General features: G+C 37.0%; 34 protein-coding genes and 1 pseudogene (1 of these 35 running past the window's edge). 18 read left to right on the top strand and 17 right to left on the bottom strand.

All coding sequences use genetic code 11. The features are described 5' to 3' along the window. The 4 genes from ANA7108_RS0106520 to ANA7108_RS0106535 form a co-directional block, all read right to left on the bottom strand. Positions 1-82 carry the 5' portion of a 4Fe-4S single cluster domain-containing protein gene (locus ANA7108_RS0106520; protein WP_016949969.1) on the bottom strand. The gene continues 542 nt to the left of window position 1, outside the view, so only the first 82 of its 624 coding nucleotides appear in the window; the start codon lies at positions 80-82; its stop codon lies off the left edge, out of view. Positions 83-254: 172 nt separating this feature from the next. Beyond that, positions 255-1067, bottom strand: coding sequence for a radical SAM protein (locus tag ANA7108_RS0106525; protein WP_016949970.1), 813 nt, complete (start codon positions 1065-1067; stop codon positions 255-257). Positions 1068-1330: 263 nt separating this feature from the next. Further along, positions 1331-3187 carry a porin gene (locus ANA7108_RS0106530; RefSeq protein WP_237741489.1) on the bottom strand — a complete coding sequence of 619 codons (1857 nt, stop codon included), beginning with the start codon at positions 3185-3187 and terminating at the stop codon, positions 1331-1333. A 514-nt stretch (positions 3188-3701) separates the two neighbouring features. Beyond that, positions 3702-5546 (bottom strand): tetratricopeptide repeat protein, encoded by a 1845-nt coding sequence (locus ANA7108_RS0106535; protein ID WP_016949972.1) that lies wholly within the window; start codon positions 5544-5546, stop codon positions 3702-3704. Positions 5547-5695: 149 nt separating this feature from the next. Between ANA7108_RS0106535 and ANA7108_RS31355 the strand changes: the two genes are divergently transcribed. The 5 genes from ANA7108_RS31355 (at position 5696) to ANA7108_RS0106560 (ending at position 15816) form a co-directional block, all read left to right on the top strand. Next, the gene (locus tag ANA7108_RS31355; RefSeq protein ID WP_369750736.1) at positions 5696-5890 is read left to right on the top strand and encodes a chemotaxis protein CheB; all 195 of its coding nucleotides are present in this window, start codon (positions 5696-5698) and stop codon (positions 5888-5890) included. Between the two features lie 213 nt (positions 5891-6103). Beyond that, positions 6104-6325, top strand: a complete 222-nt coding sequence (locus tag ANA7108_RS0106545) for a DUF4327 family protein (RefSeq protein WP_016949974.1) — start codon at positions 6104-6106, stop codon at positions 6323-6325. Positions 6326-6714: 389 nt separating this feature from the next. Then, positions 6715-7836, top strand: a complete 1122-nt coding sequence (locus ANA7108_RS31360) for a diguanylate cyclase domain-containing protein (RefSeq protein ID WP_016949975.1) — start codon at positions 6715-6717, stop codon at positions 7834-7836. Between the two features lie 1213 nt (positions 7837-9049). Next, entirely contained in the window at positions 9050-12691 is a 3642-nt protein-coding gene (ppsA, locus tag ANA7108_RS0106555) for a phosphoenolpyruvate synthase (protein WP_016949976.1), read from the top strand. A 572-nt stretch (positions 12692-13263) separates the two neighbouring features. Continuing rightward, positions 13264-15816: a PAS domain-containing protein gene (locus ANA7108_RS0106560; protein WP_016949977.1), complete on the top strand. Its 2553-nt coding sequence runs from the start codon at positions 13264-13266 to the stop codon at positions 15814-15816. Between the two features lie 31 nt (positions 15817-15847). Here the strand turns inward: ANA7108_RS0106560 and ANA7108_RS0106565 are convergent, their stop codons facing one another. Then, on the bottom strand, positions 15848-17185 hold the full coding sequence (locus ANA7108_RS0106565; RefSeq protein WP_016949978.1) for a TIGR03985 family CRISPR-associated protein: 1338 nt from the start codon (positions 17183-17185) through the stop codon (positions 15848-15850). Between the two features lie 100 nt (positions 17186-17285). Between ANA7108_RS0106565 and ANA7108_RS0106570 the strand changes: the two genes are divergently transcribed. The 9 genes from ANA7108_RS0106570 to ANA7108_RS26930 all read left to right on the top strand — a co-directional run bounded on the left by ANA7108_RS0106570 (position 17286) and on the right by ANA7108_RS26930 (position 27794). Then, a complete protein-coding gene (locus ANA7108_RS0106570) occupies positions 17286-17591 on the top strand; it encodes a CRISPR-associated protein Csx3 (protein WP_016949979.1) in 306 nt (101 codons plus the stop codon). A gap of 62 nt (positions 17592-17653) precedes the next feature. After that, positions 17654-18574, top strand: coding sequence for a hypothetical protein (locus ANA7108_RS0106575; RefSeq protein WP_016949980.1), 921 nt, complete (start codon positions 17654-17656; stop codon positions 18572-18574). Positions 18575-18651: 77 nt separating this feature from the next. Continuing rightward, positions 18652-19944 (top strand): Card1-like endonuclease domain-containing protein, encoded by a 1293-nt coding sequence (locus tag ANA7108_RS0106580; protein ID WP_016949981.1) that lies wholly within the window; start codon positions 18652-18654, stop codon positions 19942-19944. Further along, positions 19941-21560 (top strand): hypothetical protein, encoded by a 1620-nt coding sequence (locus ANA7108_RS0106585; RefSeq protein WP_016949982.1) that lies wholly within the window; start codon positions 19941-19943, stop codon positions 21558-21560. The genes ANA7108_RS0106580 and ANA7108_RS0106585 overlap by 4 nt, the downstream gene beginning before the upstream one ends. After that, entirely contained in the window at positions 21561-22226 is a 666-nt protein-coding gene (locus ANA7108_RS0106590) for an RAMP superfamily CRISPR-associated protein (RefSeq protein WP_016949983.1), read from the top strand. Beyond that, positions 22227-23810 carry an RAMP superfamily CRISPR-associated protein gene (locus ANA7108_RS0106595; protein ID WP_016949984.1) on the top strand — a complete coding sequence of 528 codons (1584 nt, stop codon included), beginning with the start codon at positions 22227-22229 and terminating at the stop codon, positions 23808-23810. Then, on the top strand, positions 23807-25225 hold the full coding sequence (locus tag ANA7108_RS0106600) for an RAMP superfamily CRISPR-associated protein (protein WP_016949985.1): 1419 nt from the start codon (positions 23807-23809) through the stop codon (positions 25223-25225). The genes ANA7108_RS0106595 and ANA7108_RS0106600 overlap by 4 nt, the downstream gene beginning before the upstream one ends. Beyond that, positions 25222-25782, top strand: a complete 561-nt coding sequence (gene csx19, locus ANA7108_RS0106605; protein ID WP_016949986.1) for a CRISPR-associated protein Csx19 — start codon at positions 25222-25224, stop codon at positions 25780-25782. The genes ANA7108_RS0106600 and csx19 overlap by 4 nt, the downstream gene beginning before the upstream one ends. Further along, the gene (locus tag ANA7108_RS26930) at positions 25782-27794 is read left to right on the top strand and encodes a TIGR03986 family CRISPR-associated RAMP protein (protein WP_016949987.1); all 2013 of its coding nucleotides are present in this window, start codon (positions 25782-25784) and stop codon (positions 27792-27794) included. The genes csx19 and ANA7108_RS26930 overlap by 1 nt, the downstream gene beginning before the upstream one ends. Positions 27795-27917: 123 nt before the next feature. On the opposite strand, the gene pgmB is transcribed toward ANA7108_RS26930, so the two are convergent. Both pgmB and ANA7108_RS0106620 read right to left on the bottom strand, forming a co-directional pair. After that, positions 27918-30779, bottom strand: a complete 2862-nt coding sequence (gene pgmB, locus ANA7108_RS0106615) for a beta-phosphoglucomutase (RefSeq protein ID WP_016949988.1) — start codon at positions 30777-30779, stop codon at positions 27918-27920. Positions 30780-31040: 261 nt separating this feature from the next. Beyond that, positions 31041-33464, bottom strand: a complete 2424-nt coding sequence (locus tag ANA7108_RS0106620; RefSeq protein WP_016949989.1) for a sucrose synthase — start codon at positions 33462-33464, stop codon at positions 31041-31043. Between the two features lie 977 nt (positions 33465-34441). Between ANA7108_RS0106620 and ANA7108_RS0106625 the strand changes: the two genes are divergently transcribed. Next, the gene (locus ANA7108_RS0106625) at positions 34442-34741 is read left to right on the top strand and encodes a HetP family heterocyst commitment protein (RefSeq protein WP_016949990.1); all 300 of its coding nucleotides are present in this window, start codon (positions 34442-34444) and stop codon (positions 34739-34741) included. 228 nt (positions 34742-34969) lie between these two features. Here the strand turns inward: ANA7108_RS0106625 and ANA7108_RS0106630 are convergent, their stop codons facing one another. The 6 genes from ANA7108_RS0106630 to ANA7108_RS0106655 all read right to left on the bottom strand — a co-directional run bounded on the left by ANA7108_RS0106630 (position 34970) and on the right by ANA7108_RS0106655 (position 41412). Continuing rightward, positions 34970-35359, bottom strand: coding sequence for a beta-lactamase hydrolase domain-containing protein (locus ANA7108_RS0106630; protein WP_026104019.1), 390 nt, complete (start codon positions 35357-35359; stop codon positions 34970-34972). Between the two features lie 457 nt (positions 35360-35816). Beyond that, on the bottom strand, positions 35817-36266 hold the full coding sequence (locus ANA7108_RS0106635) for a hypothetical protein (RefSeq protein WP_026104020.1): 450 nt from the start codon (positions 36264-36266) through the stop codon (positions 35817-35819). Positions 36267-36268: 2 nt separating this feature from the next. After that, a complete protein-coding gene (locus tag ANA7108_RS0106640; protein ID WP_016949993.1) occupies positions 36269-39046 on the bottom strand; it encodes a bifunctional acetate--CoA ligase family protein/GNAT family N-acetyltransferase in 2778 nt (925 codons plus the stop codon). Positions 39047-39068: 22 nt separating this feature from the next. Next, on the bottom strand, positions 39069-39512 hold the full coding sequence (locus ANA7108_RS0106645) for a hydrogenase maturation protease (RefSeq protein ID WP_016949994.1): 444 nt from the start codon (positions 39510-39512) through the stop codon (positions 39069-39071). A gap of 235 nt (positions 39513-39747) precedes the next feature. Beyond that, positions 39748-40050, bottom strand: coding sequence for a hypothetical protein (locus ANA7108_RS26935; RefSeq protein ID WP_144052361.1), 303 nt, complete (start codon positions 40048-40050; stop codon positions 39748-39750). 132 nt (positions 40051-40182) lie between these two features. After that, positions 40183-41412, bottom strand: coding sequence for an aspartate aminotransferase family protein (locus tag ANA7108_RS0106655; protein ID WP_016949996.1), 1230 nt, complete (start codon positions 41410-41412; stop codon positions 40183-40185). 199 nt (positions 41413-41611) lie between these two features. Between ANA7108_RS0106655 and ANA7108_RS0106660 the strand changes: the two genes are divergently transcribed. Both ANA7108_RS0106660 and ANA7108_RS0106665 read left to right on the top strand, forming a co-directional pair. Beyond that, positions 41612-42676 carry a TrkA family potassium uptake protein gene (locus ANA7108_RS0106660; protein ID WP_144052362.1) on the top strand — a complete coding sequence of 355 codons (1065 nt, stop codon included), beginning with the start codon at positions 41612-41614 and terminating at the stop codon, positions 42674-42676. Positions 42677-42773: 97 nt separating this feature from the next. Beyond that, entirely contained in the window at positions 42774-48056 is a 5283-nt protein-coding gene (locus ANA7108_RS0106665; protein ID WP_016949998.1) for an AAA family ATPase, read from the top strand. A 99-nt stretch (positions 48057-48155) separates the two neighbouring features. Here ANA7108_RS0106665 and ANA7108_RS0106670 read toward each other — a convergent pair whose 3' ends face one another. The 4 genes and pseudogenes from ANA7108_RS0106670 to ANA7108_RS28615 all read right to left on the bottom strand — a co-directional run. Continuing rightward, complete coding sequence (locus ANA7108_RS0106670; protein ID WP_016949999.1) at positions 48156-48671, bottom strand: methylmalonic aciduria and homocystinuria type D protein; 516 nt, start codon at positions 48669-48671, stop codon at positions 48156-48158. Positions 48672-48951: 280 nt separating this feature from the next. Beyond that, positions 48952-49158 (bottom strand): hypothetical protein, encoded by a 207-nt coding sequence (locus ANA7108_RS0106675; RefSeq protein WP_016950000.1) that lies wholly within the window; start codon positions 49156-49158, stop codon positions 48952-48954. Positions 49159-49277: 119 nt separating this feature from the next. Further along, positions 49278-49913, bottom strand: a complete 636-nt coding sequence (locus ANA7108_RS0106680; protein WP_016950001.1) for a MotA/TolQ/ExbB proton channel family protein — start codon at positions 49911-49913, stop codon at positions 49278-49280. A 179-nt stretch (positions 49914-50092) separates the two neighbouring features. Beyond that, positions 50093-50191, bottom strand: a pseudogene (locus ANA7108_RS28615) (transposase); the annotation flags it as partial. A gap of 60 nt (positions 50192-50251) precedes the next feature. Between ANA7108_RS28615 and ANA7108_RS26940 the strand changes: the two are divergent. Beyond that, positions 50252-51484: an RNA-guided endonuclease TnpB family protein gene (locus ANA7108_RS26940; RefSeq protein WP_016950002.1), complete on the top strand. Its 1233-nt coding sequence runs from the start codon at positions 50252-50254 to the stop codon at positions 51482-51484. Positions 51485-51594: the final 110 nt, after the last annotated feature.

The following is a 51594-nucleotide window of genomic DNA, read 5'->3' on the forward strand; positions in this document are numbered from 1 at the left end:
TATCCACATAACCCATAATATTGAGATAGCCAGCGGGAATTTCTGTGAGTGCTAATAATAAGTCCGTTGACTTAGGTTCCATGTCTTAACTCCTTAATTGCAGAATATTTAAATTAGATAATACAGAGTGACGGGGAGAGAGGGAGAGAGGGAGAGGAACTTATGAATTACGTATCCCTTACGGAAGCCGCAGGAAATATTACGAATTACGTTAGCGTAGCGTTTCCGCAGGAAATATTACGAATTACGAATTACTAAATTGGCGCGTAACGCACAGAAACTTTGGTAGCATTGTGAATTTTTTCAGCCATAGCACCGAGTTCTTTAGCACTGATACATTTGAAATTTTGACAACTATAAGAGCGAGATTCGACAAGATCATCACCTATAGATTCTAACTGATGAACTAAGACGCGGGAATGGGAAGGAATGTTAAGTTGAATTTCATCAGGTTGGAGACGTTTTATTAAGTGGATGTAATGTGCTTGAGTTTCTGCTGTCCAAGAAGACAAAATCATAGTTTGTATTACCATACATCCTTGATATTGCTGTCTAAATTGTTCAATTCCCTTGAGGATATCTGGTAAATTTATTGTCTCTAATGGCTGATTAATTTGCCGTAGTTGATTTGACGAAACAGCATCCAGTTTAACGGCGACAATATCCGCTAGTTTTAAAGCATCTATAACTGATTGATTACCTAGTAAAGTGCCATTGGTTAATACCACTTTTGGTTGTTTGATGATTTCTTTTGTAGCCGCGAGAATCTCCCCTAAGTTCAGTGCTAGAGTAGGTTCCCCACTACCTTTAACAGTGACTACATCAATGGGAACTTGCCTCTGTGCAAATCGTTGTAAATCAGCGATAATTTGGCTAGTAGGGACAAAAATTTGCCGTTGCGTTGTTTGTTGCTGAATATTTCCTAGCGGACAATAGACACAGTTAAAAGAGCAGGTAGAGACTATACCGATAGGATCGATACTGAGTGATTGCCCAAATTGCCAAGAATTTACTGCTCGATTTACTGAGGGATATTGTTGTTCTTGCGGTGATGGTGATGGACTCATAACTACCTCATAATCTAAGCCTAGTCTGCAATCTTTCCGTATCAGCCCAATAACTGAATTTATCTAGAATTTAGAGCTAGTTTGTGAGGAAGTCGTGAGGTATGAGGTTGGCAAAAGAAAATAAAATATCCAACAATATCTTGTCCATTTGTCCATTTTTTGTATGTTGGGTTGCGCTGTCGCTTAACCCAAACTACAAATCAAGACTTTTTTCGATTTGAACAAGGTATTGTCCAACTGACTATAAATCAGATCACAGAGGATCAAATTCCCCAATTGATGCTGAAACCAAAATTAGTATCTGGTTCGGCTGTCACCGTTCCTAAACCACCTTGTCCAATTGCGTTACTGGCAAAAACGTCAAATGCCAATCCCGCATTTGGTAAAAAGCGTAAACCAGTACTCCAGACATCTTTACCATCATTCAAGATCGGGGTATATTCTCCAATCAATTGCAGTTTATCTGAAAGAGCCTGGTTAATCCCAATACCCACACCAATGCGGGAAACTTTGCCAAAAAATCCGCCTTTGGGATTAATAGATATGGCAGTTTGGGGACTGAGTTGATAAGAAATAGGAATCTCTGTATACAAACTGCCGGTTAAAGATTGACCTTTGAAAGTCGTCTCACTGATACCTGCCAGTTTAAAACCCAGAGACAGGAGATCACCTCTTGCTTGATCCAAAAACCGCAGTTTCATCACACCGCCAATTTTGACCCCTGGACCAGATACATCTTTAGCAGGAATGCGATCGCTTGCCCCAAATTGATCGACAATAAGTTCTAACTGTGCATCATTTGTCAAGCCATAGGCCAGGGCAAAACTGGAACTACCATGAGTACCCAGTCCTCCTCTGACTTGAAACTTGCCCGTTGGTAGAGTTTTGGCGCTGGCAAGTGTGAAACCATCAAAAAGAAGTGTCTGATCCCGATAAGAAAGAGGTGCTTGGGGGCGATTGTCAAAATTAGCCGCATATCCTTGCCCGAAATCAATCACGTGCTTGAAGCGAATCCCCACCTGCAATTCATCACCATCAGGAAGAAAGGCCAGTAAACCTGTGGTCGGTGTTGTCCCATAACTGTTAGTAGCATAAACCTCTGCTCCCATTCTGGGATTAACAGCGTAATCTACACCTACAGTCCACAGCAACTGCCGAGAAATAGAGCGGTCTTTGGAATTAAAAGTATTGCCTCCTGGACCTAAAGGCACTTGAATATTGCCAAATAAGTTCAATCTTTCTGAAGATTGCCAGCTAAAGCCTGTGCCTATGTTGAAAAACGTCCCAAAAAAATCTGCTCCTTTAATTGTTTCCGGGAAGAAAACCACTCCCGGAGTCAGATGTAGTTGCAGATTTCGAGATGCTTTATAAGTAGCGGGAAACTGCAAAGCACCAACTGGTCTGACCACAAACAGGTTTTTCTTGGAACTGTTTGGTGCAGGATTATCAAAAATCCCTGAAGCCGCAGTTAAGTTCAATAACTGAGCCGTACCCATCACACCGACAGCCCAACGTTCTTCGTTGATTAATCGATATTTTAACTTTGTCCCATAACTTACGGTTGTTAAATCACCGCAATTTCCTTTAGTTTTACATTTTGCATAATCATCAAAAATATCGCCTGTAAAACCTATTTGTAAGTTATCTGTTACTCCCCAGTCAATATCAACTTGATAGGTTTGCAAACCCGTCCCGGACACAGAACTATCGGTTGGTAAGACTTGCAGAAACCCAGCTTCCCCTTGAACTGCACCCTTTCTTAACTGGTTGGCTGTTTCCAAGTTATGTAGCTTGGTGGGTTGTTCTTGCAATGGAGAAAGAGGAGCTTCTCTCTGTAGATTTTTGGTGGGATTACTAACAGGTGATGGCTGTTGTTGCTCTGTCTGTGCGACTGTTTCTGCAGATAATTCTAGAGGAACCTCTGGCTGTAAATCTTTGGCCTGATTACTAACAGGTAAAATCACAACACCAGGTTTTTCTGCAACTTCCTTCGGCATAGTTTTAATATCAGGAACTATGGGTGCTTCGTCAGATGCATAACATACAGTTGGAAAGGCAATAGTTAGCAAGGCACAGGAAAGGATTTTGAAGATATGCATATGTTTTTGTGATAATCGCATAAATTATACATTAGACAATGTGTAAAAACTGGACAAAAATCTGGTATCTATGAAAACCTAGATACACAATTTTTTGGGTATTGTACGGCATAATACAATTAAGTGAAGATTTTGTGTCACATAAATTTTTAATTACGCATTACATAGCTTTTCGCAACGGTCGGAATCACTCAAATAGGACTAAAGCTGCGTGTCACACTCAAAATCTGTTGTAGGGTGCGTCAGATATCAATAATCTAGTTATTTGCAGGATTTATGCAGTAGTAAAGCACCCTACCAATGTGCCAGTTGCGTAAGTCCTGTCAAACTACTTGAGTCTGTCATTCTCCGTTCAATCTTGTTACTCCCACATTATCAAAAATCCCAAAGTTCCTCTCTACCAATTCTGTGTGATGGCTTGCGTAGTGTAGCTATAGTTGCGCCAAATCCTATGTTTTTTCAACACCAAGGTACGCGGAGGTTTTCTCAAGATAATTCGCTATGTTCCCAAATAATTAGGCACATCTTTATGGTGTTACATACTTTCTTGATATTTTTCTAACAATTCGGGAAGATAATCATATCCATCTACACCAATTACAGAAATCATTTTAGGGCGATTTTGTTGCAATAGGACTTGGAATTTATCAGCCCCAATTTGTCCTTTTATTATTGTTAATAAACCTGCGGCTTGTCGCCACTCTTGGGAAGAAATTTGTTCTAGTAGATACATTCCCAAACTACCTGTATAAATAGCCTTTTCATGATTTTTAAGATGATAATAAGCTTCGGCTAAATAAGCTAAATTGCGCCCTTGTAGATATAAATCACCGGAAATTTGTGCCGTTTTAAAACCCAATTCTAAATATTTAATAGCTGCTTGGTGTTGGGCTATGACTAAATAGGCAATGCCTAAACTGCTAAAACACAAAGCTTGACTTTGAATATCGCCTAATTTTTCCGCTAATTTCAAACCTTGTTCTAGATAATTAATCGCTGATTCATATACTTCTGGTTCGATATTTTCTAACTTCTGTGCTTGCATGACTTCGCTATAACCCAGATTTACCAAGGCATTAGCTTCTCCAGTTTTGTCACCTGCTTGCCTACTTAAGATTAATGCTCTTTGACTATAGTTAATGGCTTCTAGATAATTTTTTTCTTGGACGTAGGTACGACTGAGGTGGTTGAGATTAGCAATTTCACAAGAGCTATCTTTGGCATTTCTGGCTATTTCCAAAGCTTGCTGGTGAAAATTAATCGAGCGGGGATATTTGCCTAAAGCTCGTTGAGAATAACCCAAAAGGGTCAAAATTCTGGCTTTTTCTTGTGTTCCTTCTACAGAACGTAGAGGTTCATCTAAATAATCGAGAGCATCTCGCAAAGAACTACCAGAGAATGAGGCAAAAATCCCACCGTAGAGGGGGAAATAAGGACGCTGGGCAAAGGTTCTCAAAATCTGGAGCATTATTTGTGAAGCTCCATTTCTATATGCTACTGCTTGGGTTGGAAAAGCGATCGCTAATTGACTCCAAATAACTGCAAAGGTCAAAAATGTAGAAATCGATAATTTTGGACCTGCTTGAATATCATAAGCTTGTTGATCAAACCAGCTAATCAACCCCCGTTGTAGGAACTGTAAAACTATTGCTAGTTCTACCCAATTGCTGAGGGTGATTTGCTCTTGCTTTTGACCGAATTCAATGGCAGACTGTTCAAGTGCTAAGGTGCGGAAAAATGCTTCGGGGAATTCGCTTTTGACTAACTTTGCCCAACTTGCCCAAGGGCCTCGTTCTCCCGGTACACCACCAAATCCTAAAGAAGTTTTTTGTTCATACATCCAACTCAGTAGATTTTCTTGTATTCGTTGCCAAGAAGCGACACCACGAGTAATTCCTGTTGATATTTGTGCTAAATCGGCATTAGCTGCACCAAATTGTTGCAGGGATTTAGCTAACTGCTGTAATTGGGATAAATTTAAAGGATGTTTTTGATTAGAATCGATCAAACGCAAAAATACTGCTAAACGCTCATCATTGCTGGCAATGGTAATTTCACGTACTGCCGAAACTATAACTTCTGTGGCTTTATTTTGCTCTTGCCAGCGTTGCCATTGTGTTTGAATGGTTTTGATGGCTCTTAAACTCCGTGTGGCTTTAGCTGTCTTCAGTTCATCTTTTTCGTTGTCTATTTGTGCTTGAATGGTATTCAAGCGATCGCTCAAAGCTAACTCAAATACTTCTCCTGTACCGTTAGTGATACCTTTAAGTAATATTTGATATACCTGCTCTACAGAGCTAATCTTACCCTGAAGAGTGGTTTCAACAATTTTATCAATTAACGCCAGGTAATGATCGCGCAAAGGTAGGGAGTCTGACACTTTAGCTAATAGGAAATATAGGACAATTATAATTCTATTGTAATCCAGAAGATATCCTACTTATCCAAGCTGTAGAGCATTTGAGACATTTTTTGTATCACTGTAAAAAAGAAAATTGATAGTATACAGATGATGTGTGATTTAGATATATAGCAATAAGTTACAAAGATAAAGTTATCACCATGAGACTAAATAGAAAAGGCTGTGACGGGGTAATAGGTGTAAAAGCTATTCACAAACTGTCCGGTATCACCATTGTGGAAAATTCAAACCCTGCAGAATTCAAGGATATCCATTCAGTAGCAATTAAAACCGATAAAATAGAGTCTAGTACCGCAAGGTAGAATTTAAAATTTAAACTTTTAAACTGAAAAAAGTTGAAGAGGAAAGCTTTTCAGAAATTTTCAATGGTTGCTATACTTAGGCTGTACTGTACTAGTAAAAATTAATCTGGTGATTGTTCACAAAATTGACCAATTTTTTGATAAATTGAAAGTAGAGACAATAATTTTTAAAGTTGTCTTTTAATTCCTTGCTGGAAAATGAGGTAACAAGGTATGGATACCGCTATTAAATATGACATTCAAATGATAAAGGAAGAAGCACTTCAACTTGTAAAAAGGGGACTTCTTAACCGTCAACAGCCAATTTATACTCTTTGTAAATATCTTCCTAACCGAGAATGGAATTATTTTGAGTATGAGCTAGAAAAAAACGAATATTTACTCAGAGACAGAATTATTGATCTGCTGGGTTGTGAAGACTGGCAAGAAGATTAAAGCAATACTTAGAATCAATAACAAATTGATAACATCAGCAATCAATTTCAGATGAAGATATAAGCTCTTAAAATATACAACCCTTGAATTAATTCGAGGGTTTTCTACTCAAGACTATTTAACATTCAGCTTAACATTCAGCCCAATTCACTTAAGTCATTTTCACTGACTGAATATCTTCCTTTTGGAGTATGATATTTGTACTTAATTTTATTAAAATGGCTTTGACTATTACACTACGACGTTAAGTCAAGCAACCATTGAAAATTGCTGAAAAGCTTGTGTAGTATGTCTTTTTGAGTTGTGATTTTTAATCCACTGCCGTACTATGATAGTTCTCAGTTGAGTGAGGTGCAAAACTCCCTCCCCGAAACAGTGGGAATGGGACGATGACATACCTCATTCAAGTGGATGTAGCTATAGATATTATAACAAGTCAGCAAGATTCAAGTTACCGAACACAAGCTTATATGAAGACAGTCCCAAAAATCAGGACAGCAGTTACACAAATTTCATTTGCATCATTACAATTGATGGAACTTCTTCCTGTTGGGGTATGTTTTTTACAACATAATGGCATAGTCAGTTTTTGGAACTCGTGCCTGGAAGAGTGGACAAATATTTCCAGAGAAGAAATTTTGGGTAAAAATATATTTTCATATTTTTCCCATCTCAATTTTCAAGATTATATCGAACAATTGAACCAAACTCTACAAGCTGGAAAAGTGACTGTTTTTTCCCCTCATGTGTACCCGAATTTTTTTCATTGTCTAACTAAATCCTTACGTTTTCGTTCGTTACAAGTGACAGCAACACCAATTATCACCACAGAAAATATAGGTTTTGATGCCTTGTTGTGTGTGCAAGATATGACTAACTCATTGGATATTTGCCATCAATATCTGGTTGATCAAAAATTACAACCAAATTTTGATATTACAGATTGCTTGCAGATAGAGGAAAATCTTAGGCAAGCTAATTCTGAATTACGACGGTTAGTCAATCTTGATGGATTAACAGAAATTGCCAATCGTCGATGTTTTGATGCTGTGATCAATTTAGAATGGCAGCGACTACAACGGGAAAAAATGCCGTTATCATTAATCCTCTGTGATTTGGATTATTTTAAAAGCTATAATGACTGTTATGGTCATCCAGCTGGTGATGAGTGTTTGCGACAAGTTGCTCAAGCAATCGCACGCACCTGTAAACGTCCGGCCGATTTAGTTGCTCGTTATGGTGGTGAAGAGTTTGCTATTTTGCTGCCTAACACCCCTTTAGAAGGAGCGGTTAATTTTGCTCAACAGATTCAACAACAAATAGCTAACTTATGTATTCCCCACAATAATTCTTCAGTTAGCAATTATGTCACATTAAGTATGGGCATTGCTAGTATTGTCCCAGTTCCAGATTATTCACCAGCATACTTAATTAAAAATGCAGACATATCACTATATGCAGCTAAAAACCAAGGACGCAATACATATTCTTATGTTGCACCTTTGGGGTAACATCATCTAGATTTACAGACTGACAATTATGGAACTGCGCGGAGAGTTGTTTTGATCAAAAATTAATCCGACTTGATATGAAAGATTTATTTAATATCTGAACATTAATTAAATGTAACACCTTTTTCCATAAACACGCAGCCACTTTGATATCAAACTAGTTCAGTTAAGACTAAAAATCAATATCTATAGGACTCCTATAGAAGTCATATTTGATTTTTGAAAAAAAATTAGGTATTGTAGGGTGCGTCAGATATTACAAATCTGTTTATTAATAGAATTTATGGAGTCTGACGCACCCTACGTATCTTTTCATAAATCAAATATTATTCCTATATTTGATTTTTGATAGCTTGCGTGGCGTAGCCATACAGAACTCCGTACATACTAAAATCCTTCTTTCCTGTTAAGAGTTCCCTGTTCCCTGCCTCCATGAAAAATTCATGAATCAAATCGGATCACTATATCTAAATTAGGTTTTACTTAGGCTCTATCCAAACTACAAAAATTAGAAATGAGAGTGTTACCTAAAAGAGTTTCTGATAAAGAACAGCAAAGATTATGTGTAAATACTGGCATTTTTTGCCGACAAGTACAACAAAACCAGTAAGTTTCAGATTTACTTATATGTAGTAACAACAAATTAGAACAACAGGGACAATAATTCATATATTTCTCAATTCCTTTTTTTAAGATGTGTTTCCCGTAGGGTCGTTATGGTGACAACCCTGATTTATTCACAACAAGTATTTATAGTTCTAAACTATATTTTACAAATATGAGGAACTTGTGAGGTTAGTTTAGATAACAATATATTTGGTAACATTACTACACATTAACAGCCTGAATTAGGAGTTGTTTAACTTCCATGTAGTGATAATAGGGCGTTGCATAATTGCGGGATGATTTGAGAATCTGCATTAATATATAATCACCGCGTCTGGAGCGTCAGCCTCAATCATCCCCTTATTCAGCAACGCCGATAATAGTTTTATCCTCACAAATTCCTCAGATTTAATATGTATAAAAATAATGGTTTATATCATGTCCGACTAATCACTTATCAAAAAAAAATCTCCGCGTCAGTCTAAATGATAAGTATATCTCTGACGAGACGCTACGCGAACAACCGGACATGATATTAGTTGAGCAGTAGATTAGTTTACTATTACTAAAAACTTTTTAATTTGTATCTTTTAAAGGATGATAAAACATGGTACGGATACCACGCAAGCAAGACAATCATAGCCAAGTTTCAAAAGAACAAGCATTAGTCTTACCTTTGAATTCCGTGGGAATTGCAGATATTCCCTTCGTAGGTGGAAAAAATGCCTCTTTAGGAGAGATGATTCAGCAATTGAGTCCCAAAGGAGTAAAAGTTCCCGACGGGTTTGCTACTACTGCATATGCTTATAAATTTTTCATTAGTGGGGCAGGTTTAGAAGCTAAACTGAGAAATATTTTTGCTTCTTTAGATATAGAAGATATAGATAATTTGCGGCATTGTGGTCAACAAGCTAGGTCGCTGATGCTAAACACGCCATTTCCGCTAGAATTACAACAAGCGATCGCAAAATCTTATCAAAGTCTCTGTCAAGAATACGGTGAAGATACTGATGTTGCAGTTCGTTCTAGTGCCACAGCCGAAGACCTCCCAGATGCTAGTTTTGCCGGACAGCAAGAAACCTATCTCAACGTTCACGGACTCAAAGGTGTATTAGAATCTTGCCATAAATGCTTTGCTTCTATTTTTACTGACCGTGCTATTTCTTACCGACAAATCAAAGGATTTGACCACTTTGAGTTAGCCCTTTCAGTCGGGATACAAAAAATGGTACGTTCTGACTTAGCTTGTTCTGGTGTGATGTTCTCCATTGACACAGAAACAGGCTTTAAAGATGCGGCCTTAATTACTGCTGCTTATGGTTTGGGTGAAACCGTCGTTCAAGGTGCAGTTAACCCAGATGAATATTTAGTATTTAAACCCACTCTCAAACAAGGCTTTAAACCAATCCTCCAAAAACGTTTGGGGACAAAAGAAATTAAAATGGTTTATGACTTAGGAGGGATGAAATTAACGAAAAATGTCTCCGTTCTCCCCGCAGAAAGAAATCAATTTGCCTTGAATAATGACGAAATTCTCCAACTAGCAACCTGGGCTTATATTATTGAAGATCACTATTCCCAAGTCCGTGGTCTGGAAACACCAATGGATATTGAATGGGCAAAAGATGGGGTGACAGGAGAATTATTTATAGTCCAAGCTAGACCAGAAACAGTACAATCTCAAAAATCTAAAACTGTTCTTATCAGTTATCACCTCCAAGAAAAAAGTGCAGTTTTATTAACAGGTCGTAGCGTTGGGGAAATGATTGGTCAAGGTAAAGCCAAAGTCATTCTCGACGCGAACCAAATTCAACAATTTCAAGCCGGAGATGTGCTAGTTACAAACCGCACAGATCCAGATTGGGAACCAATCATGAAAAAAGCCAGTGCTATTGTCACCAACTCTGGTGGTAGAACTTGCTTTGATGGAAATACAAAAATTCTCACCAATAAAGGTTTTATCACCATTCAGCAAATCTATGAACAAGGATATCAAGGATTATCAACTTTAGCCCTCAACACTAAAACCCATAAAATAGAATGGAAACCTATTACAGATGCAATGAAACGTACATCTCAAGTGATTGGGGTGAGTGTATCTCAAACAAGGAAAGTTACAGATAATATCCTGCGCTTAACTCCTGATCATAAAATGGTCAATCTTCGGGATGGTGAATATACCAAAACTGAGATTCAAGAAATGTTAGATAGTCAAGAAATGGTGCTTGTATCTCAGAATATTCCTAAATTAGGTAACAACAAAAATCAAGAAGCTGATTTAGCTTATCTGATCGGAGGAATAATCACAGACGGCTCAATTTATACTACTCGAACTCATGGAGAAGTTCAGTTTATTCAAAAATGTTTACCAGAGAAACAAGCATTCATAGCTACTATGAATGAGAAAATGAGTACTGTTTATGGTAAATCTTTTACGGCTTGTGAGAAAGCAGAATCTTCAGGTTACATACGAGGAAAACAGGTAAAAGGGCAAGCTACAGCTTATCGTATTTATTCTAAAGCGATCGCCTACAACTTAAAAGAAAAAGAGCAACAGATTACTCAAATTCTACTCGAAAATACTCCAGAAGTTTCTTATCAATTTTTAGGAGGTGTGATTGATGGTGATGGTTGCTATTATAACAACCGCATTAATATCTATATTTCTGAAGAAAACTTACTACAAGCTGTAATTATTGCTTGTTTGAAAATTAATACTGTTCCTCAAGTTACCAGAAATCGTCATATCTACAATGTGCAGATTGTGGAAAAATTAGAGCGAATTTTAGAATATACTCAACGAGTAAAAGGAGATGTTAATCGAAGAACTATTCAAACCCGTTTCTTTGCTACTAATCAACTATTTAGTGAGAATGTAACAGGTCAAATCAAACTTAGAAAAGATAAAAATCTCCTGATTTCTGATAAGCAACTCCGTGAAATAGGTCAATTTGAACAACTTCTGCAAGGTGATATTCGGATGCAACGAGTTGTTAAAGTTGCAGATGCAGTAGAAGCTGAAGTTTATAATATTACTGTTGCAGATCATCATAATTATCTAGTTTTTACTAGTAAATACACTCCTGTAGTGGTTTGTAACTGTCATGCCGCAATTATTGCCAGAGAAATGGGAATTCCGGCAATTGTTGGCTGTGGTAATGCAACGACATTATTACAAACTGGACAAGAAATTACTGTCAGTTGTGCTGAAGGTGAAACAGGCAAAGTTTATGCAGGTTTATTAAACTTTGAAGTTCAAGAATTACCTTTAGAAAATTTGCCCCGCACCCGCACTAAAATTATGATGAATGTGGGCAACCCAGAAGAAGCATTAGGTCTAACAGCAATTCCTAATGATGGTGTGGGTTTGGCAAGGATGGAATTTATTATTGCTAACCACATCAAAGCCCATCCTTTAGCACTACTACATTTTCATGATTTAGAAGATGAACTGGCTAAATACAAAATTGCGGAATTAACTGCCCAATATGAAAATAAAGCCGAATTTTTTATTGATAAACTCGCACAAGGTATTGGGACAATTGCTGCCGCTTTTTATCCTAAACCTGTAATTGTCCGTCTGTCAGATTTTAAGAGTAATGAATATGCAAACCTCTTAGGTGGCAGACAATTTGAACCTAAAGAAGAAAACCCGATGCTTGGTTGGCGTGGTGCTTCTCGCTACTATGATCCTCGTTATCGTGAGGGTTTTGCCTTAGAATGTGAAGCCATGAAGCGGGTAAGAAATGAAATGGGTTTAACCAACATAATTTTGATGGTTCCCTTCTGCCGAACTCCCGAAGAAGGAAAACGTGTACTGGCAGAAATGGCAGCAAATGGTTTGGTAAAAGGTGAAAATGGTTTGCAAGTTTATGTGATGTGCGAGTTACCCAGTAACGTGATTTTAGCTGATGAATTTAGCCAAGTCTTTGACGGCTTTTCTATTGGTTCTAATGACTTGACACAGTTAACTTTAGGAATAGATCGGGATTCTGAGTTAGTTGCACATCTGTTTGATGAACGCAATCAAGCTGTCAAGAGAACAATTTCTAGAGCGATCGCAACTGTAAAACAGTTTAAACGTAAAATTGGTATCTGTGGCCAAGCCCCCAGCGATTATCCAGAATTTGCCAGGTTCCTGGTTAAAGAAGGGATAGATTCTATAAGTCTCAACCCTGACTCTGTACTCAAGACTCAGTTAGAAATTGCCGCAGCAGAAGGTGAAGAGGATTTTACTCCTTACTCCTGACTTTTGATGAGGGAAGGCCATCTTGATGGGTTTCAAACCCACGCAGGTGGTCTTTTTCCCAAGAGAAGAACGTTTTTGTCTTGTCTGTGTAGCCGTGATTGACAATCGTCTTTGCCAACATCCTGTGAGACTATAATATTTTCAAAATTATTAAATTATTTAATCTCCGTAAAATAACAGATCATCTAACCCCAATTTGACAATACAATAAATTTGATCACCAAAAAATTAAATAAATTTTCTACTTTAGTGATTAATTTATCCTCTGTTCTTTAGCAAATGTGTAAAATTTCGGATTGATATTTATCGATAAGCTTGCTATTGACTGACTGCATAGGTGGTATTTTACCTGATTCTCAATAACCCACCCAGAATAAAAGTTGACTAAAAATCAGGAAAATAATTAAGCAAAAGTGAAGTATTAATTCAAATATTCTCCTGATTCACCTCCCAAAGGAAATACATTGATTTTTAGATGTGTATCCCTCGTGCAAAACCTCGGCAGTCAAGCAACCATTAGAAATTGCTGAAAAGCTTGTGTAGTCTGCTTTTTTAGTTGTTAATTTCTATTTATGCTCATTATGCAATTAAAAAACGAACTGATTGATTTACCTTCTTTACATAAAATAATCGATCATTTTCCCTTGAAAATGAGTCCTGATAGTTATGTAGCCGATGCTATTATTTTGATGAATCAAGCCCAAAGTCATAGCTATCAACCTCTCAACTCCTCAACATTAATTCCATCCAGCACATTGAGTCAAAAAGTAACTAGCTATGTTTTGGTGGTAGAAGAAACACAGTTATTAGGAATATTTACTATTAGTGATGTCCTAAGATTAACAGCCTTGGGTAAGGATTTATCCAAGGTAAAAATAGCTGAAGTGATGACCCAGCCAGTTATCACCTTGAAACAATCAAATTTTCAGGATATTCTGACAGTCTTATTACTTTTTAAGAAATATCAAATTCATCATTTACCGATTGTCGATGATCAAGAAAAATTGTTAGGAATAGTCACTGAATCTGGTTTGTTACAAGAGTTAGATTTAGTTAAAATGTTAGGTGTAATTGAAGACGAGATTTGCTTACGCAAACAAACAGAATCAATGTTACGTGGACTGACTGATGATTTAGAAAAAAGGGTAGCAGAACGCACAGTAGAATTAATAGTTACAAATCAAAATCTCCAACAAGAAATTACTGAGCGAAAACAAGCAGAAGCCTCAAGAACAGAAAGTGAAGAGCGACTGAACTTAGCTTTAGAAGCTGGCAAAATGGGTATATGGGATTGGAACATCACTACAAATAAATATCTGTGGTGTATCAATATGGGAACGCTACATGGACTACCAAACAACAGCTTATCTCCAAACATTGAAAGCTTTCTAGATTTAGTTCATCCTGAAGATCGGAAGTCTTTTATAAAGTCTGTAACTGACTCGATTCAGCAAGGAAGCGGATTTTGTGCTGAATATCGAGCAGTTTGGCCTGATGGTAGTCTACACTGGTTAAAATGTAAAGGCAAAGTCTTCTACAATGAAACAGGTCAGCCGCAGCGGATGGTTGGTGCAACCATAGACATATCTGAGAGCAAGAAGACAGCACAGCAAATCTATGAACAAGCAGCCCTATTAGATATCGCTACAGACGCGATTTTTGTCCGAGATTTCCAAATGGATATCTTATTTTGGAATCAAGGTGCAGAGCGGATATATGGTTGGCAGATTCATGAAGCCTTGGGTAAAAACCTGAAGGATATTTTTCACGTCACAACTTCTTATGAAGAAGAGGTAATTGCACTTAAAGCCGTAATTAAACATGGCTCTTGGCTGGGTGAATTATCAAAAGTAACTAAATCTGGTCAGGAAATTATTGTTGAAAGTCGCTGGACATTGATGTTTGATACTGAAGGGTCTCCCAAATCTATCTTGATTGTAGATACTGACATTACCGAGAAAAAACTACTCGAAGAACAGTTTCTCCGCACCCAGCGACTAGAAAGTATTGGTACTTTAGCAGGTGGTATTGCCCACGACATTAATAATATATTGACACCCATTTTAGGAGCCGCGCAAATACTCAAAGGTAAATTCGGCAAAAACCAAGAACTTCATCAACAAATGCTGACAATTATTGAAAATAATGCCAAACGTGGTGCGATTTTAGTCACTCAAGTGTTGTCCTTTGCGCGAGGATTTAAAGGAAAAAATACGATTGTACAAGTTAGGCATTTAATAGGGGAAATTATTCAAGTTGCTAGGCAGACATTTCCTAAATCAATCGAATTCATCACCCAAATACCGGAAGACCTTTGGGCTGTTTCTGGAGATGCTACCCAACTACATCAAGTGATAATGAACTTAGTAGTTAATGCCCATGACGCTATGCCAAATGGAGGGATTCTCAGCATTTCGGCACAAAATCGCTACATTGATGAAGCTTATTGTCGGATGCATCTTGAGGCCAAAGTCGGGAATTATATTGTCATTTCTGTCCAAGATACGGGAATTGGGATGTCTCCAAATATATTAGAGCGGATTTTTGAGCCATTTTTCACCACCAAGGAGATAGGTACTGGTACAGGATTGGGTTTATCAACGGTGCGGGGGATTATTAAAAGCCACGATGGGTTTATGACAGTTTCTAGCCAAGTTGGTCAAGGAAGCAAATTTAAGATGTTCTTGCCAGCTTTAGAAGCCCCTCAAATTGAGGTTTTAGATGAATTAGAAATGCCTCTAGGAGAAGGAGAGTTGATTTTAGTAGTGGATGATGAAGCTCAAATTCGAGACGTAACTACAGTCATTCTGGAAAACCATAATTACCAGACGATGACTGCAAGTAATGGAATTGAAGCGATCGCTCTTTATGTCCAACACAAGTCGCAAATTAGTGCAGTTTTGATGGATATGATGATGCCAGAAATGGATGGAATGACTGCTATTCGCACTTTGCAAAAAATCGACCCCAATGTACAAGTTATTGCTTCTAGCGGATTGAGTACAACAGATGTATTACCTCAAGTAGATGAAATGGAAGTAAAAGCAGTTTTATTAAAACCTTATACTGCCAGTGAATTATTGCAAAACTTAAACAACATATTCAAAACTGACAGCAGATTGTAGATGCAAATTTCTCATAGATGATTTAGGATTTCTATAGATGGGAATGGTGATAAAGACCTAGCTCTTTGGTAATATCAGCCGCTATTCTTTGTCTTAAATCATCAGGTAATAGAATTTCTACTTTTGGTCGCCAAGCTCGTAAACGCATAATTACATTATTATCTCCATGTCGATATTGAAGGCTGTAATAAGCATCTTTTGGGGAACGATTCGCAATTATTTTTAATAATTCTGCTTTTTGTTCTGGATTAACTACAGAATTTTGAATCAAGCTTTTTGCTTTTTGGTAGGTAATCAAGTTAAATGTTTTATGCCGAGATGTATCCTGAATGTAGCGTTCATGATAATCTCGGTCAAATCGTAACAACATCAGTCGAGATTCTAAATAAAAATCAAATCCTAATGCTTTATCCATTTGCAATTCTATTTCTTCTGGATTTGGTAAATTTCTTCTTTGATAACGCTGTTGTAAATTCTTGGGAATGGCTATATTTGTCCATGGGATTGGATTAATATTTACAATTCTATCCAATCTAAAGTTATACCAATCTGTTTTTCGATCAGGACTTTCTCCAAAAGCACACAAATAAACTGCACGTTGCACATAGTAAATGCAAACAGGATAAACCAAACATTCTACAGATTCTTTTAATCTGGCACTATTATAAATTAACTTAATCGGTGGAACTGGATTTTGTGACCAAATTTTTCTGAGTTCATCCTGCCAATTTTCAACTTCGTCTATAGCAGTTACAACATAGTCTAGTTTAAAAAAGAAACGTTGTACACCATCAATTTTTTGAGAAAGATTCTGAGCAATTTCTGCTAAATCTTCTTGATTGAGAAAATGTAGTTCATTAATATTATGTTTTGTGGTTATAGGACGAGAAGGTAAATATTGGACTCGATGATATTTTTGTTCTTGATTTTCTAGCCAACCTAATTCTTCTAAAATTTGTAAATCCGCTTGTAAGGAACGACGAGTTACACCAAATAATCGCTTTTGTAGGACTTCATCTAAATTAGAGATATCAACATGAGATAATAAAGAGTGCTTCCATGTTTCCTGATTCAATCCGGTTTTAGCATCAAATAACCAGTCAGAGGTAGTTTTGGCACAATGACAGTTAGGGTCATGGAATTGAGGAATTGCTTCTCCTTTGGGGTGTGTGGAACTAAAAAAAGCATTTTTCCAATCTGCCAAAGTAAAACCATCTTCTAAGAATAAAAGGTCTTGACCTTCTCCGTATAAAGAACGTAACCACACCCACAAACGAACTGCACGCAGTAGGTTTTGTTTGAGAGAACCGCGTGCTAACCATTGCAGCAGTTCTGGTTGGGGAACATCAGAAAAAATTTGCTCAGACACTTAATCTAGGACTTTGGGTATAAGTTCAGCATAGACCAATCTGGAATAGGCTGCTTCCAGTGCCATATATGATGTGATAGTTGCTTACTAGGTAAAGGCAGTGACTACTTACAACATTGAGTTAAAAGACGATATTTTGCGGGTGAGTTTTGGTGAACCTGCCCAAAATGACCAGATTGTTAAAGATGCTGCTATGCGGTTGGAGGAAATGTCACGGTCGGGGGAATTAATAGGAGGACAACTGCTGAAGATTAATGGACCCGTTTCTATACCTGTAGCTTTTGTGTTAGCTCATAAATTAGCCCATATTTACGGTGCAATTGGTTTTTTTGACCCAAAATTACGTAAATACGTGATTTGCATCACACATAATCCAGCCTATAAACTGGGAGACTTGATTGATTGAAGTTGTAATTAACGAAATTACAAGAGTCTTGTCTTATTTATCTCCTAATTCAGCGCCATTTAATGAGTATTTACCATATCAGTTTAGAGGGTGACATTTTAAAGGTAGGATTTGGCACTACCTTGACTACAGGTGATGAAATTGTCCGTGATGCAGCTACCAGGTTGAATCAGATGATTGCTTCTGGGGAATTACCGGGGGGTGCGCTGATTAAAATCAATGGTCGGACATCGGTACTGGTGAGTCAGGTATTGGCTGATAAATTATCTAAATTGTATGATGTCATTGCCCTTTTTGACCCCAAGATTGGCGATAAGGGGCTGGATAGGTATGTTGTCACCATTAGTAAACACGCTGATTATCAAGTTGGGGATATTTTGGATGTGGTGCGGGTTCAGCAGCAATCAAGTATCAAATTGGTGATTTGTGGGTTTGCGAATACTGGAAAGACTTGCTTCCGGGAAGGTTTAAAACAAGCGTTGTTGCAGATTGCTGATGCACCAGAATCCTATTTTATCTCTGGTTGTCCAGATGGGGATGGTTCTTGGTATGGGGAAACCGCACGACGGGACGCAGATTTAGCCCAGAAGTTAAAAACAGAATACAAGGCGGGTTTTACACCAGATTTTGCTGAAAGGAAAGCACGGGAAGTTAGGGGGATTAATACACCGATACTTGTGTTTGATGTCGGTGGCAAAATTTCTAATGCTAACCGTTTGATTATGTGCGCTGCGACTCATGCGGTGATTTTGGTGAAGGATGTAACTGAGGTTGCACCTTGGGAAGAACTATGTAAATCTCTGGGTTTGTCGGTGGTGGCGATTATTTACAGCGATTATGACGGTGTGGACGATGTGATTGCACAGGAAACGCCGATTTTAAGGGGTAGTGTGCATCGGTTACTGCGTGGGGAGGATGTTTCTCGTCGTGCGATCGTTCGGGCTTTGGCTGGGGTTTTGGTGGGGTTGGGGAAGGGTGGTTAGGGAGAAAGGGGTGCGATCGCTAATTAACTGCTTAGTTATTGATGAACACATAAATTTAAAACGTGAGGCAATTTATTATGACTACATCTGATTTTGAAGCACACAAAGTTGATCATCTCTTTCTATTAGTAGGTGAAAATCCTTTACCTAACTATGTAACAGCAAATTTGTTACTAAAAAAAGATGGTACTCCATACCTAGTACATACGACTGGTACAGAAACTCAGGCTAAACGTCTGAAAAACATCCTTGACAGAGACGAAGAAAGAAAAGGTTTCCAACCAGCGCAGCTGATCTCTCTTGGTAAATATGAATCTGATGCTTACCACATTCAAGATGAAATTCGCCGCAAAATTCAAGGTCTGAAGAATGGAAAAATCGGTTTGAATTATACAGGCGGTACAAAAGCAATGGCGGTACACGCTTATAGAGCAGTATTAAGCGAATCTCGACCTGATACTGTATTTAGCTATCTTGATTCACGTAGTTTGGAAATGTGCATAGATAGGGAAGATCGAGAGCGCATTCATATTAAAGTAACACCAGATGTGCTTCAAGTGGACTTGAAAAAGGTTTTTGAATTGCATGGTTGGAAATGGGGTTCAGATCCTATAGATGAGCCAAAACTAATTAAAGCTGCAAAAGCATTTGCAGAATTTCATACAAAAGAAGATGGTGTAATCGCATGGCGAAACTGGTGTGATCAGATTCTCAGACCAGTAACAAAAGATAAAAAATCCAAATGGTTAGAGGAAAAAGAGCTTAAAAAAATTGATCCTTTAAGCTTAGAAACTGTAAATTCACAACCTCAAATCAAAAGTGCCTTAATTGAATTGGGATTAACAGGAGAAGAATTATCTCTTGATGTTGTCAAAGAACAAGGAAAAAAATTAAAGCACGTTTGTGAATGGCTTGATGGTGAATGGCTAGAACATTATGTTTTGCAGCAAGTTCAAGAATTTTCTGAAAAATGGTTAATTCACGATAGTGCAACTTCATTTTGGATTTCTACTGAGAATAATCCCAAACAAAATAAATTTCAATTTGATGTAGCTTTCATGAGGGGTTATCAACTTTTTGCTATTTCCTGCACTACAGATAAAACTAAACAATTATGTAAATCAAAACTTTTTGAAGCTTATATTAGGGCGCAACAACTAGGAGGTTCTGAAGCACGGGTTGCTCTGGTGTGCTGTGCCAGTCAGAAAGATGTAAATGCTCTACAGACTGAAATCAGTAATGTTTTTAGTTCTGACTCTAATGCAATAATTAAAGATTACAAAATCGCCGTTTTTGGCGCAGATGTTCTCATGAATTTATCAGAAGAAATTGATACTTGGATTTACAAAAATGATGAGGATGCAAAATGAGTAAATTCACCATAACCGTAATAGATACATCAGGGATTCAGGGTTATATTTTCAGCAGTAACCGTCTGCGCGAAAATATTGGGGCATCTCATTTAGTTTCTGAAGTAACAGATGATTGGGTAAAAGAAACTTTAGATGAATTAGGTGTGCCAGAAAATCAACAAAATAAACCAATTGAAACGAGCGAATTTAATGCTGAAATAGTTTATGCAGGTGGTGGAAACACATTAATATTATTTAAGTCACGGGAAATTGCTATAAGTTTCACTAGAATATTGAGTAAGCGAGTTTTAGAAAAAGCACCAGGAATTAATCTAGTAGTTGCTCATGCTGACTTTGACTGGGATGAAGATAATCTTTATCAAGTAGTTAAAGATTTGATGGAAGGAGAAATTGACCACCGAAAACATGAGCGCATTCCTTCAGCACCATTACTAGGTTTAGGTGTAACAGCAGTTTGTAATTCTACTCAACTTCCTGCTGTTGATAGAAGTAATAAATATATTCAATATGGTGATGAAGAAGAAGCAGACAGCTATCTTATTTCCACTGAAACTAAGCAGAAATTAAAAGCTGTTGATAGAGCAAATAAAAAACTGCAAGATATGTTTGCTGATGTAGTTGACGGCGATATTTATCAGTTTCCTTACCGAACAGATCATTTAGGACGTTCTCAAAGGGAATCTAGTTATGTAGCAATTGTTCATGCTGATGGTAACGGGATGGGTAAACGATTTCAAAAATATGGTGAAGACGCAAAAAATAATCGAGATTACATTGAAAGGATGGGCGATTTTTCTAAAAGTGTTCACAAAGCAGGTAAAAATGCACTAAAAGCTGTTGTTGAGGTAATTACAAAGTCAATAAAAGAGGGAAAAGTTGTTGGTAAACTTGGAGAATTTCAACTCAAAGAAAAATATCTCCCTTTCCGCCCTTTAGTTTATGGCGGTGATGATATCACATTTATTTGCGAAGGAAGAATAGGACTAGAACTAGCTACTTTGTTCCTTCAAAAATTTGAGGAACAGGATGTTGCAGATGGTGAAAAGTTAACAGCTTGTGCAGGTGTTTGTGTTGTTAAAACTCACTATCCTTTCGCAAGAGCTTATAAAATTAGTGATGAACTATGCAAAGAAGCTAAGAAATTTGTTAAAGAAAATAAAGAATCTGAGCCAGATGGATTTTCAGCAATTGATTGGCATTTAGCAGCCAGTGGTTTACTTGGTTCAATTTCTGAAATTCGTAAACTTGAATATCAAGTAACTGTTGATAACAAAGATATTTGGAATTTAGCAATGCGTCCTGTGCGATTGAAAAAACATAGTAGTGAGTGGCGAACTTGGGAAGGTTTTACGCAAATTATCAAAGAATTTAAAGAAGGAAAGGATTGGAAAGAACGTCATAACAAAGTAATGGCTTTACGAGAAGTTTTACGGGAAGCCTCTGATGATGCGACTAAAGAGTTTTTATCAGCTTACAAATTGTCGCAATTACCTTCTTTCCCAGAATCTAGTGGTCAAAGTGAACACTTGGTAAGAAAGGGGTGGCTCAACAACCGTTGTGGATATTTTGATGCTATTGAAGCGATGGAATTTTATCTTGAATTGGAGGATTAGGTGACTATTTATCAACTAAAAATAAAACTTTTAAGTGATACTACCTTCGGTAGAGGTGATGGCGTAGCTGGTTTAATTGACCAAGAAGTAGAGCATGATTCTAGTGGATTTCCCTATTTACGTGGACGCACACTCAAAGGTTTGTTGAGTGAGGAATGTGATAACTTAATTGCTGTTTTACCACCTGAGATTCGTCCTGATTGGGAAAATCTTGCTGACATTCTTTTTGGTACACCAGGTAGCGTTCAGGGAACAATAGCATCAATGCACGTAGGAGATGCTTGTTTACCTGAAGATTTACGAGAAGCAGTTGCTTTTCAAATTAAAAAGAAAACACTTACCAAAACAGAAGTGCTAGATTCACTCACAACAATTCGTCGTCAAACTGCAATTAATGCTGAAACTGGTGTAGCTGATAAGGGAAGTTTACGCTCTTTTCGTGTGGCGATTCGTGAACTTGAATTTAAAGCTGATTTAGTATTTGAAACCCAACCAAGTGATAAAACACTGTCAATTTTAGAAGTAGGTACACTAGCATTACGACGTATAGGAAGCAGACGAAATCGAGGACGTGGATATGTAAGATGTACTTTACACGATAGTTCAGGAAAAGAAATAACACATGATCATGTAAATTTATTTGGAACAATTCCAGAGGAGAATTAAGTGAAAGCTATCACCTTTTCATTGGATACTCAACAACCACTACTTGCTACTTCATTCCAAGGTGATCCAAATAGTGATGTTTCCTACAATTATATTCCTGGTAGTATGATTCGGGGTGCAATAATTGGACGTTATATGAAACAGCATCATTTATCAGATTTAGATTTGAGCAATGATGTAGTAAAGCGCCTTTTTTTCGATAAGAATACTTGCTATCTAAATGGTTATTTACTAAGTCAAAAAGAACAGCGCACGTTACCTGTGCCTCTTTCTTGGGTTAAAGATAAAGATGCACAACTAAGTGAAAAAGTACCACTTATATCAGTTTATGATTTGAGTATTGAAGAAGAAGAGAAGCCAGAAACATCAAAGTCTGTTGGAGAATCTTTCTGGACAAAAGAGGGTAAAGTTACATTCTACAAAGAAAAGCGGCGTATTAATATTCATAACCGACGCGATCGCACAAAAGGACGATCTAGCCAAGAAGAAGGGGAAATATTTTGTTACGATTCCATAGATATTGGACAAGTTTTTCAAGCTGTCATCCTTTGCGATGAAGCTGACGCAGACTTTTTGCAAAATTTGCTTCAAAAATCAGCAGATATTTGGCTAGGTGGTTCTCAAAGTGCAGGTTACGGACATAGCAAAATATGTAATGTCAATTGTCATGATGCTTGGAATGAAATAAATATCCCGGCTAATGAACGTATGAAGCATGAATGTTTAACAATTACACTTTTAAGTGATTTAATTTTACGTGATGAGTGGGGTCAGTATGCCGTTATTCCACCATCAAAAGAAGATCAAACACCAGCACCATTAACAAAGGAACTAGAAAAAGTTTTGGGAATGCTTAAACCAAAACGTAGCTTTACTGATAGCACTTTAGTCGGTGGATTTAATCGTAAATGGGGACTACCTTTGCCTCAAGTTCCAGTATTGAAAGCAGGAAGCGTATTTGTTTTTGATAATATTCTTCTAACTTCAGAGCAAATTCAACAATTAGAAAATTTAGGTATTGGTGAGCGCAGAATTGAAGGGTTTGGCAGAGTTGCTGTGAACTGGCTAGAAGAACGACATTTTCAGGCAAAACAACCTGAACCTCCAAAAACATCTAGTCAGCCTTTATTAAAACTACAAACATCACAAACTTTAGCAGCACAAATGGCAGAAAGATTATTGCATCAAAAAATGGAACAGGCGTTGCAAAAGCAAATTGGTTATTTAAAAATAGAAGGTGACATCAAAAGTAGTCAACTGTCTCGTTTACAGATGGTAGCACGACAAGCATTATCAACAGGAGACTGTGATTTAGTTCTGTCCCTTTTGAAGAATTTGCCTCCTAATGCTAAAGGTCAATTTGAAAGAGCCAAAATAAGTGATAAATCTCTTAAACAAAAGCTTGATGAATGGCTGCATAATCCCATGTCTTGGATTGGTGATTCCCAAAAAATAAAAGTACGAGTTGCAAATGAAGAACGAACTATCACAGATGAGTTCTCTAGAGAAAATAAACTTGCTGAGAAATATACATTGCGATTAATTATGGCAGTAGCTAAAAAGGCAACAAAGGAGAAAAAATGATTAATGAATGCCTAAGACATCGCAATCAGCGTCACATTACTGAGCGAATAATTATACGCGGTACATTAGTTTTAGATACTCCAACTTGTTTAGGAAGTGGTGATGCTGAGGGTGATACTGATTTAGTTATTTTACGAGACAGCGTAGAAGATAAAGCTTTACTGATGGGTTCTTCCATTGCTGGGGCGTTACGGAATTATTTACGGGATCATGAATATGGTTATAACGCAGAAGAAATATCTGTGTTATTTGGTGGACAACGCAGTGAAGAAGACGGTGAACAAAGTCCTTTAATTATTAATGATGCTATTAGCGACACTATCCCTCATGTAGAAGTACGAGATGGAGTCAAAATTAACAGTGTTACCAGAACTGCTGAAGATGGACAAAAATATGACTTGGAATTACTAGAAACTGGAACACAATTTGACCTCTATTTTGAATTACTAATAGAAAATAATCGAGAACAACTAATTAAAGAGTTAGTAATTGTTCTCCAAGGATTAGAAAAAGGTTCAATTTCTATTGGTATGAAAAAGCAACGTGGTTTTGGTCGCTGTCAGGTAAAAGAATGGCAAGTGTGGCAATTTGATTTACAAAAATATGATGACAGGATAGCGTGGTTAAATTTCCCTCATTGGACAACAGGTTTTTTACCAGAATATCGTATATATAAATCAATTGCTCATGCTTTGAGTGTATCTTTGGATGGAAAAGACAAACGTGATCGCCTGACCATTAATGCTACATTTACCCTTTCTAGTCCCTTATTAATTCGTTCTGGTCAAGCATCTAGCGATAAAGCACCTGATGTAGTACACCTCAAATCCCGACGAGATGGAGAGTTTAAACCAGTGTTATCTGGTACAAGTTTAGCAGGAGTATTACGTCATCGTGCAGAACGAATTGTTAATACTCTCCAGAAAAATACAAACATTATTGATGAAATATTTGGTGTCGATTTCAGCAATGATAAAACGAAGAAAGCAAAAAAAAGTCGTTTAATTGTTCATGAGAGTGTCATTAAAGAAACAACTGATTTGGTACAAAATCGCATAGCTATTGACCGTTTTACAGGCGGTGTTTTACATGGTGCATTATTCAACGACCAACCAATTTATGGTAACGACAAAACAGAGTTGAACTTGGAATTAGAATTACGTCAACCGAAACCTCATGAAATTGGTTTGTTACTATTGTTAATTAAAGACTTGTGGACTGGAGATTTACCTGTTGGTGGTACGAGTAGTATTGGAAGGGGAAGATTACAGGGGAAGAAGGCAAAAATTACTTTAGCTTTAGAAAATAAAAGTTGGAATATTACCCAAACTTCAAAAGATGAACCGTTAACTATAGATAATGCTGAAGATTTAGAAAAATTTGTTGATGCGTTAAATGAGGAGGTAGCTGCTTGAATAAACCAATACGTAAGCTTTTAGATATTTCAACCAATTCAGATATAAATAAATGGTTGGAAAAACAAGCTGAAGAATATCAATTAAAGTTTCTGTTAGCTCATGCAGAAGATGGAGTGATTTGGGGAAAATTTAAAGATGGTAAATTATTAACAGCAGATAACGTATTTAATTTTTTACCTAAATTACGTCCTTTTACTTTGCAACAATGTCGGGCTTTTGGTGAAACATCAGAAGTAATGCTTTGGCAGACTGATGAGGGTTTTAAAGCTCGTTTAATTCAAGATGAAAAGGATACAGAATTTATCCCTGAAAATCAGATTCTTTGGGGAACACAAGCAAGTAAAATTTGTGGTGATTTTACTTTAGTGTCAGATGGCTCACAAGGTCTACGTCATGCAGTTCCTTTAATTGATATTGAATTTGATGAGAATAAAAAATTATATCGTCCCTTGCGTTTAAGCGTCCATCACTATGTTGATTACGATGATTCGGGTGTAGCTCGAATTGCTCTAAGTCGTCTAGTTAACTTAACTACTTTTAAGGAGATTAAATAATGAATCCTAAACATATTACACCAGATTCTAAAAATCGTCGAGCCTTTGCACCTTACAATTTTGTCGAATTACCTGATGAAAACAAAATAGTTGTAGCACAAGAGCTTCCAAAACAAAATTGTTATGATATACAACGACATACAGGTTATATTCAGTGTAATTTAGTGACAGAATCTCCTCTCTACATTCGTTGTGGATTAATTCCAGATGACTTTAAAAAATTTGAAAATCGCACTTGCAATCATGAAGAACTCAATCAATTAATACTAGAAGAACAAAAACGATGGACTGACTTTTTTTATAATCCAGCTAATAATTTTCCAATAATTCCTGGTAGTAGCTTGCGAGGTATGATCAGGAATATTTTTGAAATTGTTACCTATAGTAAACTTCATCAAGTTTCAGGATACCAAAAACTCTTTTTTCGTGCGGTTGCTGCACCTGATAATGATCCTCTGACTTACGAATATAAAAGAAAAATTTATGATAAAGTTAAAGCTGGATATCTACAACAGCAAAGTGATGGTAAATGGTATATTTTTTTAGCTAAAACAGTTGAAAGACAGCCTTTTGTATGGGTTAAAAAATCAGCAATTCCTCGTGATGTCGGTTTAATTGATGTAAATAATATTGATTATCAACCTCAATATCTTAAAGTGCGATTTGATGAAATTAATAAAATTAAAACTCGCTATATTGCCAACCAAGTTAGCAAGGACAACCTTAATCATCAATACAAGGGTTATCTAGTAACAAGTGGCAATATGATGGAAGGAAATCCAGAAGGTAAATCTTCTCGTGAATATCATTGTTTAATAGGAGAAAAAACAGATAATTATGTTGAAATTGATCCTGGTGCAGTAGAAGATTATCGTGCTGCTTTAACTGATTTTCAGAAGAAATATTTTGATCAAGAAAATGGCATCCTAAAAAATGATTATCCTGTATTCTTCTGCGAAACCAAATTAGGTGAAAAAGTGACTCTATTTGGTCATAGTCCTAACTTCCGAGTACCTTACACTCCCCCTACCAAAAATGGTCGTGCCACTTCGGTTACTGATTTTATTCCTCCTAAGTTCAAAAGCTCTGAAAATCCAGAAATTGACATGACTGAAGCAATTTTCGGTTGGGTAAAAGATAAAAAATTAGAGAATCAAACACGCGCAGGAAGAGTATTTATTACTGATGCTCTACTTGATAGTTCAACACCAGATGAGCAAATTTGGTGTCAAAATAACCCTGATGAAAGAATCACTCCCCCCATTTTAGCTACTCCAAAACCTACTACTTTTCAGCATTATTTAGTCCAAACAGATCCAGAAGCAAAAAGAGAAAACCTAAAGCACTATGGAAGTTACCCCATTAAAGATACAGTAATTCGTGGATATAAGTTATATTGGCATCAAAAAGATGTTAGCAGTAGTTCAATTAGAGAATCTAATGAGGAAGAAATAAGCAATAAACCAAAACAATACACAAAAATTAGACCTATTAATTCAAAAGTTAGTTTTCACTTCAAACTTTATTTTGATAATCTAACTGATGAAGAATTAGGTGCATTATTGTGGGTATTAGATTTGGCAAAAGAGAAAGAAAGCCGAATTTACGTCAAGGACGATCAAGAATATCGTTTTTCTCTTGGTATGGGTAAACCTTTTGGTATGGGAGCGGTTAAACTAACAAATCAACAATTATGGCTAAGTCAACGTCAAGAAAAACGCTATCAAAAGTTATTTAACGAAAATAATTGGGAAACAGGAAATTACAATGATACTGAAATTGAAGCAGAAGTCTTTGTAGAGTCATTCAAGAATTATCTTTTGGATAAAAATAAAATAGGTGAAAATCCTCATGGAAATCTGGAAGATGTGAAACGCATCAAAATGTTATTAGCTATGTTGAGTTTTCCTGGAAAATCAAAAGGTAGTGTCCGGTATATGCAAATAGAACACCCGCGTAATAAAAATGAGTACGATGAACGTCCAGTCTTGCCAAATCCTTTTGATGTTTGAAGTGTTTTATAACTTAATTATCGCAATTTATAAAGTCAACGAAAACCGAAAAGATAAAGAGCGATCGCACTCCATCTCGCGCTAACCTAAAAGAAAGATATCATTCAAAGAAAATGGCACAACTCAACACACAGCACTCCTGAACAAATGTTCCCACTTGACACCTGCTAGACTAGGTAAAACAACATCAGCAGCCCCGACTCTCTCAACAGGCCCCAGTCCTACCGCCCACATTCCCGCTGCTTTAGCTGCCTGAATACCTGCCGCTGCATCTTCAAAAACCACACACTGACTAGGTGGAATTCCTAACTGTTGGGCGGCATAAAGAAATAAATCCGGGGCAGGTTTGGGTGTTTGCACACTATAACCATCAGCCACAGCATCAAATTTATCCGCAATTCCTAATCGTTCAATAACCACACGAGCATTTTTACTCGCTGAACCAAGGGCTATTTTGATCCCAGCTTGGCGCAATTCATCCAACAGAGAAACCGCCCCAGGTAACAAATCCTGAGATGTGATATTTTCAATCAATTTCACATAATAGTCATTCTTCCGTTCCATCATTTCCTGAATTTGCACTTCTGAATATCGTCTATCACCAATAATCAACATCAAAGAAGCGCGACGAGAAACACCCCGCAACGCTTCATTTGCCTCACGGTTAAAAGATATACCCTCTTCATCTGCTAACTTTTGCCAAGCTTGGTAGTGATAGTCTGCTGTATCCGTTAACACACCATCTAAATCAAAGATAACACCTCGAAGATTGACAACTTGAGAAGATGGAACAGAAGGACGTAAATCAAAATCGTGCCATTTACCGTGCCAGTGCAACTTAAATTGGAGACGTTTCCAACCAGGAGGTAGGTGGGGATTAGCAACAGGAACATCTTCTTTAAATTGAATACCTCCAAACCCGAAAACTACAACTTGCCAAATTCCCCCAGCACTAGCACCGTGAATCCCATCTTGAGTATTACCGCGTTTATCTTGTAAATCCACCATAGCCGCTTGCATAAACAAATCATAAGCTTCCTGTGATTTACCTAAATCGGCGGCTAAAATCGCGTGAATTGCCGGACCTAAAGAAGAACCATAGGTGATATCTGTGCGAGGTGCGTAGTAGTCCCAATTTACTTGTAATATTTTCTGATTGTAGGGAAAGTCAGCAGATTCTCGCATTAGATACAGCAGCATTAACACATCTGGCTGCTTAAGGACTTGGTATTTATTAGTTTTTTCAATTCCCAAGATGACTTGCATTGACTTTTGGCGTGGTTCGTAGTCGGCTAAATTGATATCATCTAATTGGAAAAATTCCTCAGCTTGCTCAATTAATCCCGTTTCCGGGTTGTAGGAAATCCAAATTTTGTTAATGATTTCTTGCCAATGAGTTCTGATTTCAGTTGTCAATTGCAATTTCTCTGCTAATTCTGCCGCTTTTTCTGGGAACTGACGACATAACCAATCATCAACTAAACAAGCTTTTTCTAAATGCCATTGCACCATGCGGTTAGTAAAGCTATTGTTATTTACCAACTCGTGATATTCATCTGCACCTATCACCCCGCGAATTTCATACCGTTGAGCTTGAGAATTAAACTCAACGCGGCTATTCCAGAAAATAGCGGTATCCAAAATCATCTCTGCGCCATAATCTCGCATCCACTCATCGTCCCCAGTTACCTGCCAGTAATACCAAGCTGCATAGGTAATATCTGCACTAATATGAATTTCCCGATCACGACACCAAATCCGCACATCTTCAGCATAAAAATCATTGGGTAGTGACCAGCGAGGTGTGATTTCATCCCCTGTCACAGCACTTTCCCAAGCAAACATCGCCCCTTGATATCCATAATGAAGCGCCTTGCGTCGCGCTCCATCGAGAGTGTGATGGCGGTAAGTGAGGAGATTTCGAGCTATAGCTGGTTGGGTGAAAGTAAAAAATGGCAGGATAAAGATTTCTGTATCCCAAAAAACATGACCATGATAGCCAAATCCAGACAGAGTTTTAGCGGGAATACTGACTCTTTCATCATCACGCTTGGCAGCAATCAGTAATTGAAACAGATTGTAACGAATGGCAAAAGCCGCTGTTATATCACCCTCAATCACAATATCACTATGTTGCCAAACCTCCGCCCAGGCTTGTTCATTGGCATTACGGAGGGTGATATAGTCTGGTAGCTGGAGGAGTTTTGCTTGCGCGGCTGTGACTGGTTGCTCAACATCCCGCGAAGTAAAAACTGTGACAATTTTCTCTAACGTTACCGTCTGTTGTGGTTCAGCAAAAAAAGTGGCGCTAACGGTAGGATAACCAGGTGCAGTATTAACTTGCAGCTTGGCTTCAGTTCCTGATATGGTCATTCGCGCCGCGATACCGATATCTATCCGCGTGTTACGGGTGCGACTGTGTAACCAGAAGCCTTTGTCAATTTTACCTTGGTCTAGTCCTACCCAATGATTGAAACCTTGATTTTCAGGATAACCATTAATACTAGCTTCTATTTCAATTAACCCATGAAAATCTACTGCTGTTAACTGGCAGTGTTGCCCTAATACATGATGATCTGCTAGGCTGGCAAAGCGTTCAAAATGGATATCTATAGTCTTTCCTTTGGGACTACGCCAACGCACAGAACGATTAAGAATTCCCTGACGTAGGTCTAATCGTCTGTCATATGCTAGTACTTCACCTTGGTCAAGACGGAAGCGTTCCCCATCAATTATGACTACCAATGGTAGCCAATCTGGACAATTGGCAAGTTCTGTATAAACTACTGGCACATCGTCATAAATACCATGAATAAAAGTCGCTGATAAAGCATGAGGATAGCCCTCTTCAAAACTTCCCCTTGTCCCTAAGTAGCCGTTACCAATGGTGAAAATTGTTTCTCTAGGGTGCAATAGGTGAGGGTGAAACTGGTTTTCAATTAATATCCAGTCTGTATAAATAAAATCTTGATAAATATCTGTCATATTCAGATTTGGGATAATTAAATTTTGATGAGATTTGGGATGAGAAAATAGATAGGAACAATATTTGAATTGGATTTTTTTATTTTTAGGTGGGATAAATTCTCATCTCAGTCAGGGGTTTATTCCTAACTTGTATCGCCAAATTCTGGTCTTTTACAGAGAAAATATGCCAATGGATAGCAGGATATGGAGAGGGCTAAAGCCCTGACTACAAAACTTCATTAAAACTTCATTTACGTTACGCTACTGGATTTTTTAAACTTAAATCAAAGCATGGCGACCCAGATGTTGTTCCAGAATCTTTTCGGCTCTGGGTTTATAGACTAAATGGAATAAAGTTTCCATATACCGATCTCTGGCTTCATGATCTTCTGGAGCAACAAAATTCCAAAAACTAAACATTTTCGCTAGTAATAGTAATTGTTCGCTGTGTAAATTCCAGTTGTATTTATGGCGAATTCTTTGGATCATCCATTGGGAAAATTTATGCCAATATTCGGGGGATTGATCACATTGATCGAGAAAATCTAAAATTGTTTTTGCTGTTCCTGCTAAATCTGTTGGGTTAAGATAAAATCTTCCGTTCTGATTATCAATAATTTCTAATGCTCCACCAAATTTAGTAGCAAAAGTTGGTAAGCCCGAAATCATTGCTTCTAAAATGCTCCTCCCGAAAGACTCATAAAGAGCAAAATGGACATAAATACCTTGATTATCAGCAATAATGCGGTAAGCTTCACCCATGTTACGACTAGGTAAGCGCATTCCTATCCAACGAATTTTACCTTGGATATGATATTCATTAATAATATCGTGAAGTTTTTCGATTTCTCTGGCATCTTCTGAGTTAGTCGATTGATCAGGATGTACTTTACTGGTTAACAAAATTAGGTTGCAGCGCTCTTGTAATGCTTGATTTTGACCAAAACATTCAGCTAAACCAGTGAGGTTTTTAATTGATGTAACGGGAGTAACTGCAAAGATTGGTCTTTTTTTTATGTCATCTAAGTGACCAATAATTTTGTGATCTTCACGGCTAAAAAGTAGGTCTTGAATATCTTGGCGTAGCAGGGAATTACGTTTTTCTGTTTGGCTATATGGAAAAAAGAAAGTTTCACTTACACCTGGTGCCACTACATTAAATTTAGGACTAAATAAATCAATTCCATTAATTACATGATATAACTGGGGCATGGTGAAAAAATTATAAGATTCATATTGCCCCATTGTGTCTGGTGTACCTAGAATTTCTTGATAGGATGAAGTTATAATAAAATCCGCTGAATTCATGCTGATTAAGTCGGCAGTGAATTGGGTAGAGAAATGATATTTTTCTTCTAATTCTTGCCAGTACAAGTTACTAAATAAATATTTGGGCTTTTCCAGAGAATGAGCAATATTACATTGGGTGACTTTCATGCGGCGGGAAAGAAGAAAGGCGACTAAGTTACCATCACTATAATTGCCGATAATTAGATTGGGTTTACCTTTAAATTGTGCTAATAATTCTCTTTCGGCATCGTGGGCAAATCTTTCTAAATAAGGCCAAATTTCAAATTTAGAAATCCAGTTATTAGTAACTTCTGGATTAAATTCTGCAAAGGGAATCCGCAAAATCCAGGCGTTTTCTGTATTGTGAACTTTTTCTAATCGCAAGTCACAAAATGTTTCTTCGCAATTGGGAATGAGGCGGGTGAGAATAATTACATGAGGTTTAATACCTAATATGTCCAGACCAGCAAGTTTGATTTCCTCTCGCAGTTTGTTTTCTAAGCTGCGTGCTTGTTCAAGAACATAGATGACTTGACCTAATGTTTCATCTCTGCCTAAAACATCTTCTTGAGCTACCCAGCCATGTATGGAAATGAGGACGACGCGAAAAATAGCCGGGATACGCGCTACAAAGGCTTCCAGGATTGAGGGTTGGGGGGTGTGAATGAGTCTTTGTAGCAGTTCTAGGGTTTCTCTAACTCGCCCTGCATTGTTACCCCAGCCAGCTTCTAAACCGAGTTGTTGGAGGTGAGAGCGAAATTCTGCGTAGGGTTCGTCAGGAGGTCTTTCAGTCAAAAAAGTTATGGCTGGCTTAATTTGTTTGGCTAGTTCTATTCCTGAGCGAATGCGTGAGCTAATGAGTAGCCGCATCCCATTGTATTGCAATCTTTGTAAAGCTTGAAATAAAAGCTCTAGCCAATGTTCAGGGTCATTGACAGATTGATTGCATAAATAATGGTTGAGGAAGGCTAGACCTTGGCCAATGTTTCTGGGGTCGCTGATACTGGGAGATGTTTGGTAAAAGGGATGGAGGTCAATTTCTAAAATGTGGGGTTGGTAGCGGTTGACTAAGCGATCGCTCACATCTAATAACTCTTTAGGTGTCATGAGATCAAACTTAGTCCCATCTGCGGTTAGTCGCCATACTTCTTGACTCGCTATTTTGGGTCTGACAACAAACCATGTACTTTTATGGTCAAGAATTATTTCATGGGTGTAGTGTATGAGTGTGCCGATAGAGGAAGAGTGATAAAAATAAGCAGCTTTTTGGGATTGATGACAGTAATTTGCAAAAGCTTGCAAAATTTCATTTCTCAAAAAGTAAGATTTATCAGTTTTAGATAAAATCAAAATAAACTGCTGAAGAGCAGTTTTCTCCTCAGTATTTAAACCAGTTTGCAGTAATTCATACATAGGGAATTCCTAAATTCTGGCTAGTAGTCTGCCAAATAAATTTTGATGAATCAGGGAACTAATCGAAAAAGACGCATAGAGTGCTAAGGAAGGAAGAAATAAACAAGATAAATCAAGATAGATTTATTGATGTTCTTGACAAACTACTAGGATAAACGTTGATTTTTTCTATCCTCCAAAACTCTCATTCTAGATGATGGGTTTTGTTGGTTACATTTGTCTTTTGATGATAAATATTTCTAATATTTATTGCATCTAGCTTGAGGATGAAAGCCCATATCATTCCTTAGGTATAGAAGCTAGGTAAATTTGGATATACCGAGTTTTTTAATAAGGCACAGAGGTTAGTCTACCTTGGCTATAAGTTCCGTGGCATCAACCATAAACTTCCATAAAGGACACATAAAAATCAAATATAAGTCCTATACCATCACTAATTAATGATACTTTCAGACTTCTTTACCTGCTAAACGCAGTTTTGTAAACTCCTCTTGTGACACTATTTAAATAGGCATTTAATGAATTTTTAAAACTTCTGTAAACTATAATTTTTTTGGGTAAAAATTTGCCAACTTGGCTAAATAGACAGAAAAAAAATAGTATTCTGCATATCATGTGAGTGTCTGTGTTCCCTATTTTCTAATTACAAGATTGACTTGACCGCTAAACTCAGGGCATAGGTCTAAAATTTGCATAAGAGTCAGGGGGAATGGGTAAATTCAGTGGTACTAAGTCTTGAGTAAAACTCCATAACTAAACTCAGAGGATGAAAACAAGAATACTTTTCTGTCAGTAATTACTAGGAAAATGATCAGTTTATACGCTTATATCACTGATAATTCTTGAAATAATCATGAATGATTGCTAAATCTTTATGACTCGATTTTTCTGCGGTTTTGGACATCTGTAACAGACAACAATATCCCGCACATATGCAACGCTAAACCTCCATTTATACAAAAAAATCAGGGTTAGTTATGAACTACCAAGTTTCTTCTTCTCAGACAAATTTTCAGAATGCTATTACTCCTGAAGAGTTAAATCAAATCATTGAGACAATTGCTGATGGTAAATATTCCTGGGCTTGCGTACTGATTTTACGTTTTATTGGCTACAATCCACTTCATTACATCCCCCAGCGTACTTACAGTCGTTTAATGAAAGAAAACAGCCAATTTGAAACTGCAAAAACGCCGCAGAAAATACCAGTAAATATGCCATCTTCTGTAAATAACACTAGTCGCGTGGCTTCATCTCAAATTTTCAGCACCAACTAGTAAAAAAGGCAAAATACAGGAGATAAGAACCTAAATTTTATCAGCTTTTAAACTCTTTTCAATTTGATTAGAAATGGGTGCTATACAGCAGATTACACTTACTGAATTCTGCTGTATTTACGCGTCTATTTTCAGAGAAAATCGCAGGAAACAAAGTTATCCTGTCGTGTTTCAAAAATAATTAAAAAAATTAAGTTTGCTGATAAAGTTTGTTCATCAATAATTAAATTATTTTTCTAATAGACATAATTTGATGGTTTGTTGCCATGCTTGTTCAAAATCAATTCCTTGTTTAGTAGCGATATATAATAGCACTATAGCTGCTGAACGGATAGAAATATCACAATGTATGAGTATTGGTTTAGGTAATTCACCGATAGTTTGAAAGACAATCAGTGCAGCTTGATGATTTAGGTTTTCCAGTTTTGTGGGTATATTCGCATAGCACAACCCTAAAAATTCAGTATTTTCCTTTTCATCTGCCCACCAACCTTCTTCATCAGCAAAACACAAATTAAGGACTGATTTGTAACCCTCTTCGGCAATTTGATGTAACTGATCTTGGGTAATTTGCCCACTGATTGCTAATTCCCGATTAATCTTTCTTACAATATTCATGGGTGGTACATTTTCAGTCATGGCTAATATAAGTAAGTCGGCGAGAAAAATTCAATCTAGATGAAGAAATAAGCTGTTGTGCATAGCATAATGCGTAGGGTGTGTTATGCCGTAGGCTAACGCACCTTCAATTCTTGATTTACACCGTTGTGTAAGTAATTGGACAAAAATATTTACAGTCATTGCGAGCGAAGCGAAGCAATCCCAGCCCTTGCGATTGCGTCATTCCACTGCGTTCCATTCGCAATGACATTGTGTAATTAATTCTGTCCTAGTACTTACTAGTCCTAAAGGTAGCTTTACCGTAGGCTAACTATTGGCTTTGCTCTCAATCTAAACCAACAATTTGAGGAAGTTGTGAGGAAATACGGGAACTCCACAAAATCAACAAAAAATCAATTATCCAATTTCGCCGAATCAAAATTTATATAACCTACCCCCACTCCTACCACATAAATTATTTGACTGGGGAAAGAGTTCCCGCGCTATTAGCAGGGGGTTCTGTGTATTCGCAAAAAATATTTAAGCCTATTTTTAAGATATATAAAACAACCACTGTTGCAATAGCTGGATCAATTGGTAAACCTGCTAAACCAACGAGGGAAACAATCAATCCTGTCAGTAAAGGCGCACTTCCTGGATTTTTACTGTATTCTTTAATTTGACTGCTAAAACCTTCATCACCACAAAGTTCTCTCCGTAATACTTTTAATGTTACTTGCCAGAGAGATTTATTCTCAACAATAGTTCTTGAATGTCCATTTTTTTCTATCCATAAATCCTCGAAAGTGGTTTCTAGATTGCCATTGTGGATGATCAATTTATCCATTGCTTCTTGTGCAGGGGCATAATCTTGCATTAATTCCTGCATTTCTCGGATTTCTTGAGTTGCTAATTGGGCATCCATAGTCATTTTTTCCTAAGTTCAATTTCCGCTTTTAATACAGTTGCATCGGCTGTGGATTCGATTTGAAAACCGAGTTTTTCACATAATCGCTGCATACCTAAATTATCAGCTAAAATATCAGCATAGATACAGGAGATTTTCTCATTTTTTCCAACTTCCAGCAATCTACGGACTAATTCTGTTCCTAAACCTTGACACTGAAAGCGATCGCTTACCACCATAGCAAATTCCGCTGCATCGCTCCCATGTAATTTACTCAGTCTTCCTACTGCTAAGATTTCCCTATTTTCTGCTTCAGGATTTTGGTATTCTGCGACTAAAGCCATTTCTCTATCATAGTCAATAAAACATATCCGCGTTAGTCGTTCATGAGTGATGCGTTGACTCAATTTAATCATGTGGAAATAGCGGAAATAGACACTTTCTTCAGATAGAGTTTTGTGAAATTGTACCATTAATGGTTCGTCTTCTGGACGAATAGGACGAATAGTAATTGGTGTCCCATTTTTCAATTTCCAATCCCTAATATATTGACTAGGATAGGGACGAATTGCTAATTTTGGTAATTGATTTTCTTCAATATTAGCAGAATGCAAAACTATCCTTGCGTCTAAAGCAATTAATCCTCCAGGATTTACAGGAGTGGGGGGAATAGCTAACAATGGATTAATATCAATTTCTTTAATCCAAGGTTGTTCTACAACTAATTGACTAAATTCTACCATTAATTGTTCAAGGGCAGCGATATCAATACTTTTACGTCCTCTGACTCCTTGCAAGGCTTTGTAAATTTTGGTTTGTTCCATCATGCGCCGGGCTAGGGTAGTATTGAGAGGAGGAAGAGCGATCGCACTATCTTGAAAAATTTCTACCAATTGTCCGCCAGCACCAAATAATAATACCGGTCCAAATTGGGGATCTAAGCTACTACCAATAATTAATTCATACCCATCAGTTTTGACCATTGGCTGTACAGTTACACCCAGAAAATCTTCTGCTTTGGCTTTTTCTTTTACTGATGTTTCAATTTTTTGATACGCAAGTTTTACAGCTTCAGAATTTTGTAGATTTAACTGCACACCACCCACATCAGTTTTATGGGTAATTGTTTGAGAATAAAGTTTTAAAACAACTGGATAACCCAGATTTTCTGCACATTCAACTGCTTTATCTGCACTTTCCGCAATACAACCAACAACTACCGGAATCCCGTAAGCAGCTAAAATTTCTTTAGATTCAAATTCTGTGAGAATTGTTCTTCCTGCTGTTCTTGCGGCTTGAACAATATTCTCGACTATGGCACAATTGCGAGTATTTACATCACAAGTTAATGTCGCTAAAACTGGAGTTTCATAAATACCGCTTAGGTTATAACTCGACTTCCACATATAACTAAATATCCGCGCTGCTGTATCAGGATAAGAGTATGTGGGAATGCCTTGACTGTTAAGAATTTGTTGTCCCGCAGCTACATCTGTACCACCCATCCAACTTGCTAAAATCGGTTTATTTGACATTTGTGCGTAGGGCTTCAATTGTGCCGCTGTTTGGGTAGGATCTGTCATCGCTTGGGGTGTGAGAATAACTAATAAACCATCACTATTGGGATCTTTGGCGGCAATTTCTAAGGCTTTTGTATAACGTTGTGGATCAGCATCTCCTAAAATATCAATAGGGTTATTATGACTCCATTGTGGTGGTAAAATTTCATTCAAAGAAGTCATTATTTCTGGAGAGATTGATGTTAATTCTCCCCCATTTTCAATTAATGTATCTGTTGCTAATACTCCCGGTCCACCAGCATTAGTTAAAATTGTCAAACGTGAACCTTTGGGACGAGGTTGTTTTGCTAATACTTCCGACATATCAAATAAATCAGAAATACTATTAACTCGTAACACCCCACAACGGCGAAAAGCTGCATCTAAAACAGCGTCACTTCCTGCTAATGCACCTGTGTGGGAAGCTGCGGCTTTAGCTGCGGCTGCGGTACGACCGGCTTTAATGACAATTATCGGTTTTGTTAAGGCCACTTCTCGCGCTGCTGACAGAAAGGAACGCGCATCCCCAATGGATTCCATATAAATTACAATACTTTTTGTATGGGGATCATCACCAAGATAATAAATCAAATCTCCCCAACCTATATCTAACATTGAACCTATAGAAATGAAGGCGCTAAAACCAACATTTTCCTGTAAACTCCAGTCTAAAATTGATGTACATAAAGCCCCACTTTGGCTGATAAAACCGACGTTTCCTGGATGCGCTATTGTATTTGCAAAAGTAGCATTTAAACCTGTGTGGGGACTCATTACACCTAAACAATTAGGACCAATAATTCTAATTTTTCCTCGGTGTGCTTGTTGGCGGATTTCTTGTTCTAAAGCTATCCCTTTTGTTCCTGCTTCTTTAAAACCAGCAGAAATAATAATCGCTCCTTTTACACCTGCATCTACACAATCAGAAATAATTTGGGGTACAGTTGGTGCTGGTGTAGCTATGACTGCTAAATCTATCTTTTCGGAAACATCAAAAATACTAGCATAGGCTTTAATTCCTAGAATACTATGCCGTTGGGGATTAATAGGAAAAACAGTTCCTCCAAAAGGATTAGTAATTAAGTTCCAAAGTAAATTTCTGCCCACACTTCCAGGTTTTTCAGTAGCACCAATTACCGCTACAGTTTTGGGTATAAAGATAGCATCTAAGGGATTAATTCTCTCTGTTTGTAAGATATCATGGGCTTTATTGCTGTTTTTTTTGCTAGATTTTTCCATAGATATTCCTGGTAATTATTTTTTAAACTCTATTAATAATGTTAATTATTTTGGTTAAAGCTATGCCAATTCTTTTTTCTGCTATTGGTGAAAGACTATCTCTTAATTCAAAGTTCACTCCTGGTACTGTTACTAACCACGCTGGTGGACTATAACCATAGAGAGATTGTGTTAAAGCTAAGAGTGACTGTGGATCACTTTGATGTTCACTGAAAACACTAGAATTATTAATTAATAGTGATTTTACCTGTACTTCACCAGCTTCAGAATTGATACAAGCATCAACAAAAATTGCTAAATCAGCCTTTGCCAAATTTACAGCTAATTCTGGGGTTAATTGATGAACTGCAAAAGATTTTACAGTTAATAAATGCCAAGATTCAATAGAATTTGCTATCCGTTGTCCAATACCATCATCACCACGTAATTCATTACCGTAACCAATCACTATTACAGTTGCACACATTTTTTAACCCCGTTCTCAGTAGAATGGTTGTTTAACAACACCTACAGGTGTAAATTACTCTGTAAAAATCCAAGTTTTTGAGTACAGAAGACTGAAGATACAAATCTTCTACAGTAATCTTAAATTAAGATATAAACACCTCTTTTCTTTACCTCTGCGCTCTCTGCGTCTCTGTGGTTCGTTTTAATTAACCTCAGATAATTTCTTAATGGTTGAATAAATTGGATTTCTAGATTTAATCTCCACCACCATCACAACCGCCATCAGATCCCCCACTATCACAACTGTCTCCACCATGAGATTCTCCACTGTGATAACTACTATCATGGTGAGAACTCCAAGTATCACTACTAGTCCAATGATCATTACTGGAGGTATAGTCGGAATTTTTGCGGGAATTTTTGCTAGAGCTATAATTTTTTGGCGAACCTTTTTTAGAATTTTTTATAGGAGGTAAATTTTCGGTTTTGGAATTACTATTTACTATCAAACCAAAAACAAAAATAGCTATTAAAAACATAATTACTGTTATTGACATATTTGTTTGTCTTTTTTTTAGGTAAAAGAATTCGTAATTGATAATTCTTAAATTACGAATTATGAATTACGAATTATGTTCGCGTAGCGTTTCCGATAGCTTGCGTGGCGTAGCCATAGGAAATATTACGAATTATGCTGTTACTTTAGCTAATGCTTTTTCTACAGCGTGTAGTGCTTGATTGATTTCTTTCTCGGTGACAATTAAAGGAGGTACAAATCGTAGCACTTTTGGACCCGCGGGTACTAATAATAAACCCTCATCCATAGCAGCTTTAACGATATCAGCCGCAGTTAAAGGAATATCAGCTTTGAGTTCCATACCGTTGATTAAACCCCAACCGCGCACTTCTGAGATATGCTGAGGATATTTAAGAGCGATCGCTCTTAATCCTTCTCGCAAATGTGCGCCCTGTTCCTCGACATTCTGTAAAATATTTTCTTTTTCCAAAGTCTGACACACACTCAGCGCCACACCACAGACAAAAGGATTACCACCAAATGTACTAGCGTGTTCCCCTGGTTGGAAAATATCGCAGAATTTCTTACTCATCATTGCACCAATAGGAATACCACCACCCAGTCCCTTGGCGCTGGTGAAGATATCCGGCTCAACGCCTAGATGTTCATAACCCCATAATTTGCCACTGCGTCCCATTCCCACTTGCACTTCGTCAAACATTAACAAAATGCCAGTTTCATCACAAATTTGCCGTAGTCTTTTAAAATATTCCACATCCCCAGGACGAACACCACCTTCACCTTGTAATGGTTCAATTAAAATCGCTCCGACGCGATAATTACCTTCATCTAACTCAGTAACAGCGGCTTCCACTGCTCTAATGTCGTTGTAATTTATATAGTGGAAACCAGGAACTAAAGGATCAAAATACTTTTGATATTTTGCTTGGCCTGTGGCGGTAACGGTTGCTAAAGTCCTTCCGTGGAAACTAGCATGGGCAGTTAAAATTATGGGGTGAGCGATATCCAGGACTGTGTGGGCATATTTCCGCGCTAGTTTAATTGCTGCTTCGTTGGCTTCAGCACCAGAGTTGCAGAAAAATACTCGATCTGCACAGGAATGATCAACAATCCATTTGGCTAATTCACCCTGTTCGGGAATATAGTACAAATTAGAAACATGATGCAGCTTTTGGATTTGGCGTGTTACTGCTTCTACCATCGCTGGGTGGGCGTGTCCTAGAGTACAAGTTGCAATCCCTGCAACAAAATCTAGATATTCCTTGCCTTGGGTATCCCAAACACGACAGCCTGCACCTCGTTCTAAGGCCAAGGGAAACCGTCCATAAGTGGACATAACCACTTGGTTGAAACTATCTGCATCAAAGGGTGTGGATGACATAGAACCTGACTCTTGAAGGATCGTGGCTTGTTCAACTAGACTTGGGAATTTCACTACCGCACCTCCTGAAAATCCTTTATCGTAATACTTTACTAGGTTCTTGGAAATCTTTCCAGATTTATTTTTATTTATGGAGTGGAATAGATAGAAGTAGAAGTTTTGTAATTTTGAATTTGTAATTTTGAATTTGTAATTGCCTGTGTACTCTACCCTTGAGCAAAAATATAAACTTATTCAAAAAGAGTTAATGGCTGGGGCATTTGCTCTAGGCTTTGTGTTTCTGATTGGTACTTTATGGTACTGGTTAGTGGAAGGTTGGTCATGGGAAGATGCAGCTTATATGACTGTCATTACCTTAGCTACTGTGGGTTATGGAGAAACTAATCCACTAGGTAGTCGAGGACGATTGTTTACGATTGCCCTGATTTTGATGGGTGTAATTAATATTGGCTACATAGTCAATAGATTTACAGCAGCAGTGATTGAAGGCTATTTTCAAGAAGGAATTAGACTACGGCAACAAAGGCGCTTAATGGAATCCTTGTCAGAACATTATATCATTTGTGGATTTAGTCGGACTGGGCGGCAGATAGCTAAGGAATTTCGGGCGGAAGGAGTGACTTTTGTAGTGATTGATGCCGAGGTTGAATCTGTACAAAAGGCGCAGATGGAAGGTTATACGGGATACCAGGGTGATGCAACTTTAGATGATACGCTTTTGAAGGTTGGCGTTGAAAAAGCGACTTGTATTGTGGCAGCTTTGCCTTCTGATGCCGACAATTTATATGTAGTTTTATCAGCCAAAACTTTGAATCCAGAAATTCGCGCGATCGCCCGGGCAAGTACAGAAGAAGCTTTGCAAAAGCTACAACGAGGCGGTGCAGATGCTGTGATTTCCCCTTATATTACGGGAGGTAAGCGGATGGCAGCAGCAGCCCTCAGACCCCAAGTTTTGGACTTTGTGGATGGGATTCTGACTGGTGCAGACCGCCAGTTATATATGGAAGAATTTTTACTTGACCCGTCTATGTGTCCTTTTGTCGGTCAAAGTTTACATAAAGCTAAATTGCGATCGCAATCAGGAGCATTAGTTCTGGCAATTCGCCGTACTGACGGCAATCTCATCGGCGGACCAACTGGAGATACAGTTTTAATGTCAGGAGATACACTGATTTGTATGGGAACAGCCGAACAATTACGCAGTCTAAACCAAATTCTCGGACCAATTAAGTCTCAACAACTGCGACGACCTAAAAGCAGTTAATTTCTGATCTGCAATATGGCAGCAAATTTAAATAACTAAATCAAATAATTCTATCTCCTGACTCCTGAATTCAATAATACACCCGCGCCATCTCCATATGTTTACCGTTCCTGGCATTTCTATTCAAACTCAAATCTATGAAAGTAACAACTCCCTAGTTTATCGAGGAAAAACAGAGAAAGACAACCAACCTATCATCCTGAAAGTTTTGAAAGATAATTATCCCACACCCCAGGAACTTGCCCGCTATTACACAGAATATGAAATTACTAAATCTTTGAATTTGACAGGGGTTGTTAAAGTCTATAACTTACAGAAATATCAAAATACTCTCGTCATGTCAATCGAAGATTTTGGCGGAGAATCATTAAGAATTTGGATGCAACATAAATCCTTTACATTAGAGGAATTTCTGAAAATTGCTATTACTACTACTGAAACTTTGGGACAAATTCATGCAGCTAATATTATTCACAAAGATATTAACCCATCAAATATTGTTTTAAATCCAGAAACTAGTGAGATAAAAATTATTGATTTTAGCATTTCTACTAAGTTGAATAGAGAAAATCCAACTATTAAAAATCCTCATATTTTAGAAGGTACTCTTGCCTATATGTCTCCCGAACAAACGGGAAGAATGAACCGCATTTTAGATTATCGTACCGATTTTTATTCTCTTGGTGTTACCTTTTATGAATTGTTAACCAATCAACTACCATTTGCAACAAATGATGCCTTAGAACTAGTACATTGTCATATCGCCAAACAGCCTTTACATATCAGTGAAATAAATTCAGATATCCCTCCAGTTATTGCCAATATTGTGATGAAATTAATGGCAAAAACAGCAGAGGAAAGATATCAAAGTGCTTTAGGAATAAAAACAGACCTAGAAGAATGTTTAAAGCAATTACAAAGTCATGGCAGGATCTCAAATTTTGTCATAGCGAATCAAGATATTTCTGACAAATTTCAATTACCACAAAAACTTTATGGTAGAGAGGGAGAAATTGCTAGTTTAATAACAGCTTTTGAACGAGTTACATTTCAAAGTGAAATGATTTTAATTGCTGGATATTCTGGGATTGGTAAAACTGCTTTAGTACAGGAAATATATAAACCAATTACTCAAAAACGTGGTTATTTTATTTCCGGTAAATTTGATCAATATCAACGAAATATCCCCTACAGTGCTGTGGTGATTGCCTTTCAAGCCTTAATCAAACAACTGTTGACCGAAAGGGAAGAAAAGCTGAAGGAATGGCGAGAAAAACTCTTAGCTGCCTTAGGCATAAATGGGCAAATTATTATAGAAGTAATTCCTGAAGTAGAATTAATTATTGGTAAGCAACCCACAGTAATAGAACTCGGACTTACTGAAACTCAAAATCGTTTCAATTTGGTATTTCAGAAATTTATCAGAGTTTTTACTAAACCTGAACATCCTCTAGCCATATTTTTAGATGATTTACAATGGGCAGATGGAGCATCTTTAAAATTAATGCAATTGCTAATGAGTGCAGGTTCACCGGGATTATTTCTAATTGGTGCTTATCGAGATAATGAAGTTTCTGCGGTGCATCCATTAATGTTGACTTTAGAAGAAATTGGTAAAATAGGAGTCATTATTAATCGAATTTTTCTATCACCTTTAAACTTAAATACTGTCACAGAAATTATTGCTGATACTTTGAAAAATCAACCAGAAAATATTAAACCTTTAGCGCAATTAGTGCAAATAAAAACCGAAGGAAATCCATTTTTCATTAATGAATTTTTGAAATCTTTAGCTACAGAAAAATTATTAGTATTTGATATTGAATCTTTAAATTGGCAATGGGATTTAAAGCAAATTAAACAAAGAAATTTTACTGATAACGTAGTGGAATTAATGGCAGGTAAAATTAAAAATTTACCAGAAAATACTCAAGAATTATTAAAATTTTCTGCTTGCATTGGTAATCATTTTGATATTATTAACTTGGCGTTACTTACCAAACAATCTTTTAGAGAAATAGTTGATAATTTACAACCTGCGATTAATTACAATTTAATTGTATCTTTTGATAGTAATGAAGAAATAGAATTAGCACTTCTGAATCCTGAATCTAACAAATATCCATTACCAGAATATAAATTTACTCATGATAGAATTCAACAAGCTACTTATTCATTAATTTCTGAAGCAGAAAAACCAATTATTCATCAAAAAATCGGTAAAATTCTTTTACAGAATAGTTTCAATGAACAACAGGAAGAAAAAATTTTTGATATTGTTAATCAATTAAATTTTACTCTATCTTTATTAGTTAATGAATCAGAAAAAAATGAATTAGTTAAATTCAATTTAAAAGCAGGTAAAAAAGCCAAAGCATCAGTAGCTTATCAATCTGCTTTAACTTATTTACAAATAGGAATACAGCTTTTGGGAGATGATAGGTGGCAAAAACAATATGAACTAACTTTATCACTTTATCAAGAAGCAGTAGAATCTGCTTATTTTAATAGCAATTTTATATTAATGGATCAGTTAATAGACGAAGCACTTTTACAAGTTAAAAATGTATTAGATCAAGTAAAATTTTATGAGATAAAAATCCTAGCTTATATTGCACAATATAACTTAAATGAAGCAAATAATCAAGGTTTGGCAGTTATTAAACTTTTAGGCATAAAATTACCAAAACAACTAAATAAACTTAATATATTCTGGGAATTTTTACAAACAAAAATCATTACAGCTAATAAATCTATTTCTAGTTTAGAAAATTTACCACAGATGACTGATATCCATGCTCAAACAGTTATGGGTATTAGTAGTACAATTATTTCTACTTCTTATTCAACTGACTTGTTAGTATTTTTACTAATGGTTTTCCAACAAGTTAGACTATCTATTAAATTAGGAAATACCGCTCAATCTGCCTTTGCTTATAGTTGCTATGGATTATTTCTTTGTGGACTAATCGAAGATATTGAAGGCGGTTTTCAGTTTGGACAACTTGCTCTTAAATTACTTTCTCAAATTCAATATCAGAAAGTAACGGCTAGAACAAAAATGATTGTCGAACTTTTTATTAGACCTTGGAAAGATTCTATCAAAGAAATTTTGCCATCTATCAAAGAGGTTTATCATATTGGATTAGAAAATGGAGATATAGAATATGCTGTTTATTCTGCTTATTTTTATTGTTCTTATGCTTTTTTTGCTGGTTTATCTTTAACAGTATTAGCAGAAGAAATGAATTTTTATACTCAGCAAATGATCAAAATGAAACAAGAAAGAGTAATCGATGGACAAAAACTATATCATCAAATAGTTCTTAATTTGCTTAACACACAAGAAAATCCTTGTACCCTGATTGGTAGTGTTTATGATGAAGAGGTAAATCTTCCTATTATTAAAAACCAAAATGATCACCATGCTCTAGCTAACTATTATGTTAATAAATTAATGCTTTTTTACTTATTTGATGAGATTGAAAAAGCATTGACAAATGGACAATTTGCTCAAGAGCATTTAGAAGGAATAACAAGTTCTTATACTATTACTTATTTTTATTTTTATGATGCTCTAGCTTGTTTAGCTTACCTGAGTTACTGTCCTTTATCTGAACATAAAAAGTTAATCAATAAAGTCCTAGCTGATCATAAAAAAATGAAAAAATGGGCGCATTATGCCCCGATTAATTATTTACACAAATACTTACTGGTAGAGGCTGAACTTTGCCGAATTAAAGGCAAAAATTCTCAAGCTATAGATTATTATGACCAAGCTATATCACTATCTAAACAAAACGAATATATTCACGAAGCGGCTCTTGCTTATGAATTAGCTGCTAAATTTTATCTATCTCAAGGAAAAGAATTAACAGCAAAAGCCTATATGCAGGAAGCTCGTTATTGTTATCAACTGTGGGGAGCAAAAGCTAAAGTTAAACATTTAGAGAAAAATTACTCTCAGTTATTAACTACAATTACAGGTAAAATTAAAGATATTAAAACCTCCACAAATATAACTACTACTGACTCAGCAGCAACCCTGGATATTGCTACAGTCATGAAAGCTACCCAAGCTATTTCTGGTGAAATAATGCTAGATAAATTACTATCTAGTTTGATGAAAATTCTGATTGAAAATGTGGGCGCACAAACAGGGTATCTAATTTTATTTTATCAAGAAAAGCTGTTAATTGAGGCAGAAGGAAGTATCAACTCTGAGGATGTTAATTTTTTGCAGTCACTACCTGTAAATAATTGTAAAATTCTTTCAGAAGCAATTGTTAATTATGTCGCTCGCACCAAAGAAACTGTAGTTTTAAATGATGCGACTCGTGCAGGAAACTTTACTAGTGATCACTATATCCAAACCGTTAAACCTAAATCGATTTTGTGTGTACCCCTAATTAATCAAAGCAAATTAATTAGTATTGTTTATCTAGAAAATAATCTAACTACAGGAGCCTTCACAGCCGAAAGAGTTAAAATTTTAAATTTACTCTCAGCACAAGCAGCTATTTCTATAGAGAATGCTAGACTCTACAATGAAATGGCAAAACTCAATCAAGCTTATGAACGGTTTGTACCGCGTCAATTTCTGCAGTTTTTAAATAAGTCCAGCATAGTTGATGTTAAATTAGGTGATCAAGTACAGTTAGAAATGTCGGTACTATTTTCTGATATCCGCGACTTCACACAACTTTCAGAAAGTATGACACCAGAAGATAATTTCAAGTTTATCAATTCCTATCTTTCGCGTATGGAGCCTATTATTACTGAAAATAATGGCTTTATTGATAAATATATTGGTGATGCAATTATGGCTTTATTCAGTGGCGAAGCTGACAATGCAGTTAAAGCAGGTATTGCAATGTTGGAATCACTGATCGAATATAATAGTATCGAAGGTAGACTTAACCGTCCTGAATTAAAAATTGGTATTGGCATTAATACAGGTTCTTTGATGTTAGGAACCGTGGGCGGGCAAAATCGTATGGATGGTACAGTAATTAGTGATGCAGTGAATTTAGCTTCTCGTGTGGAAAATTTAACGAAAAATTATGGAGTATCCCTATTAATTACCGAACAAACTTATTCAAGATTAAAAAATACTAGTAACTATGACATGAGAATTATTGATACAGTCAAAGTAAAAGGTAAATCTCAAGCTGTAACAGTTTATGAAGTATTCGATGCAGATTTACCAGAAATCAAAACCCAAAAATTAGCTACTTTGCCTATATTTACAGAGGCTTTATCACTTTATAATCAAAGCAAATTAGCAGATGCAGCCCGTTTATTTGCATATTGTTTGCAGAAAAATCCAGGTGATCGCGTGGCACATATCTATTGTCAGCGATGTCTGCGGCAAACTTAAAACTCACTCCTTGTTGTCAGGTTTTTTATCATCTCGTAATTGTGCATTCACGATTATATTATTGTCTATAAAATATTTTTTATTTGGAAATCCCTTATACTAATTTGCTAACTCCGTCCAACCATGTAGAGGAGCGATCGCTCTGGTTACCAATTCAATCATTTCTGGGGGCGCTTCGGAAAGCAAAACGCTAGGATAAACAGCAGTTCCCCATTGAGGATGAACTAGCACACGGCATTTATTTTTGATGACAGGATAGTTAAGTAAAGCTGTAGCTACAGCTGTGTCGTCGTGGGGAACTGCACCAGGATGGGAAAGTAAGGGATAACCTGTACGGGGGTCAATTAGGTCGGTCACATAACCGCGATCGCGCAAATTAAAGGACAAATCGCAACCAAACCGCATAAACTTTTCTCGTAATCTTTCTTTCTCTGTCTCGACTTGCGCCGTTTTTTCCAGCAATGGATATCGTGATTGTTGCAAGACGACCACAACCCATAAAAACTGTTGCTGTTTCCAATCTGGTAATATCTGTTCGCAGTTGGCACAGATATATTGACTGGGATTATGAATGGAAATTTGAACCGCTTGTCCTGTTTTGCCAACTAAATTCATGGGACAGCCTTGCTCCGAAGTGCAAACGCTGGAATAATTCACCACATTTATTCGGGTTTTGCAAGTTTGTTATTTCCAAATCATAACTCTGAAAAGTTCCAAAAAATCAGCAATTTTTTCTGACATTTAAGGTTTCTCAAAACTGTGTGTGTAAATCTTGTATATTTTCCATCATAAATCTAAAAAATCTCCAATCCTCATTACCAAGGTTACTTTTTAATGGGATTGATCCAAAATCCTTCGACTTGGTAAATGCAGTGCTGACAGGTGTACAAAAAGATTAATTGAGTTTTAAAGCATTGACTGGGACTTGATCCCAAGAATCGACTAACCGTAATTGTGCCACCCAACCATCAGATTTTTGCTTCTGTGTTAAACCTTTCTTAAAGGACTCATGACAATCTTGAGCATGAGACTCATTACAACAAGCAATACAGGCATAAATCATACCGGATGGATCAATTTGCTCATTTACCCAAATAGTCATAGATGATCTCCTCAAAATCAGGCAGCCAAAACAGTTATTGATAATTTCAGAATACTATCTAATATCAAGTCTGGCTAATTACTAATCAAAAAAAATTCCCGCATTATATCTTCAAAGCGCTATTTATCTCCTTTTTCATAGCGACGGCGGTAAAGTAATTCTAACTGTCCGCCATATTCTTGAATCCAAGCAATCTGCCGTATATAGAGTCCCCGAAAGGTATTCGCAAAGAAAAGAGTAATGATAGCAACAACTAAACCTGACGCTGTGGATACCAAGGCTTCACTAATCCCAGAGGTGACACCAGAGGTTTTTGTACCACCAACATCGCCAATATTTAAAGAAGCAAAAGAAGCAATTAACCCCAAAACTGTGCCGAGAAGTCCCAATAGGGGAGCAAGACCAATAATTGTATCAAAAATGTTTTGGAACCTTTTGAGTAAAGGAATTTCTCCCTGTGCTTCACTTTCTAAAGCCAAGCGGAATTCCTCTGGGGTTGGTTCTTCTAATTCTAAAGCTGCTAAAAAAATCCGAGCGACGGGTAAATCAACATTGTTATGTAAATGATCTAAAGCACTAACTACATTACCTTGACGATAAAACTTCAGCACTTCCCGGACTACTCGATTTTGACGACCACTTAGCCTTACCCAAAAGGTGATACGTTCAATAATTAGCGCCACTGCTAATACTGAAAAAAACAGCAGTGGCCACATCACTACCCCACCAGCTTTAAACAGATTATTAAGTTCCATTTACTATTTTATCAATTCTCAACAATGCTAGGATAATGTATTTTAGCAAGACAGCATACATTATTTACTAGATAAATCAATAAAGTTTATAAGAATATCCGGTAAGCGTAAAACTCAGCGGCTTTAGCCCTGAGATATAAGCGACACGAGCGATTTTAACCGCTTTGGTATTTTCTATATTAACCGTGATGTGGGTCTTCAATATATTTCCTTACGGATTCACTACTAACATTCCCTGCGGTGCTTACAAAATAACTACTTGTCCAAAGTTTAATCAATTATTATGGAGAAGTCAACTTTCATTACATTGTAAATTGGTGGCAAAAATCAAGAAATCAATGGGAGTGCAGCAGGTTTTGTTGTCTCCCGATAATGAAACAAAGGCAGTATTACAATATCTCTGTCAGCAGTCAGGGAAGCTCTACAACAGTGGTGTCTATTTCGCTAGACAAACATTTTTTAAAACTGGAAAGTTGTTAACAGGTAAATTCGACTTGATTTACGAGCCTTCAGTTTCTAAAACTATGGTTGCCCAATCAATGCCATCTATCCCAGCACAACAAACTTTATTGTCTGTAATTGAGGCTGTTAAATCTTTTAAAGAATTACGTTCTTTGTTTCTCAAAGGTCAATTACACTTTCAACCTAAAGCCCCCGGCTATCTCACAGATTCTAAACTTTTCAAAGTTACCTATCCTCATAGCGGTGGACAAAAGCCAACTCTCATTAATGGACAACTTAGATTTTCGTTAGGGTTAACTGTAAAAAGATGGTTTGGACTATCTGAATTTTTCCTTCCGATGCCGTCAAATCTAGATATTGCCAAGGTTAAAGAGTTTACTATCCTACCTAAGAACGGTGCTTTTTATCTAGAGATGTCTTATGACGTTGAGAAACAACTTCATCACGATTTAGACATCAATCAAGCTCTGTCTATTGACTTGGGAACGGCTGATAATTTAGCGGCTTGTGTTGATACATTGGGTAATTCCCTATTGATTGATGCCCGTGCGATCAAGTCAATGAACCAGTTGTGGAATAAGAAAGTATCAACACGAAAAGAGGGAAGACCAGAAGCTTATTGGGATAATTGGTTAGACCGTGTGACCCGTAAACGTAACCATCAAATGCGTGATGGGATTAATAAAGCCGCAAAACTAATTGTTGACCATTGCTTAAAATATGGCATTGGTACGTTAGTAATTGGCTGGAATGAGGGTTTTAAATTTAATGCCAACATGGGGAGAATTAACAATCAAAAGTTTGTCCAAATTCCTTTAGGTAAACTTAAGGATAGGTTAAAACAACTCTGTGATTTACACGGTATTAGATTTCAAGAAACCGAAGAAGCATATACATCAAAAGCTAGTTTTCTCGATGGAGACTCCCTACCTAAGTTCGGTGACAAACCAGACGGGTGGAAAGCATCTGGAAGGCGTGTTCAGCGTGGTTTGTATAAGTTAGGTAATGGTTCAATCGTGAATGCCGATTTGAACGGAGCCGCTAACATTTTAAGTACTAGGACAGAATTAATTACACAATGTCATTGCGAATGGAACGCAGTGGAATGACGCAATCGCAAGGGCTGGGATTGCTTCGCTTCGCTCGCAATGACTGTAAATATTTTTGTCCAATTACTTACGAAAAGTAGCCAGCAATTTAGGCATAGACCTAAGCTTAC

Source organism: Anabaena sp. PCC 7108, from assembly GCF_000332135.1.
GTDB lineage: Bacteria > Cyanobacteriota > Cyanobacteriia > Cyanobacteriales > Nostocaceae > Anabaena.

Excerpts from the sequence above, each read along its gene's own strand:
- ANA7108_RS0106525 (WP_016949970.1), bottom strand. The coding sequence starts at position 1,067 with ATGAGTCCATCACCATCACCGCAAGAACAACAATATCCCTCAGTAAAT.
- ANA7108_RS0106530 (WP_237741489.1), bottom strand. The coding sequence starts at position 3,187 with ATGCGATTATCACAAAAACATATGCATATCTTCAAAATCCTTTCCTGT.
- ANA7108_RS0106545 (WP_016949974.1), top strand. The coding sequence starts at position 6,104 with ATGGATACCGCTATTAAATATGACATTCAAATGATAAAGGAAGAAGCA.
- ANA7108_RS31360 (WP_016949975.1), top strand. The coding sequence starts at position 6,715 with ATGACATACCTCATTCAAGTGGATGTAGCTATAGATATTATAACAAGT.
- ppsA (WP_016949976.1), top strand. The coding sequence starts at position 9,050 with ATGGTACGGATACCACGCAAGCAAGACAATCATAGCCAAGTTTCAAAA.
- ANA7108_RS0106560 (WP_016949977.1), top strand. The coding sequence starts at position 13,264 with ATGCTCATTATGCAATTAAAAAACGAACTGATTGATTTACCTTCTTTA.
- ANA7108_RS0106575 (WP_016949980.1), top strand. The coding sequence starts at position 17,654 with ATGAGTATTTACCATATCAGTTTAGAGGGTGACATTTTAAAGGTAGGA.
- ANA7108_RS0106580 (WP_016949981.1), top strand. The coding sequence starts at position 18,652 with ATGACTACATCTGATTTTGAAGCACACAAAGTTGATCATCTCTTTCTA.
- ANA7108_RS0106585 (WP_016949982.1), top strand. The coding sequence starts at position 19,941 with ATGAGTAAATTCACCATAACCGTAATAGATACATCAGGGATTCAGGGT.
- ANA7108_RS0106600 (WP_016949985.1), top strand. The coding sequence starts at position 23,807 with ATGATTAATGAATGCCTAAGACATCGCAATCAGCGTCACATTACTGAG.
- ANA7108_RS26930 (WP_016949987.1), top strand. The coding sequence starts at position 25,782 with ATGAATCCTAAACATATTACACCAGATTCTAAAAATCGTCGAGCCTTT.
- pgmB (WP_016949988.1), bottom strand. The coding sequence starts at position 30,779 with ATGACAGATATTTATCAAGATTTTATTTATACAGACTGGATATTAATT.
- ANA7108_RS0106620 (WP_016949989.1), bottom strand. The coding sequence starts at position 33,464 with ATGTATGAATTACTGCAAACTGGTTTAAATACTGAGGAGAAAACTGCT.
- ANA7108_RS0106625 (WP_016949990.1), top strand. The coding sequence starts at position 34,442 with ATGAACTACCAAGTTTCTTCTTCTCAGACAAATTTTCAGAATGCTATT.
- ANA7108_RS0106630 (WP_026104019.1), bottom strand. The coding sequence starts at position 35,359 with ATGAATATTGTAAGAAAGATTAATCGGGAATTAGCAATCAGTGGGCAA.
- ANA7108_RS0106635 (WP_026104020.1), bottom strand. The coding sequence starts at position 36,266 with ATGGATGCCCAATTAGCAACTCAAGAAATCCGAGAAATGCAGGAATTA.
- ANA7108_RS0106640 (WP_016949993.1), bottom strand. The coding sequence starts at position 39,046 with ATGGAAAAATCTAGCAAAAAAAACAGCAATAAAGCCCATGATATCTTA.
- ANA7108_RS0106645 (WP_016949994.1), bottom strand. The coding sequence starts at position 39,512 with ATGTGTGCAACTGTAATAGTGATTGGTTACGGTAATGAATTACGTGGT.
- ANA7108_RS26935 (WP_144052361.1), bottom strand. The coding sequence starts at position 40,050 with ATGTCAATAACAGTAATTATGTTTTTAATAGCTATTTTTGTTTTTGGT.
- ANA7108_RS0106655 (WP_016949996.1), bottom strand. The coding sequence starts at position 41,412 with ATGTCATCCACACCCTTTGATGCAGATAGTTTCAACCAAGTGGTTATG.
- ANA7108_RS0106665 (WP_016949998.1), top strand. The coding sequence starts at position 42,774 with ATGTTTACCGTTCCTGGCATTTCTATTCAAACTCAAATCTATGAAAGT.
- ANA7108_RS0106670 (WP_016949999.1), bottom strand. The coding sequence starts at position 48,671 with ATGAATTTAGTTGGCAAAACAGGACAAGCGGTTCAAATTTCCATTCAT.
- ANA7108_RS0106675 (WP_016950000.1), bottom strand. The coding sequence starts at position 49,158 with ATGACTATTTGGGTAAATGAGCAAATTGATCCATCCGGTATGATTTAT.
- ANA7108_RS0106680 (WP_016950001.1), bottom strand. The coding sequence starts at position 49,913 with ATGGAACTTAATAATCTGTTTAAAGCTGGTGGGGTAGTGATGTGGCCA.
- ANA7108_RS26940 (WP_016950002.1), top strand. The coding sequence starts at position 50,252 with ATGGGAGTGCAGCAGGTTTTGTTGTCTCCCGATAATGAAACAAAGGCA.